General features: G+C 57.9%; 52 protein-coding genes, 6 tRNA genes and 3 rRNA genes (2 of these 61 cut by a window edge). 37 read left to right on the forward strand and 24 right to left on the reverse strand.

Annotation, left to right across the window (positions count from 1 at the left end; all coding sequences use genetic code 11):
- Positions 1–137, reverse strand: the 5' portion of a protein-coding gene (gene rpsU / locus HU730_RS24220) for a 30S ribosomal protein S21 (RefSeq protein ID WP_002551877.1). It extends 79 nt beyond the left edge of the window; only the first 137 of its 216 coding nucleotides appear in the window; it begins with the start codon at positions 135–137; its stop codon lies off the left edge, out of view.
- A gap of 203 nt (positions 138–340) precedes the next feature.
- On the opposite strand from rpsU, the gene tsaD reads away from it, so the two are divergent.
- The gene (tsaD, locus tag HU730_RS24225; protein ID WP_003194748.1) at positions 341–1,366 is read left to right on the forward strand and encodes a tRNA (adenosine(37)-N6)-threonylcarbamoyltransferase complex transferase subunit TsaD; all 1,026 of its coding nucleotides are present in this window, start codon (positions 341–343) and stop codon (positions 1,364–1,366) included.
- A 31-nt stretch (positions 1,367–1,397) separates the two neighbouring features.
- Here the strand turns inward: tsaD and plsY are convergent, their stop codons facing one another.
- Positions 1,398–1,967 carry a glycerol-3-phosphate 1-O-acyltransferase PlsY gene (gene plsY, locus HU730_RS24230; RefSeq protein WP_057978453.1) on the reverse strand — a complete coding sequence of 190 codons (570 nt, stop codon included), beginning with the start codon at positions 1,965–1,967 and terminating at the stop codon, positions 1,398–1,400.
- A 74-nt stretch (positions 1,968–2,041) separates the two neighbouring features.
- On the opposite strand from plsY, the gene folB reads away from it, so the two are divergent.
- Positions 2,042–2,395, forward strand: coding sequence for a dihydroneopterin aldolase (folB, locus tag HU730_RS24235; RefSeq protein ID WP_054896792.1), 354 nt, complete (start codon positions 2,042–2,044; stop codon positions 2,393–2,395).
- Positions 2,386–2,904 (forward strand): 2-amino-4-hydroxy-6-hydroxymethyldihydropteridine diphosphokinase, encoded by a 519-nt coding sequence (folK, locus tag HU730_RS24240; RefSeq protein WP_186527627.1) that lies wholly within the window; start codon positions 2,386–2,388, stop codon positions 2,902–2,904. The genes folB and folK overlap by 10 nt, the downstream gene beginning before the upstream one ends.
- Positions 2,905–3,033: 129 nt before the next feature.
- Here the strand turns inward: folK and HU730_RS24245 are convergent, their stop codons facing one another.
- From HU730_RS24245 to HU730_RS24295, 11 genes are all read right to left on the reverse strand, one after another.
- Positions 3,034–4,263, reverse strand: coding sequence for a multifunctional CCA addition/repair protein (locus tag HU730_RS24245; RefSeq protein WP_096144469.1), 1,230 nt, complete (start codon positions 4,261–4,263; stop codon positions 3,034–3,036).
- Positions 4,264–4,326: 63 nt separating this feature from the next.
- On the reverse strand, positions 4,327–5,892 hold the full coding sequence (locus tag HU730_RS24250) for a SpoVR family protein (protein WP_003194736.1): 1,566 nt from the start codon (positions 5,890–5,892) through the stop codon (positions 4,327–4,329).
- Positions 5,889–7,160 carry a YeaH/YhbH family protein gene (locus HU730_RS24255; protein WP_034116083.1) on the reverse strand — a complete coding sequence of 424 codons (1,272 nt, stop codon included), beginning with the start codon at positions 7,158–7,160 and terminating at the stop codon, positions 5,889–5,891. The genes HU730_RS24250 and HU730_RS24255 overlap by 4 nt, the downstream gene beginning before the upstream one ends.
- 113 nt (positions 7,161–7,273) lie before the next feature.
- Positions 7,274–9,196, reverse strand: a complete 1,923-nt coding sequence (locus HU730_RS24260) for a PrkA family serine protein kinase (RefSeq protein ID WP_003194732.1) — start codon at positions 9,194–9,196, stop codon at positions 7,274–7,276.
- Between the two features lie 285 nt (positions 9,197–9,481).
- Positions 9,482–9,811: a thiosulfate sulfurtransferase GlpE gene (glpE, locus tag HU730_RS24265; protein WP_127881590.1), complete on the reverse strand. Its 330-nt coding sequence runs from the start codon at positions 9,809–9,811 to the stop codon at positions 9,482–9,484.
- Positions 9,812–9,820: 9 nt separating this feature from the next.
- On the reverse strand, positions 9,821–10,672 hold the full coding sequence (locus tag HU730_RS24270; RefSeq protein WP_186527628.1) for a symmetrical bis(5'-nucleosyl)-tetraphosphatase: 852 nt from the start codon (positions 10,670–10,672) through the stop codon (positions 9,821–9,823).
- A complete protein-coding gene (gene apaG, locus HU730_RS24275) occupies positions 10,672–11,052 on the reverse strand; it encodes a Co2+/Mg2+ efflux protein ApaG (protein ID WP_003194726.1) in 381 nt (126 codons plus the stop codon). The genes HU730_RS24270 and apaG overlap by 1 nt, the downstream gene beginning before the upstream one ends.
- Positions 11,053–11,284: 232 nt before the next feature.
- A complete protein-coding gene (gene rsmA / locus HU730_RS24280) occupies positions 11,285–12,097 on the reverse strand; it encodes a 16S rRNA (adenine(1518)-N(6)/adenine(1519)-N(6))-dimethyltransferase RsmA (protein ID WP_034128823.1) in 813 nt (270 codons plus the stop codon).
- Entirely contained in the window at positions 12,094–13,083 is a 990-nt protein-coding gene (gene pdxA, locus HU730_RS24285; RefSeq protein WP_034128822.1) for a 4-hydroxythreonine-4-phosphate dehydrogenase PdxA, read from the reverse strand. Before pdxA ends, rsmA begins: the two co-directional genes overlap by 4 nt.
- Positions 13,080–14,414 carry a peptidylprolyl isomerase gene (locus HU730_RS24290; RefSeq protein WP_136624693.1) on the reverse strand — a complete coding sequence of 445 codons (1,335 nt, stop codon included), beginning with the start codon at positions 14,412–14,414 and terminating at the stop codon, positions 13,080–13,082. The genes pdxA and HU730_RS24290 overlap by 4 nt, the downstream gene beginning before the upstream one ends.
- Positions 14,395–17,169, reverse strand: a complete 2,775-nt coding sequence (locus tag HU730_RS24295) for an LPS-assembly protein LptD (RefSeq protein ID WP_034128820.1) — start codon at positions 17,167–17,169, stop codon at positions 14,395–14,397. The genes HU730_RS24290 and HU730_RS24295 overlap by 20 nt, the downstream gene beginning before the upstream one ends.
- Before the next feature lie 130 nt (positions 17,170–17,299).
- Between HU730_RS24295 and HU730_RS24300 the strand changes: the two genes are divergently transcribed.
- Genes HU730_RS24300 through HU730_RS24310 form a run of 3 tightly spaced genes read left to right on the forward strand, consistent with a single transcriptional unit; the run spans position 17,300 to position 19,765 of the window.
- On the forward strand, positions 17,300–18,325 hold the full coding sequence (locus HU730_RS24300) for a phosphotransferase (protein WP_019817796.1): 1,026 nt from the start codon (positions 17,300–17,302) through the stop codon (positions 18,323–18,325).
- Positions 18,322–18,996 (forward strand): N-acetylmuramate alpha-1-phosphate uridylyltransferase MurU, encoded by a 675-nt coding sequence (murU, locus tag HU730_RS24305; protein WP_034128818.1) that lies wholly within the window; start codon positions 18,322–18,324, stop codon positions 18,994–18,996. Before HU730_RS24300 ends, murU begins: the two co-directional genes overlap by 4 nt.
- A 1-nt stretch (position 18,997) precedes the next feature.
- Entirely contained in the window at positions 18,998–19,765 is a 768-nt protein-coding gene (locus HU730_RS24310) for a TerB family tellurite resistance protein (RefSeq protein ID WP_186527629.1), read from the forward strand.
- Positions 19,766–19,938: 173 nt separating this feature from the next.
- On the opposite strand, the gene HU730_RS24315 is transcribed toward HU730_RS24310, so the two are convergent.
- Positions 19,939–20,913, reverse strand: a complete 975-nt coding sequence (locus HU730_RS24315; RefSeq protein ID WP_186527630.1) for an alpha/beta hydrolase family protein — start codon at positions 20,911–20,913, stop codon at positions 19,939–19,941.
- A 213-nt stretch (positions 20,914–21,126) separates the two neighbouring features.
- Between HU730_RS24315 and HU730_RS24320 the strand changes: the two genes are divergently transcribed.
- The 4 genes from HU730_RS24320 to trpE all read left to right on the forward strand — a co-directional run bounded on the left by HU730_RS24320 (position 21,127) and on the right by trpE (position 25,400).
- Positions 21,127–22,275, forward strand: coding sequence for an iron-containing alcohol dehydrogenase (locus tag HU730_RS24320; RefSeq protein WP_003194705.1), 1,149 nt, complete (start codon positions 21,127–21,129; stop codon positions 22,273–22,275).
- 84 nt (positions 22,276–22,359) lie between these two features.
- Complete coding sequence (gene rpe / locus HU730_RS24325) at positions 22,360–23,034, forward strand: ribulose-phosphate 3-epimerase (RefSeq protein WP_003194703.1); 675 nt, start codon at positions 22,360–22,362, stop codon at positions 23,032–23,034.
- The gene (locus tag HU730_RS24330; protein ID WP_044269436.1) at positions 23,031–23,849 is read left to right on the forward strand and encodes a phosphoglycolate phosphatase; all 819 of its coding nucleotides are present in this window, start codon (positions 23,031–23,033) and stop codon (positions 23,847–23,849) included. Before rpe ends, HU730_RS24330 begins: the two co-directional genes overlap by 4 nt.
- A gap of 69 nt (positions 23,850–23,918) precedes the next feature.
- On the forward strand, positions 23,919–25,400 hold the full coding sequence (gene trpE, locus HU730_RS24335) for an anthranilate synthase component I (protein ID WP_133633443.1): 1,482 nt from the start codon (positions 23,919–23,921) through the stop codon (positions 25,398–25,400).
- 117 nt (positions 25,401–25,517) lie between these two features.
- Here the strand turns inward: trpE and estP are convergent, their stop codons facing one another.
- Complete coding sequence (gene estP, locus HU730_RS24340) at positions 25,518–27,440, reverse strand: esterase EstP (RefSeq protein WP_186527631.1); 1,923 nt, start codon at positions 27,438–27,440, stop codon at positions 25,518–25,520.
- Between the two features lie 411 nt (positions 27,441–27,851).
- On the opposite strand from estP, the gene HU730_RS24345 reads away from it, so the two are divergent.
- Genes HU730_RS24345 through HU730_RS24360 form a run of 4 tightly spaced genes read left to right on the forward strand, consistent with a single transcriptional unit; the run spans position 27,852 to position 31,083 of the window.
- Positions 27,852–28,445: an aminodeoxychorismate/anthranilate synthase component II gene (locus HU730_RS24345; RefSeq protein WP_044269431.1), complete on the forward strand. Its 594-nt coding sequence runs from the start codon at positions 27,852–27,854 to the stop codon at positions 28,443–28,445.
- Between the two features lie 9 nt (positions 28,446–28,454).
- Positions 28,455–29,504 (forward strand): anthranilate phosphoribosyltransferase, encoded by a 1,050-nt coding sequence (gene trpD, locus HU730_RS24350; RefSeq protein WP_003194694.1) that lies wholly within the window; start codon positions 28,455–28,457, stop codon positions 29,502–29,504.
- Positions 29,501–30,337, forward strand: coding sequence for an indole-3-glycerol phosphate synthase TrpC (gene trpC, locus HU730_RS24355; RefSeq protein ID WP_186527632.1), 837 nt, complete (start codon positions 29,501–29,503; stop codon positions 30,335–30,337). Before trpD ends, trpC begins: the two co-directional genes overlap by 4 nt.
- Before the next feature lie 50 nt (positions 30,338–30,387).
- Complete coding sequence (locus HU730_RS24360; protein WP_054896806.1) at positions 30,388–31,083, forward strand: lipoate--protein ligase family protein; 696 nt, start codon at positions 30,388–30,390, stop codon at positions 31,081–31,083.
- On the opposite strand, the gene crp is transcribed toward HU730_RS24360, so the two are convergent.
- Positions 31,080–31,724, reverse strand: a complete 645-nt coding sequence (gene crp, locus HU730_RS24365; protein ID WP_054896815.1) for a cAMP-activated global transcriptional regulator CRP — start codon at positions 31,722–31,724, stop codon at positions 31,080–31,082. The genes HU730_RS24360 and crp overlap by 4 nt on opposite strands.
- A 245-nt stretch (positions 31,725–31,969) precedes the next feature.
- Here crp and HU730_RS24370 point away from each other — a divergent pair, with 245 nt between their 5' ends.
- On the forward strand, positions 31,970–32,392 hold the full coding sequence (locus HU730_RS24370; protein ID WP_003194686.1) for an OsmC family protein: 423 nt from the start codon (positions 31,970–31,972) through the stop codon (positions 32,390–32,392).
- Positions 32,393–32,439: 47 nt separating this feature from the next.
- Here HU730_RS24370 and coq7 read toward each other — a convergent pair whose 3' ends face one another.
- The 6 genes from coq7 to hemJ form a co-directional block, all read right to left on the reverse strand.
- Complete coding sequence (gene coq7 / locus HU730_RS24375) at positions 32,440–33,087, reverse strand: 2-polyprenyl-3-methyl-6-methoxy-1,4-benzoquinone monooxygenase (RefSeq protein ID WP_003194684.1); 648 nt, start codon at positions 33,085–33,087, stop codon at positions 32,440–32,442.
- Positions 33,088–33,172: 85 nt separating this feature from the next.
- On the reverse strand, positions 33,173–33,511 hold the full coding sequence (locus HU730_RS24380; protein ID WP_003194682.1) for a histidine triad nucleotide-binding protein: 339 nt from the start codon (positions 33,509–33,511) through the stop codon (positions 33,173–33,175).
- 45 nt (positions 33,512–33,556) lie between these two features.
- Entirely contained in the window at positions 33,557–34,345 is a 789-nt protein-coding gene (locus HU730_RS24385; RefSeq protein ID WP_186527633.1) for an SDR family oxidoreductase, read from the reverse strand.
- Between the two features lie 61 nt (positions 34,346–34,406).
- Positions 34,407–35,363, reverse strand: a complete 957-nt coding sequence (locus HU730_RS24390) for a DUF805 domain-containing protein (RefSeq protein WP_186527634.1) — start codon at positions 35,361–35,363, stop codon at positions 34,407–34,409.
- Positions 35,364–35,431: 68 nt separating this feature from the next.
- Positions 35,432–36,394, reverse strand: coding sequence for a nitronate monooxygenase family protein (locus HU730_RS24395; protein ID WP_014720163.1), 963 nt, complete (start codon positions 36,392–36,394; stop codon positions 35,432–35,434).
- A 24-nt stretch (positions 36,395–36,418) separates the two neighbouring features.
- Positions 36,419–36,847, reverse strand: a complete 429-nt coding sequence (hemJ, locus tag HU730_RS24400) for a protoporphyrinogen oxidase HemJ (protein WP_003194674.1) — start codon at positions 36,845–36,847, stop codon at positions 36,419–36,421.
- 134 nt (positions 36,848–36,981) lie between these two features.
- Between hemJ and argC the strand changes: the two genes are divergently transcribed.
- Together argC and erpA are read left to right on the forward strand one after the other, a co-directional pair.
- Positions 36,982–38,016 (forward strand): N-acetyl-gamma-glutamyl-phosphate reductase, encoded by a 1,035-nt coding sequence (argC, locus tag HU730_RS24405; protein WP_014720162.1) that lies wholly within the window; start codon positions 36,982–36,984, stop codon positions 38,014–38,016.
- A gap of 165 nt (positions 38,017–38,181) precedes the next feature.
- On the forward strand, positions 38,182–38,532 hold the full coding sequence (gene erpA / locus HU730_RS24410; RefSeq protein ID WP_003176443.1) for an iron-sulfur cluster insertion protein ErpA: 351 nt from the start codon (positions 38,182–38,184) through the stop codon (positions 38,530–38,532).
- A 64-nt stretch (positions 38,533–38,596) separates the two neighbouring features.
- On the opposite strand, the gene HU730_RS24415 is transcribed toward erpA, so the two are convergent.
- Complete coding sequence (locus HU730_RS24415; RefSeq protein ID WP_060764005.1) at positions 38,597–39,688, reverse strand: anhydro-N-acetylmuramic acid kinase; 1,092 nt, start codon at positions 39,686–39,688, stop codon at positions 38,597–38,599.
- A 3-nt stretch (positions 39,689–39,691) separates the two neighbouring features.
- Positions 39,692–41,104, reverse strand: a complete 1,413-nt coding sequence (locus HU730_RS24420; RefSeq protein WP_060764006.1) for a peptidoglycan DD-metalloendopeptidase family protein — start codon at positions 41,102–41,104, stop codon at positions 39,692–39,694.
- A gap of 209 nt (positions 41,105–41,313) precedes the next feature.
- Here HU730_RS24420 and tyrS point away from each other — a divergent pair, with 209 nt between their 5' ends.
- The 20 genes from tyrS to rpoB all read left to right on the forward strand — a co-directional run.
- The gene (gene tyrS, locus HU730_RS24425) at positions 41,314–42,519 is read left to right on the forward strand and encodes a tyrosine--tRNA ligase (RefSeq protein ID WP_096144478.1); all 1,206 of its coding nucleotides are present in this window, start codon (positions 41,314–41,316) and stop codon (positions 42,517–42,519) included.
- A gap of 490 nt (positions 42,520–43,009) precedes the next feature.
- A 16S ribosomal RNA gene (locus tag HU730_RS24430) occupies positions 43,010–44,546 on the forward strand.
- Positions 44,547–44,670: 124 nt separating this feature from the next.
- A tRNA-Ile gene (locus tag HU730_RS24435) sits at positions 44,671–44,747 on the forward strand.
- Positions 44,748–44,757: 10 nt separating this feature from the next.
- Positions 44,758–44,833: transfer RNA gene (locus HU730_RS24440), tRNA-Ala, on the forward strand.
- Between the two features lie 238 nt (positions 44,834–45,071).
- Positions 45,072–47,963, forward strand: a 23S ribosomal RNA gene (locus tag HU730_RS24445).
- A gap of 151 nt (positions 47,964–48,114) precedes the next feature.
- Positions 48,115–48,230 (forward strand): 5S ribosomal RNA (rrf, locus tag HU730_RS24450).
- Together the 16S, 23S and 5S rRNA genes with 2 tRNA genes alongside form the textbook arrangement of a ribosomal RNA operon.
- Before the next feature lie 155 nt (positions 48,231–48,385).
- Complete coding sequence (gene birA / locus HU730_RS24455; RefSeq protein WP_186527229.1) at positions 48,386–49,345, forward strand: bifunctional biotin--[acetyl-CoA-carboxylase] ligase/biotin operon repressor BirA; 960 nt, start codon at positions 48,386–48,388, stop codon at positions 49,343–49,345.
- Positions 49,335–50,084, forward strand: a complete 750-nt coding sequence (locus tag HU730_RS24460; protein WP_034125917.1) for a pantothenate kinase — start codon at positions 49,335–49,337, stop codon at positions 50,082–50,084. Before birA ends, HU730_RS24460 begins: the two co-directional genes overlap by 11 nt.
- Positions 50,085–50,091: 7 nt before the next feature.
- The gene (locus HU730_RS24465) at positions 50,092–50,538 is read left to right on the forward strand and encodes a hypothetical protein (protein WP_034125918.1); all 447 of its coding nucleotides are present in this window, start codon (positions 50,092–50,094) and stop codon (positions 50,536–50,538) included.
- Positions 50,539–50,680: 142 nt separating this feature from the next.
- A tRNA-Tyr gene (locus tag HU730_RS24470) sits at positions 50,681–50,765 on the forward strand.
- A 24-nt stretch (positions 50,766–50,789) separates the two neighbouring features.
- A tRNA-Gly gene (locus tag HU730_RS24475) sits at positions 50,790–50,863 on the forward strand.
- A 26-nt stretch (positions 50,864–50,889) separates the two neighbouring features.
- A tRNA-Thr gene (locus tag HU730_RS24480) sits at positions 50,890–50,965 on the forward strand.
- A gap of 143 nt (positions 50,966–51,108) precedes the next feature.
- Positions 51,109–51,184: transfer RNA gene (locus HU730_RS24485), tRNA-Trp, on the forward strand.
- A gap of 45 nt (positions 51,185–51,229) precedes the next feature.
- Complete coding sequence (secE, locus tag HU730_RS24490; RefSeq protein WP_003194658.1) at positions 51,230–51,598, forward strand: preprotein translocase subunit SecE; 369 nt, start codon at positions 51,230–51,232, stop codon at positions 51,596–51,598.
- Between the two features lie 9 nt (positions 51,599–51,607).
- Entirely contained in the window at positions 51,608–52,141 is a 534-nt protein-coding gene (gene nusG / locus HU730_RS24495) for a transcription termination/antitermination protein NusG (protein ID WP_003176436.1), read from the forward strand.
- 116 nt (positions 52,142–52,257) lie between these two features.
- Positions 52,258–52,689, forward strand: coding sequence for a 50S ribosomal protein L11 (rplK, locus tag HU730_RS24500; RefSeq protein ID WP_003176435.1), 432 nt, complete (start codon positions 52,258–52,260; stop codon positions 52,687–52,689).
- A complete protein-coding gene (rplA, locus tag HU730_RS24505; RefSeq protein WP_003176434.1) occupies positions 52,689–53,384 on the forward strand; it encodes a 50S ribosomal protein L1 in 696 nt (231 codons plus the stop codon). The genes rplK and rplA overlap by 1 nt, the downstream gene beginning before the upstream one ends.
- Before the next feature lie 199 nt (positions 53,385–53,583).
- On the forward strand, positions 53,584–54,084 hold the full coding sequence (rplJ, locus tag HU730_RS24510; protein WP_003232405.1) for a 50S ribosomal protein L10: 501 nt from the start codon (positions 53,584–53,586) through the stop codon (positions 54,082–54,084).
- Between the two features lie 78 nt (positions 54,085–54,162).
- The gene (rplL, locus tag HU730_RS24515; RefSeq protein ID WP_020302454.1) at positions 54,163–54,528 is read left to right on the forward strand and encodes a 50S ribosomal protein L7/L12; all 366 of its coding nucleotides are present in this window, start codon (positions 54,163–54,165) and stop codon (positions 54,526–54,528) included.
- A gap of 219 nt (positions 54,529–54,747) precedes the next feature.
- Positions 54,748–56,283, forward strand: the 5' portion of a protein-coding gene (gene rpoB / locus HU730_RS24520) for a DNA-directed RNA polymerase subunit beta (protein WP_010206926.1). 2,538 nt of this gene lie beyond the right edge of the window; the window shows 1,536 of its 4,074 coding nt (coding positions 1–1,536); the start codon lies at positions 54,748–54,750; its stop codon lies off the right edge, out of view.

Raw genomic sequence — 56,283 nt, forward strand, 5'->3', positions numbered from 1 at the left:
TTACGCTCAGAAGTTGGCTTCTCATAAAATTCGCGGCTACGAACTTCAGCCAGAACACCGGCTTTTTCGCAGGAGCGCTTGAAACGACGCAGAGCTACGTCGAAGGGTTCGTTCTCTTTTACTTTGACGGCTGGCATCCAGAGCTACCTTCTTTCATTACCGGGAATCAACGTTCTCGTCGCAAAAAATTCGCGGCTGAGGTCGTCGGTTTTTAAGGGTTGCGGATGTTAACCCCTCATTGCCCGGAATGCAAAGCCTCTGATCGAAAACCGCTAGTCGGGAGGGGGAGTGGCGACTATTATGCGCGCCTTCGAATTCAGCCTCTACAAGGCGCAAACCCATGCTAGTACTGGGACTTGAAACCTCCTGCGACGAAACCGGAGTCGCACTATACGACAGTGAACGCGGGCTTTTGGCCGATGCACTGTTCAGTCAGATCGACCTGCATCGCGCCTATGGCGGCGTGGTGCCGGAGCTTGCCAGCCGCGATCACGTCAAGCGCATGCTGCCGTTGATCCGCCAGGTGCTGGATGAGGCCGGCTGTGTGGCAACCGAGATCGATGCCATCGCTTACACCGCCGGCCCCGGATTGGTCGGAGCCCTGCTGGTTGGGGCCTCTTGCGCCCAGGCGTTGGCGTTTGCCTGGGGCATTCCTGCCCTTGGCGTGCACCATATGGAAGGCCATTTGTTGGCGCCCATGCTGGAAAAAACACCGCCGGAGTTCCCGTTCGTCGCTTTGTTGGTTTCGGGGGGGCATACGCAGCTGGTTCAGGTGGACGGGATCGGCCAATACACACTGTTGGGCGAGTCGCTGGACGATGCCGCCGGCGAAGCGTTCGACAAAACCGCGAAGATGATGGGACTTAATTATCCGGGGGGGCCGGAAATCGCCCGCCTTGCCGAGAACGGCGTTGCCGGTCGCTACACCTTCCCGCGGCCGATGTGTGATCGTCCTGGCTTGATGTTCAGTTTCAGCGGCTTGAAAACCTCTGCCTTGAACACCTGGCAGCAGAGCGTCAGCGCCGGGGACGACGGCCAGCAAGCCCGTTGCGACATCGCGCTGGCGTTCCAGCAGGCTGTGGTGGAGACTTTGACCATCAAGTGCAAGCGCGCCCTGAAACAGGCGGGCATGAAGCGGCTGGTGATCGCAGGCGGCGTCAGCGCCAACAAGGCGTTGCGCAGTTCCCTGGAAAAAATGCTCGGCGACATGAATGGCAATGTGTTCTACGCACGCCCTGAGTTCTGCACTGACAACGGCGCAATGATCGCCTATGCCGGTTGCCAGCGCTTGCAGGCCGGGCAGCACGAAAGCCTGGCGATCAGCGTGCAGGCGCGCTGGCCGATGGAGCAATTGCCGCCGTTGTAAGGTTCAAGGGCGCCGAGTCCGGGCGGGATATTTAAAAATGCCGTTCGCGCCCGGCAAACAGGTCGCGTAGATTGCCGCGGTGGCGCCAGACGATCAGCAGTGTCAGCACGCTCATCGGTAACAGCGCTTGCGGTTCCTGCCAGGCCAGCAACGGCAGGGTCAGCGGCGTAGCAATCAGCGCGGCCAGCGAGCTGGTACGGGTCAGGTAGAACGTCAGCAGCCAGGCGAGCATGGCCAGTAACGCCGCAGGAGGGTAAATACCCAGCAGCATGCCGGCCGCCGTGGCTACGCCCTTGCCGCCGCGAAAACGGAAGTACAACGGGAACAGGTGGCCCAGGACGGCACATAGGCCCACCCAGGCTTGCTGCTGCAAGCTAAGGCCGACGAGGCTGGCGATCAGCACGGGCAGCAGGCCCTTGCAAACGTCGCCCAGCAAGGTCAGGACGGCGAGTTTCTTGCCGGCCAGGCGCAACATATTGGTGGCGCCGGCATTGCCTGAGCCACTCATTCGCGGATCGGGATTTCCCGTCAAGCGGCTGAGCAAAATGGCGAAGGACAGCGAGCCGAGCAGGTAGGCGAAAATCGCCAGTGACCAAAACATGCTAACTATTCCGGGCGAGGACGCCCTGATTCTAACGGGGCATCGCGCCCTTGTCGTGCTGCGGAGAAAAGTGCTTGGACAGAGTGTTTATCGAAGGCCTGGAAGTCGACACCGTGATCGGGGCTTACGACTGGGAGCGCGGAATCCGGCAATGCCTGCGCCTGGACCTGAGCTTCGCCTGGGATAATCGCCCAGCTGCGGCCGGTGATGACCTGACCCTGGCACTGGATTACGCCAGGGTGTCTGCGCGTATCCAGGCCTTTGCCGAGCAGTCCCAGTACCAACTGGTGGAAACCTTTGCCGAGCGTCTGGCCGAAGTGCTGATGAGTGAATTCCAGATTCCCTGGCTGCACCTCAAGTTGACCAAGCCCGGCGCGGTGCCGGCTGCCAAGGGCGTGGGCGTGGAGATCGAGCGCGGATGTCATTGACTCAGGTGTACCTCGGGCTTGGCAGCAATATCGACCGCGAGGCTCGTCTATGTGCCGGCTTGGATGCGTTGGCGGGTTTCTTGACGGATATGCGCTGTTCGGCGGTGTTCGAAAGCCAGCCGGTGGGGATCAAAAGTGGGCCGTTTTTCAATCTGGTGGTGTCGGCTTATACCGACCTGCCGTTGATGGAGTTGGATCGTCGTTTGAAATCCATCGAGGCTGACAATGGCCGCTACGCGCCAGACCGCAAAGGCCTGCCGCTGGATATCGATGTGTTGTTGTATGGCGATCTGGTGGGCAATTTCGATGGCTTGATCTTGCCGCGAGCCGAAATCCTGAAAAACGCCTTTGTGTTGTGGCCGCTGTCGATGATGGCGCCGGACCGTATGCACCCTGAGGCTGGCAAGACAATGGCCGAATTATGGCGAGACGCGCAGATTGATCAGGTATTGGCACCTGTGGCGTTCGAGTGGCAGGGTGAGCCACTCACGCCACAAGCTCTTTTGTAGGCGCCGAGCTTGTTGTGGCGAGGGAGCTTGCTCCCGCTGCGCAGCAGCCCCACTATCTTGGGAGCGCTTCGCACTGGAGCGCCAGCCCGGTCCCGCGGGAGCAAGCTCCCTCGCCACAACGGCCATCGCCTAAGGAGAGGGGTTTTCCTTGTAGGCTTTCAATGCGCTTAACCGTTCGCGCTTGAGCGCCTCGCCCAGCTCGGGGCCTTTGAAACCCTTTTCTAGCAGCGGCGCGACCGGCACTTCGCGTGCAGCCTTTGCCGCTCCGCGCAAATAATCGGCCTGTGGATAACTGCGCTGTTCAAAACCCTTGCGGCCACGAGCGTCCATTTCGCAGGCCACCACGAACTCCTCAAAGCGTTGCGGCCGACGGTACACGTCGAAGCTTTGCAGCAACTCCAGCAATGTCGAGGCCTTGAGTTCAAGCGCTCGATGCCCGTGAGTATGATATTGCCCCACCAGCAAGGCCAACTCCTGGCAATCCCTCGGCACCTTGAAACGCTCGTTCACCGCTTTGATCAGCTTCAAGCCGCGATGTTCGTGGGCAATGTGCTGCGGCAACTTATCCACAGGTGTCAGGCCCTTGCCCAGGTCGTGCAGCAGGCAGGCCCAGCGCACGCTCAGCGGTTGCTTGTGCAGGGCAGCTTGTTCCAGCACGCTCAAGGTGTGCACGCCGGTGTCAATTTCCGGGTGGTGAGCTGCGGGCTGCGGCACGCCGAACAGCGCATCCACCTCCGGCATCAAGGTTTTCAGCGCGTCGCAGTCACGCAGTACTTGGATAAATACCTGGGGTTGATCTTCCATCAGCGCCCGTGAGATTTCCTTCCAACTGCGCTCGGGGGTAAGGGCCTCCAACTCGCCGGACTCACTGAGTTGGCGCATTAACTCCAGGGTCTCAGGGGCGACTGTGAAGCCAAGAGGCGCATAGCGCGCGGCGAAACGCGCAACGCGCAATACACGGAGTGGATCTTCGGCGAACGCGGGGGAAACATGCCGTAAAATACGCGCTTCAAGGTCGCGTTGGCCCTGATAAGGATCGGTCAGGTTACCCTCGTCGTCCTCCGCCATGGCGTTGATGGTCAGGTCACGCCGAATCAGGTCTTCTTCCAGCGTAACGTCGGGGCTCGCATGGAATATAAAGCCGCCGTAACCCCGCCCATTCTTGCGTTCGGTGCGAGCAAGGGCGTATTCGTCACCGTTCTTCGGGTCGAGAAATACCGGGAAATCGGCGCCCACCGGTTTATAACCCTTGGCGAGCATCTCTTCGGCCGTCGCGCCAACGACGACGCGGTCTATATCGGTGACCTTGATGCCCAGTAGGCGATCACGCACGGCGCCGCCGACTTTGTAGATTTTCATGAAAAAGCCTCCATTAGCGGCACAGGATAACGCCTGAGCTTGGCCAATGGAGGCTTTGCTGTTTCAGAGATGAACGACGGCCATGTCGAGGCGGCCGTAGTCGTTGTCGTTATGATCGCTGCGCGGTGGCACATGATGGGTTTTCATCACTTGGTCGCCCTGCAGGGTTTCCAGATGAATATCAAAGCCCCAGAGCCGATGCAGATGCTTGAGCACTTCCTCAGTGGATTCGCCCAAGGGTTTGCGGTCGTGCTGCTGGTGACGCAAGGTCAGCGAACGGTCGCCACGCACATCGATGCTGTAGATCTGCACGTTAGGTTCGCGGTTACCGAGGTTGTATTGCGCGGCCAGGGTTTCGCGAATGATGCGGTAGCCGGGTTCGTCGTGGATGGCAGGTACTACCAGGTCGTCCTTGAGGTCGTCGTCCAGGATACTGAACAGCTTGAGGTCGCGGATCACCTGGGGCGACAGGTACTGCAGGATGAAACTCTCATCCTTGAAGCTGCTCATGGCGAACTTGATGGTCGAGAGCCAGTCGCTGCCGGCGATTTCCGGGAACCAGCGGCGGTCTTCCTCGGTGGGGTGCTCGCACATACGGCGGATATCGCGGTACATGGCAAAACCCAGTGCATAGGGGTTGATGCCGTTGTAATACGGGCTGTCGAAGCCTGGCTGGAAGACCACGCTGGTATGGGACGTGAGGAACTCCATCATAAAGCCGTCAGTGACCAGGCCCTCGTCGTACAGGTCGTTCATCAGGGTGTAATGCCAGAAGGTCGCCCAGCCCTCGTTCATCACCTGGGTTTGGCGCTGTGGATAAAAATATTGCGCGATCTTGCGTACGATCCGCACGATTTCACGCTGCCAGGGCTCCAGCAGCGGTGCGTGTTTTTCCAGGAAATACAGGATGTTTTCCTGAGGTTCGGCGGGGAAGCGCGCATTGTCCTTGTCGCTGTTCTTGTCGGCGCGCTTGGGGATGGTGCGCCACAGGTCGTTGATCTGTTTCTGCAGGTGCTCCTCGCGTTCCTTCTGGCGCAGGCGCTCCTCTTCTGCGGAAATCGGATAGGGGCGTTTATAGCGGTCAACGCCGTAATTCATCAGCGCATGGCAGGAGTCCAACAGGTCTTCTACCGCATCGATACCGTGGCGCTCCTCGCACTGCATGATGTATTGCTTGGCGAACACCAGGTAATCAATGATCGAACTGGCATCGGTCCAGGTTCGAAACAGGTAGTTGCCCTTGAAAAAGCTGTTATGCCCATAGCAGGCATGGGCCACTACCAGCGCCTGCATGCAGATGGTGTTTTCTTCCATCAGGTACGCGATGCACGGGTCGGAGTTGATCACGATCTCGTAGGCCAGGCCCATCTGGCCGCGTGTGTAGGACTTCTCGGTACTGAGGAAGTGTTTCCCGTAGGACCAATGGTGATAGCCCAAGGGCATGCCCACCGAGGCATAGGCATCCATCATCTGTTCAGCGGTGATGACTTCTATCTGGTTGGGGTAGGTGTCCAGGGCATAACCCGCCGCGATACGGCTGATTTCCCGGTCATAGGCCTGGATCAGTTCGAAGGTCCACTCGGAGCCAGTGGAAATGGGTTGGCGCTTGTTCTCTTTTTTGGCGGTCATGTCACTAACCTGCGCTGGAAGAGTTCACGGAAGACCGGGTAGATATCGCCGGCCGAGACCAGTTGCTGCTGGGCGAACGTGTCGGCAAAGGCTTCTCCGATGCGCTCGTATTCGAACCACAGGGCCTGGTGCTCACGGGGGGTGATTTCGACGTAAGTGTAGTACTGCACGAACGGCATGATCTGGTTGATCAAAATGTCCCGGCAGATTGGGGAGTCGTCGTTCCAGTTATCGCCGTCGGAAGCTTGGGCGGCGTAGATGTTCCAATCGTTGGCGGGGTAGCGCTCGGCCATGATCTCTTGCATCAGCTTCAGTGCGCTGGAAACAATGGTGCCGCCAGTTTCCCGCGAGTAGAAAAACTCCTCTTCGTCCACTTCCCGGGCACTGGTGTGATGGCGGATGAACACTACGTCAATCTTGTCGTAGTTCCGTTTCAGGAACAGGTACAGCAGGATAAAGAAGCGCTTGGCGATGTCCTTGGTGGCCTGGGTCATGGAGCCGGAAACGTCCATCAGGCAGAACATCACAGCCTTGGAGCTGGGGTTGGGTTGCTTGACCAGCAGGTTGTATTTCAAGTCAAAGGTATCGAGGAACGGCACGCGGTGGATGCGCGCGCTGAGTTTTTCGATTTCCGCCTCTATTTCCTGGATATCGCCGAAGTTGTCCGGTTCTTCGCGCTTCAAGCGGGCCAACTCTTCCTTGGCCTGCTTGAGTTTGGCGCGGCTGCTACCGGACAGGGCGATACGCCGTGCGTGGGCTGAACGCAGGGTGCGGATGATGTTGATGCGCGACGGGTTGCCCTCGTTGCTGATCCCTGCGCGTACGGTCTTGAAGGTATCGGTGCCGGTCAGGTTGCGTTTGACCAGGTTGGGCAGTTCGAGGTCTTCGAACATGAATTCGAGGAATTCTTCCTGAGTGATCTGGAATACGAATTCATCCATGCCTTCGCCAGAGTTGCCGGCTTTGCCCGGACCTTTGCCGCCGCCACCGCCTTGTGGGCGCTGGATATGTTCGCCGGTGGTGAATTCCTTGTTGCCGGGGTGCACCACGGTTTGTTTGCCGCCGCGGCCATGGTGAAGCACCGGTTCGTCGATGTCCCGTCCGGGAATGCTGATTTGTTCGCCATGCTCCATATCGGTGATGGAGCGGCGGCTGACGGCCTCTTCTACCGCCTTTTTGATGTGGTCACGGTAACGCCGCAGGAAACGCTGACGGTTTACCGTGCTCTTGTTCTTGCCATTGAGGCGTCGGTCGATCACATAGCTCATGGGGAGCCCTCCGGGCAGCTTCACGTTACAAGCTTCAAGCCGCGGGCTGGAAGCTTAGAGACAAGCGGTCAACTGCCAGGCCGGATGCCTGGCAGTGCGCGCTTGCCGCTGCCTTACTGCGATTTGCGAACCCGCAGGTACCACTCGGAGAGCAGTCGTACCTGTTTGTCGGTGTAGCCTCGCTCGACCATGCGTGTGACGAAGTCGTTGTGTTTTTGCTGATCCTCCTTGCTGGCCTTGGCGTTGAAGCTGATGACGGGCAGCAGGTCCTCGGTGTTGGAAAACATTTTCTTCTCAATGACCACCCGCAGCTTCTCGTAGCTGAGCCAAGTGGGGTTCTTGCCGTTGTTGTTGGCACGGGCGCGCAGTACGAAGTTGACGATTTCGTTGCGGAAATCCTTCGGATTGCTGATGCCGGCGGGTTTCTCGATTTTTTCCAGCTCTTCGTTGAGGGCCACGCGATTGAGGATTTCGCCGGTTTCCGGGTCGCGGTATTCCTGATCCTGGATCCAGAAATCTGCGTACAGCACGTAGCGGTCGAAGATGTTCTGGCCGTATTCGCTGTAGGACTCCAGATAGGCGGTCTGGATTTCCTTGCCGATGAACTCGATGTAGCGCGGCGCCAGGTATTCCTTGAGGAAGCGCAGGTAGCGCTCACGGGTTTCGGCCTGGAACTGCTCTTGTTCAATCTGCTGTTCCAGCACGTAGAGCAAGTGCACCGGGTTGGCGGCAATCTCGTGGGGGTCGAAGTTGAAAACCTTGGACAGGATCTTGAACGCAAAGCGCGTCGACAGACCGTTCATGCCTTCGTCTACACCCGCCGTGTCACGGTATTCCTGGATCGACTTGGCCTTGGGATCGGTGTCCTTGAGGTTTTCGCCGTCGTAGACGCGCATCTTCGAATAGATATTGGAGTTCTCCGGCTCCTTGAGGCGCGACAGCACGGTGAACTGGGCAAGCATCTTCAGAGTGTCCGGCGCGCAATGGGCCTTGGCCAGGGAGCTGTTGAACAGCAGTTTGTCGTAGATCTTGATTTCGTCGCTGACCCGCAGGCAGTACGGCACCTTGACGATATAGATCCGGTCGATGAAGGCTTCGTTGTTCTTGTTGTTGCGGAAGGTATGCCATTCCGATTCGTTGGAGTGAGCCAGCAGGATCCCGGTAAACGGAATCGCCCCAAGGCCTTCGGTACTGTTGTAGTTACCTTCCTGGGTAGCGGTGAGCAGTGGGTGCAGCACCTTGATCGGTGCCTTGAACATCTCCACGAATTCCATCAGGCCCTGGTTGGCCCGGCACAGTGCGCCCGAATAGCTGTAGGCATCGGCGTCGTTCTGCGGGAATTCTTCCAGCTTGCGGATATCGACCTTGCCCACCAGCGCAGAAATATCCTGGTTGTTTTCATCGCCGGGTTCGGTCTTGGCCACGCCGATCTGGTTGAGGATCGACGGGTAGAGTTTCACCACGCGGAACTGGCTGATATCACCGCCGAACTCGGCCAGGCGCTTGGTGGCCCAGGGCGACATGATGGTGTTGAGGTAGCGCCGCGGGATACCGAAGTCTTCCTCGAGGATCGCGCCATCTTCCGTGGCGTTGAACAGGCCCAAGGGGGACTCGAAGACGGGCGAGCCCTTGATCGCATAGAAGGGCACCTTTTCGATCAATTGCTTGAGTTTTTCCGCCAGGGACGACTTGCCGCCGCCGACCGGGCCCAGCAGATAGAGGATCTGCTTCTTCTCTTCCAGGCCTTGGGCGGCATGGCGGAAGTAGGAAACGATCTGGTCGATGCATTCTTCCATCCCATGGAAGTCTTCAAAGGCGGGATAGCGGCGGATCACCTTGTTGGAAAATATCCGCGACAGGCGCGAATTATTGGCGGTTTCCACCAGTTCTGGCTCGCCAATCGCCAGTAGCAGGCGTTCGGCGGCAGAGGCGTAGGTGCTGCGGTCCTGCTTGCACAGCTCGAGATACTCCTGAAGCGTGAGTTCTTCCTGCTGTGTGGACGCGAAGCGTTGTTGGAAGTGGCTAAAGATACTCATGACGTCGTCACCTCGCTCGATACGTGGAGCCGACGCCGGATCAATCAGTCGATGCTGGCAGTCATTGGCGCACGCCAATGGCTGTTTTCCCCCCAGAACACCCTGAAACGTTACCGATGACCCGTACGCCGGTGTACCGGCTCTCCCCTGATTCGGATGGCCTGCGCTTAAGGATAGTTCGGAATCCGGGAGGTCAAGGCGCGATGCGCAATTAGTTTGGCTGCGCCGTTCGTCAGAAACGGCGCAAGCCCAAGCGTCACGCGGGGTAGCGGGGTGTGAAAAAAATTATTGCGAATCGCCTGAAGAAATTTCCGCAGGATAGGTCGTACGCCACAGCTCAAACCCGCCGTCCAGGCTATAGACGTCGGAGAAACCCTGGCTGATCAAGTACGCGGCTGCGCTCTGGCTGGAATTGCCGTGGTAGCAGGCGACGATCAACGGCGCATCGAGGTCGGCGGCGCGTATGAAGTCGGCAATGTTGACGTTGTCCAGATGCTGCGCGCCGCTGATGTGGGCGGCGGCGTAAGTAGGCTGGTCGCGGATGTCGACGACTGCAGCACCTTGCTCGCGCAGGGCCTGGGCTTGTTCGGGGGAGATACGTTTGAATTCGGTCATGGCGGGCTCCTATGGCTTGGTGGCGGCCGGCTGGGTAATGGAAAGGGGAGATTCGCACTGGCAGTCGAGGCGCTCGCCCGTGTCGATGTTCATCAGGGTCATGGCGCCGCCCCACACGCAACCGGTGTCGAGGGCGAACACGCCGGGCTCATCGCACTTGCCTTCCAGCGCGGCCCAATGACCAAAGATGATCTTCGTGTCACGGGTCTTGCGTTCCTTGTAGGCGAACCAGGGCTTGTAGCCGGGGAGGGCGCTGTCGGCGCCTTCCTTGCTCTTGAGGTCCAGTTTGCCTTCGGCCGTGCAGAAGCGCATGCGTGTGAAATAGTTGGTGATCACTCGCAGGCGGGCGACGCCGGTGAGCTCGTTGTCCCACTTCACCGGGTCGTTGCCGTACATGCCGTCGAGGTAAGCGGTGTACAGGTTGTCATCGGCCAATGCACTTTCAACTTCGGCGGCGCACTTGAGGGCTTTTTTCAGCGTCCACTGCGGCGGGATACCGGCATGCACCAAGGCCATGTTGCGGTCCTCGTCGTAGTGCATGAGTTTTTGCCGGCGCAGCCAGTCGAGCAGTTGAGCACGGTCCGGAGCTTCGAGAATTTCCCGCAGGGTGTCGCCTTTTTTGAGGCGCTCGATATTGTTGCCGGCCGCAAGCAAGTGCAGATCATGGTTGCCCAGCACGCACACCAAAGAATCACGCAGGCTATAGAGGTAGCGCAGGGTTTCCAGGGACTGCGGGCCGCGGTTGACCAGGTCGCCCACCAACCACAAGCGATCATTTGCGGGGTCGAAGGCTACGCGATCCAGCAGGCGCTTGAGAGGGTCCAGGCAGCCTTGCAGGTCGCCGACAGCGTACGTCGCCATCAGTGCAGGGCTCCTGGCACGGCCAGGCGGAAGGGCTTGATGATTGCATCGAACAGTTGGCCGTCAGTGGCCTTCATTTGATACGAGCCTTGCATGGTGCCGACCTTGGAGGTCATCACCGTGCCGCTGCTATAAGTGTGACTGGCGCCGCTGTCGATCAACGGTTGCTGGCCGACAACACCTGCCCCGCGCACTTCCTCGACCTGGCCGTCGCCATCGGTGATGACCCAGTGGCGCGACAGCAGCTTGGCCGGCACCAGCCCGTTGTTCTTCACCGTAATGGTGTAGGCAAAGGCGAAGCGGTTATGTTCGGGTTGCGATTGGTCCGCCAGGAAGCGGGTGACGACGCTGACGTCTATCTGATAGCGAGGGTCGGACATGCAAGAGGCCTTAAAAGCGAAGGACAGCAGATGCGGGTCAGTCTAGGCCAAGAGGAGGGCGCTAGGCCAGACATGTGTCGGGCAGCCGGCAAGCGTTATCGGTATAACGCGGAGCAAATGTGGGAGCGGGCTTGCCCGCGAAGGCGGTGCATCAGTTACACATTTGGTGACTGATACTGCGCCTTCGCGAGCAAGCCCGCTCCCACATTGGATTGCATCGAGTTCTTACGGCCTATTCCACTACGGATGCAGGCTGGATGGCAAGTTGGTCGGCCAGGCGTACGAACGCGGCCAGGTCCAGTTGCTCAGGGCGCAGGCTTCCATCAACGCCGGCAGCTTCGATCTCGGCATTGCTCAGCAGGGCCTTGAGGGTGTTACGCAAGGTCTTGCGGCGCTGGTTGAACGCTTCCCGCACCACTCGTTCCAGCAGTTTGTGGTCCTTGGCCGGGTGCGGCAGCACGGCATGCGGCACCAGGCGTACGATGGCCGAATCGACCTTCGGCGGCGGGTTGAACGCGCCCGGACCGACGTTGAACAGGTGCTCCACGCGGCAGTGATACTGGACCATGATCGACAAACGACCCCAATCACCACCGCCAGGGCCTGCGGCCAGGCGCTCCACCACTTCCTTTTGCAGCATGAAGTGCATGTCGCGGATGATTCCGGCGTTGTTCAGCAGGTGGAAAATCAGCGGCGTGGAAATGTTGTACGGCAGGTTACCCACCACCCGCAGGCTGTTGGGCGCAGCACCAAGGCTGTTGAAGTCGAACTTCAGCGCGTCGCCCTGGTGCAGGTTGAAGTTGGCTTTGCCGGCGAACTGCTGGTTGAGGATCGGGATCAGGTCCTTGTCCAGTTCCACGACGTCCAGTTGCCCGCCGCTGGCCAGCAGGCCCTGGGTCAGCGCGCCCTGGCCCGGGCCGATTTCCAGCAGGCGGTCTTCTGGCTTGGCGTGGATTGAGCGCAGGATGCGATCGATCACGCCAGCGTCGTGCAGGAAGTTCTGCCCGAAACGCTTGCGCGCCCGGTGTTGGTAATGCTCAGTCATATACGGGTCTCGGCCATCTGATAGGCGGTTTCCAGGGCCACGTGCAGGCTGCCGGTATCGATCTTGCCGCTGCCTGCGAGGTCCAGGGCCGTGCCATGGTCGACGGAGGTGCGGATGATCGGCAGGCCCAGTGTCACGTTGACTGCGGCGCCGAAGCCTTTGTATTTCAGCACGGGCAGCCCCTGGTCGTGGTACATCGCCAGCACTGCATCGCAGTGCTCCAGATATTTGGGGGTGAACAGAGTGTCTGCAGGCAATGGGCCGCGTAGGTCCATGCCTTCTTGGCGCAGGCGCTCTAGTGTTGGTTCAATGATGTCGATTTCTTCATGGCCCAAGTGGCCGCCTTCACCGGCGTGGGGGTTGAGCCCGCAGACCAGGATGCGCGGTTGGGCAATGCCGAATTTGTGTTGCAGGTCGCTGTGCAGGATGCGCGTGACACGCTCCACGCGCTCGGCAGTGATCGCATCGGCGATTTCACGCAGCGGCAAGTGGGTGGTCACCAGCGCCACACGCAGGCCGCGGGTGGCGAGCATCATCACCACTTGAGCGGTATGGGTCAGTTCCGCGAGGAATTCGGTATGGCCGGAAAAGGCGATGCCGGATTCGTTGATCACGCCTTTGTGCACCGGTGCGGTGATCATGCCGGCAAAGTCGCCGTCGATGCAGCCCTGGCCCGCACGGGTCAACGTCTGCAGCACGAATGCCGCGTTGGCCGTGTTCAACTGCCCGGCCACCACCTTGGCCTGCAGCGGGGTGTCCCACACATACAGGCTGCCAGCGGGGGCCGGCAGGTCGGGCCAGTTGCCTGGCGCCACGTCCAGCAGGTTGACGGCCACACCCAGCTGCGCGGCCCGCTCAAGGAGCAGGTCGCGGCTGGTAATGGCAATCAGGGGGTGTGGCTGGGGTTGCGAGGCGAGCAGCAGGCACAGGTCTGGACCAATGCCGGCCGGCTCGCCGGGTGTCACCGCGAAACGCTGGGGTTTCACTGGGTTGCCTGGTCGGTGCCTGTTTGCTCGGCGCCTGGCAGCTTGTTCTCTACATACGCTTCGTCACGGATCTGACGCAGCCAGGTTTGCAGCTCTTCGTCGTATTTGCGGTTACGCAACACGGTCAGGGCTTGTTGCTCGCGGGCCTGGGTGGTGTTGTCCGTGGCGCGACGGCCAAGGACTTCCAGGACATGCCAACCGTATTGGGTCTTGAACGGCTTGGACAATACGCCTTGTGGCGTGTCGGCCATGACCTGCTGGAACTCGGGCACCAGTGCCCTCGGGTCGATCCAGTTCAGGTCGCCGCCGTTAAGGGCAGAGCCCGGGTCTTCCGAGAAGCTTTTAGCCAGGGTGGCGAAGTCTTCACCGCTTTCAATGCGGTCATAGATCTTCTGGGCCAGTTCCTTGGTTTGTGCTTCGGTGCGGATTTCGCTCGGTTTGACCAGGATGTGACGAACATGAACTTCGTCTTTCAACGAGGTTTCGCCGCCGCGACGTTCCAGTAGCTTGAGGATGATGAAACCACCCGGGGTGCGGGCTGGCTGGGTAATGCCACCGACTTCCATGGCGCTCAATTCGCGATCAAACGGAGGTGGCAATTGAGCGGCTTTACGCCAGCCCATGTCACCGCCTTCGAGGGCGTTATCGCTGCCGGACTGAGCAATGGCCATCTGGGCAAAATCTGCACCCGCTTTCAGGCGCTCGTAGATCGCCTGGGTTTTAGCTGCAGCGGCATTGAGCTGCTCAGAGTTGGCCCCGTCCGGGGTAGGAATCAGGATATTAGCCAGGTGCAACTCTTCGGAAAGCTGCATCTTGCCCAGGTCCGAAGCCAGGAAGTTCTTCACTTCCTGCTCGGACACCTGAACCCGTTCGGCCACACGGCGCTGGCGCACACGGCTAATGATCATTTCGCGCTTGATCTGGTCACGGGCGTCCTCATAGGACAGGCCATCGTGGGCCAGGGCGGCGCGGAACTGATCAATGCTCATGTTGTTGCGTTGAGCAATGGTGCCAACAGCCTGGTTCAGTTCTTCGTCCGAAATACGGATGCCGGAACGTTCGCCAATCTGCAGTTGCAGGTTTTCGACGATCAGGCGTTCCAGTACCTGAGATTCCAGGACGCTGGTCGGTGGCACCCCACCGCCACGTTTGGCGATGGTTTGCTGAACTTCCTTGACCCGCTGGTCCAGCTGGCTCTGCATGATCACGTCGTTGTCGACGATGGCCGCTACTTTATCCAGCTGTTGAACTGCGGCGTGTGCCGAAACAGTACCCAGGAACAGCGCGCCCAGCACTAGCGGGCGCAAACACTCAGAAAGCTTTGTCTTCACGTTCACGATAACCTTCAATGCCTTTGTCGAGGAAGCTCTCTACCTTGGCGCCGGTCAGGCCGCCGAGTCCTTTGAGGACGATCTGGAAGAAGAGCCCGTGGTCACCCTTTTCGTTAAGGGGGGCGATCTGGGTATATTCGTCGTTGGAAACCCAGTAACGGTTGATGACGCGCAGTTTCCAGCAGCAGTTGTCGTACTCGAAACCACCGAAGGCTTCCAGGGTACGGTTGCGGGCATAGTCATACTGCCAGCGGGTGATCAAATTCCACTGCGGAATGATCGGCCACATCATCGAGAAGTCGTGTTGCTGGATTTTGTAGTAATCCTTCACGAAGTTCGGATCGCCTGGTTGGCCGTAGTCGCCACCGAACTGCCATTTACCGGTCAACTGGTTGTAGACCACTTGGTCGTTGCGATAGCGATAACCGAGGTTGACGACCTTGTTCGGGTTGTCTTCCGGCTGGTAGTGGAACATTGCGCTGCCGGAACGTGGGGCATGGCTCTCAGTGTCCCAGTTGTAGTCAGCCGTGGCGCGCCAGTCGCGGTTGAAGCGGAACTCATATTCCAGAGCGATAGGCGAGACGTCTGTGCGAGCGTCGTCACGATCAGCGGCCAGTACACCCGGCAGTTGAACCTCGCGATCCTTGAAGTACAGCGCTTGGCCGACGGAAACACGTTGGCGTTCAAAGCCGTTTTCTTCGATCCAACGGCTGGTTACGCCCAGGGATAGTTTGTTCTCGTCACCGATCCGGTCGGAGCCGCTGAAGCGGTTGTCGCGGAACAGCGAGGAGTAGCTGAACGAGTATTCGCTGGTATCGAAGACCGGAATATCACTCTGGTCTTTGTTCGGTACGTAGAGGTAGTACGCCCGCGGTTCGAGGGTCTGGTTAAAGTCTTTGCCGAACCAATTGGTTTTGCGGTCGAAGTACAGGCCGCTGTCTACGCTGGCGATAGGTACCGCACGGTCTTGGGAGCTTTTGAATTTATCTCCGGCAGCCAGTGAGTTTTTACCGATCGTATCAAGGTCCAAGTCATACTTTGTATAGACGTACTTGAGCTTCGGCGTAATAAAACCGTAAGTCCAGTTCATCGGGTATTCAACCGCTGGCGCAAGGTTTAAACGAGTGCCGTTTGCGCGGGTGAGCCCTCTGACATTGGTATCCAAACGAGGTGTCACTGCACCGTTCTCGTCGGTAAAGGTGCCATTTTCCAAGTCACGATCAAAGCGGACGGCTTCAGTCTCATAACTAAAGTTCAAGCCACCCGGATGGAATGGCAATTGACCGTTGAGAGTGAGCTGCGGCAACCGATCATACGGTGTGATCTGAGAAATCGTCGCTAACTGGTATGCCTGGAGATTCAGGCGAGCCTGATATGAGTCGCCCCGGTACGTCAGGGAACCTTGCTGATTCAGGAAGTCCTGGCTCTCAACCCCTTCCTCATACGACTTCAAATCCTGGAAGTAGTAAGGATCGCTGATCCGGGTGTAATCCACCTGTGACGTCAGACGTGAATCCAACCCACCTTTATGCTGCCAATTGAGCATATAGCGGGTCTTTTCGTAATCGGTCTGGTTCTTGCGCTCATCGTTATCGTCGTTGAGATACGCCCCACCAAACTGCCCTTCACTCGACTTGGTCAGATAGCGGAATTCGCCCTCCATCAACAAGCCGCGCTTGGTCATGTACTGCGGGTACAACGTGGCATCGTAGTTCGGTGCCAGGTTGAAGTAGTACGGCGTTACCAATGTAAAGCCAGTCTCGCTGCCGGTGCTGAAGCTCGGCGGCAGGAAGCCGGATTGACGACGGTCATCGATCGGGAAGTAGATGTACGGGGTGTACAGGATCGGGATGTTCTTGACCCGCAACGTCGCGTTGGTCGCCGTACCGAAACCGGTGGCCGGGTTCAACGTGATGTTGTTGCCCTTGAGCTGCCAGGCGTTGCTGTCCGGCTCGCAGGTGGTGTACGTACCGTCCTTGAGACGGATGATCGCGTTTTCTGCACGCTTGGCGTACAGCGCGTTACCGCGGATGCGTGACTTGTGCATCACGTATTCGGCATTGTCGATCTGGGCGGCACCGGTGTCGAGCTGGACCTGGGCATGGTCACCCACGATCAGGGCGCCGTTATCGCGCAGGCGCACCTTGCCATTCAGTTCGCCACGGTTCTCCGCCTGGTACAGGCTGGCTTCGTCCGACTCCAGTTGCATGCTGCCTTGGCGCATGACCACGTCACCGGCCAGGGTAGCGACCTGCTGCTCCTGCTCGTAACGCGAGGCCTTGGCGCCGATGAAGGTCGGCGCATCGCTCTTGTTCGTCTTGTCGTTCATGCCAGGACGAGTCGGCTCGATGTACGCGCCGCCGCAGTAAGGGCCGGTTTCGGCCAACTGTGCTGCGGTCAGCTTGTCGCGAGGTACCCAGTCCAGGTGGCTGTAGTCGGCACTGCGCGAACGCAGGCCACGGCCCTTGGCTTCGGTGACCAGCATGGTCTTGGGTTCGGCGTCGACGCTGCCGCCAGCTTTGCCTTGCGGCGTGCTGTTGGCCGAGCTGACGGCAGCACCGTCATGCACCGGGCGCGGTGGCAATGGGGCGGCGGCGGTCTTCGGCGCGCAATCCCAGGCACCCGAAGCAGAGACTGAGCAGTCATACTGTTCCGCGGCGACCACGAATGAGGTGGCGAAAGGTTGCAAGGCCAGCAGACTGCCGGTTACCAGCAACGGAAATTTTCTACGAAACGCGGGGGATTTCAATGCCATCTTATTAGTCCGGGCTTCCTGCGTGCCATCTGCCCGCGGTTTGGGCCGCACGCCTCTCGATGGTCTGAAAAAGATGCGTGATAATAAAGCATGCCCCGCTTGACGGCTAGCGCCGTCGGAGACCCTTGTAATGCCCGAGCAAGATCTACGTTTACAACAGCTGGAAGTCTGGCTGGATGAGCAGTTGCCGATCCTCTTCAACGCTCAGGACTGGGGCCCCGTGCCCCCGGCCACATTGACCGCGGCCAGCAGCGACGCGAGTTTCAGGCGTTATTTTCGATGGGAGGGCGGTGCCCATACGTTCGTCGTCATGGACGCGCCACCCCCCCAGGAAAACTGCAAACCTTTCGTCGATATTGCGCATTTGCTCGCGAAATCGGGAATAAATGTGCCAAAAATTTATGCAGAAGATTTGCCCCGTGGCTTTCTTTTGCTCAATGACCTGGGCAGAAAAACCTATCTGGACGTGATTGACGGTGAAAATGCTGATCAATTATTTGCCGATGCCATCGAAGCGCTGCTGGCTTTCCAGCAATTGCCGATGGATGCGCCGTTGCCCAGCTATGACGTGGCCTTATTGCGTCGCGAGCTGGAACTGTTCCCGGAATGGTACGTGCGCCGTCACCTGGGCATCGACCTCGACCCTGAGCAACAAGCCCTCTGGCAACGCGCCAGCCAGCAGTTGATCGACAGCGCGCTGGCCCAGCCCAAGGTGCTGGTGCACCGCGACTACATGCCGCGCAACCTGATGATCAGTGAGCCAAGCCCAGGCGTGCTGGATTTTCAGGACGCGGTCTACGGCCCGGTGACCTATGACATTACCTGCCTGTTCAAGGACGCCTTCCTCAGTTGGCCCCAGGCCCGCGTTCGTGAATGGCAGCGCGGCTATTGGCAGCGCGCCGGGCAGCTGGGGATTCCCGTACAGGACGACTTTGAAGAGTTCCTGCGTGCCAGCGACCTGATGGGCGTGCAGCGTCACCTCAAGGTTATCGGCATTTTTTCGCGTATCTGCCACCGTGACGGCAAGCCACGCTACCTGGCCGACGTGCCGCGTTTCTTCGCTTATATAGAAGCGGTGCTGGCCGACAGACCTGAGTTGAGTGACCTGGGCGAATTGCTCGCCAGCCTGCGCGAACCTGCCGAGGCCAGCGTATGAAGGCGATGATCCTTGCGGCAGGCAAGGGCGAGCGCATGCGCCCGCTCACCCTGCATACGCCCAAGCCGCTGGTGCAAGCCGGCGGCAAGCGGCTGATCGAGTATCACCTTGAAGCCTTGGCGAAGGCCGGTTTTACCGAGATCGTGATCAATCACGCCTGGCTCGGCGAGCAGATCGAAAGCTACCTGGGCGACGGTGCCCAGTTCGGTCTGCGCATCCGCTACTCCCCGGAGGGTGAACCGCTGGAAACGGGGGGCGGCATATTCCAGGCATTGCCGCTGCTGGGCGACGAACCGTTTCTGGTGGTCAATGGCGATATCTGGACTGACTACGATTTCACCCAGCTCAAGCAGCCGATCCGGGGCCTGGCGCACTTGGTGATGGTCGACAACCCTGCGCACCACCCGTCGGGCGGGGATTTTTACCTGGATCACGGTGTGCTTCATGATGCCGCGCCCGGTGCCGATAACCTGACCTTCAGTGGCATTTCAGTGCTCGACCCCAAGTTGTTCGCGGGTTGTAGCGCCGGTGCCTTCAAGCTGGCCCCGCTGTTGCGCGAGGCCATGGCCAAAGGTCTGGTAACGGGGGAGCACATGGCAGGACGCTGGGTGGATGTGGGGACGCTGGAGCGACTGGCGCAGGTCGAAACCTTGCTGACAGCGGGGCAGTAGGATGTTGTGGCCAGGGACGCTGATCGGCGCCGGGGCTGGCTTTGCCATTGCCAGTATTCCGGGGGCTCTGTTGGGGGCATTGCTGGGGCAGGCGCTGGATCGCCGTCTGCAACTGCACAGCTGGGCGCAGTTACGTGAACGCTTGGGTGGGCGTCCGGCCTTGCGCAACGACGAACTGTTGTTCGTGCTGCTGGGACGCCTGGCCAAGAGTAATGGCCGGGTTGTCGATGGGCATATCCAGCAAGCGCGCCAGGAAATGCGCGCACTGGACATGAGTGAGCCGGCCCAGCGCCGCGCGATCAGCGCCTTCAACCGTGGCAAGTCCGGCAGTGACCGTGTACGCAGTTACCTGCGGGTGCTCAAGACGCAGCCCCATGCGGCGGAAGGCGTGCTGCGCGCCTGTTGGCGCATGGCGTGGGCGGACGGTCGGGCGGATGCTGCCGAGCGCGACCTGATCGACCAGTGGGGCAAGTGGCTGGGCTGGACGCCGCAGCAGCTGCAGGCATTGGCGACCGATTACACGCCGGAGCGCAAGCCAGTGGCCAATCGTGGCGGGGCCTATCAGGAGGCGTTGCGTATCCTGGGGGTGACGGCAACCACTGAGCCTTCGGTGATCAAGCGCGCCTACCGCCGCCTGCTCAGCCGTCACCATCCGGACAAGATCGCCGGCACGGGTGCCAGCCCCGCGCAAGTGCGGGAAGCGACTGAACGAACCCGTGAATTGCATAACGCCTATGCGTTGATTCGTGAGCGGCGCGATTTTCGCTGAGGCTATCGCCACTCAACTCTATGTGGCAGTGGCAAGCCCTAATTGTAGGAGCGAGCTTGCTCGCGAAAAACTCCCAGGCGCCGCATTTATTCAGGAAGCACGCATTATCGTTGACGTTTTTCGCGAGCGAGCTCGCTCCTACAGAAAGCGATGTTGCCCCCTATAGCGGAGTGTCAGTCTGCGCCGCCCTGCGGGCTCAACCACCCGCGAACCCTGCGGTACAACTGCTCTTGCTCCGCCGCGCTATTACCGGGCAACGCCGTGAGCGACACCTGTTTATAGCTGTCATTCTTCGAGCGCTTGGCCGCCTGGCGTCGCTCCTGAGCGTTTTTGCGGTCCTGGGCGTCTTCTTGATAGAACACATCCGCCGTGGGCACCTTCAAGACCGGCGCCAGTTGTTGCAGGTCTGGTTGGCGAGCCGCAGGCGTCTTGCCGGCCACCATCATCAACCTCTGCACCTGGGAGGGTTGTTTCTCGCTCAGGTAGCGTGCCGCCCACCAGGCCCCGGTGCCATGGCCGAGCAACACCACGCTGCGGGCGCTTTGGGTCTGGGCGAAGGCGACGGCGGCGTCGATACGGTCGAAGATGCGCTTGGCGTCGGTCTTGTCCTGTTCATCCGCCCCCGGCACCACCGCCGGGTCTGTGCCCTCGGCCTCGGCACTGGCGGCTTGTTCGACCGGCTTGGCTGCGGTGCTGCCTTCCTTGCTGCTGGTATCGACCGCCGCTTTCGGCGGTTCGATGAGCCGTGGCGGCAGGGTGTCCACACTGACGTCAGGCAATGACAGACTGAGGGTGCCCCAGGCTGCGTCCGGCAACTTGCGCCGCAGAGGCGCGATTGCTTGCGGCCAGTCCGCGTTCTCCCCAGCACCTGGTATGAGGATCACCACACCCTCGGCTTCGGCGCTGTTGGCGGGTTTCCACAGCGCCAGGAACGACTCGCTACCAGCTTGCAATTGCTGTTGCTCTTGCAGCGGCACCTGCCGTTCGAGCGCACTGGCTTCTTGTTGGCTACGCTCGGACAGTGGCTGGCGTTCAGCTGGTTTTTCGACGGCAGGCGAGGGCGCATCCTCGGCCTGAACAGGCAAGACACTGGTAAACAGGAGTGACAGGCACAGTGCTGGCAGTGCCGAACGGTGAAGAAAAAGCATCGTTGATTCCCGGCCAGAAGTGATTCCAGCAGCCTAATGGGTTGGTCGGTATTTGTCAGGGGGATGAGGCGTGGTTCTCGTTACCAACAAGCTATCGGCGGTTTGTTGGCTGCCTTGATGGGCGCGGCGCGACCATTCAACCAGTGAATGGCAGACAACACGCCAGGTGCGGCTATTCTTGTGCCAGCCCATCATTCATAAGAGGCCGCGCACATGAGTACTTCCTCATTCAAGATCGCCCACAAACTGCTGACCGGCGCAGGTGCCATCGAACAACTGGCTGCCGAACTCACGCGCCTGGATGTGGATAATCCGTTGATCGTCACCGACGCCGCGCTGGTCCAGTCCGGCACCGTGGCGCTGGCCCTGGAGCATCTTGGGGACCGAGCCTACGAAATCTTCGACCGCGTGCTGCCCGATCCGGAAATTGCCATCGTTGAAGACTGCATGCGTGCGTACCGCGAAGGCGGGCATGACGGCCTGATCGGTGTGGGCGGCGGCAGTGCCATTGACATCGCCAAGAGCGTGGCGGCCTATGCCGGTTATCACGGCGCGCTGGCGGACTTGTTTGGCGTCGATCAGGTGCCGCGCAAAGGCCCGCCGTTGATCGCCATCCCCACCACCGCCGGCACCGGCTCGGAGGTGACCAACGTGGCGATACTGTCCGACAAGGCGGCACAGCTGAAAAAAGGCATCGTCAGCGATTACTTGCTGCCGGACGTTGCGCTGATCAGCCCGCAAATGACCTTGACCTGCCCACGCGGTGTCACGGCCGCCAGTGGCGTGGACGCCTTGGTGCACGCCATCGAGTCCTACCTGTCGCTGAATGCCTCGCCGATTACCGACGCCCTGGCCATCGGTGCGATCAAATTGATTGCCAGCGCGTTACCCAAGGCTTACGCCAACCCGGCCAACCTGCAAGCCCGTGACGACATGGCCACCGCCAGCCTGATGGCCGGCATGGCCTTTGGCAACGCTGGCGTCGGTGCCGTGCATGCGCTGGCGTACCCGTTGGGTGGGCGCTTCAACATTGCCCATGGCGTAAGCAACGCGCTGTTGTTGCCGTATGTGATGCACTGGAACAAATTGGCCTGCGTCGAGCGCATGCAGGACATCGCCCAGGCCATGGGCGTCAATATCGCCGGGCTGAGTGTGAATGACGCTGCCGACCAGGCTGTAGCGGCGATGACGCGGCTGTGTGCAGCAGTGGAAATCCCGTCGGGCCTGCGCAGTTTCGGCGTGCCCGAGGACGCCATCCCGGCCATGGCCAGCGAAGCCGCAGGCATTGAGCGCTTGATGCGCAACAACCCGCGCAAGCTCAGCGCCGCCGATATCGAAAAAATCTACCGGGCAGCTTACTAACCGTTGAGATAGGTCACGGTGCGCGCAGCAAAGCATGAGGTATACAATGCGCGCCATCGTGATTTAGCTCAAAAAAGGTGCGTCATGCAGCCCTTCGTCATTGCTCCATCGATTCTCTCTGCCGACTTCGCCCGCCTGGGTGAGGAAGTGGACAAGGTGTTGGCCGCCGGTGCCGACTTCGTGCACTTCGATGTCATGGACAACCACTACGTACCCAACCTGACCATCGGCCCGATGGTGTGCGCCGCGTTGCGCAAGTACGGCATCACTGCGCCGATTGATGCGCACCTGATGGTCAGCCCGGTGGACCGTATCGTCGGTGACTTCATCGAGGCGGGTGCGACTTACATCACCTTCCACCCAGAAGCTACGTTGCACGTTGACCGCACTTTGCAACTGATCCGCGAAGGCGGCTGCAAGGCGGGTTTGGTATTCAACCCGGCTACTCCGTTGAGCGTGCTTGAGTACGTGATGGACAAGGTCGACATGGTCTTGCTGATGAGCGTCAACCCAGGCTTCGGCGGGCAGAAGTTCATCCCTGGTACTTTGAACAAGCTGCGTGAGGCCCGTGCGCTGATCGATGCGTCGGGGCGTGACATTCGCCTGGAAATCGACGGCGGGGTCAACGTCAACAATATTCGTGAGATCGCCGCAGCGGGTGCCGATACCTTCGTGGCTGGCTCGGCGATCTTCAACGCCCCGGACTACCAGGCTGTCATCGACAAGATGCGTGCCGAACTGGCGCTGGCGCGTCCATGAGCGGTTTTGAGCAGTTGTTCCCCGGCAAATTGCCACGGCTGGTGATGTTCGATCTGGACGGTACCTTGATCGACTCGGTGCCTGACCTGGCGGCCGCGGTGGACCAGATGCTGCTCAAGCTGGGGCGCAAGCCGGCAGGGATCGAGTCGGTGCGCGAGTGGGTCGGCAATGGCGCGCCGATGTTGGTGCGCCGGGCCCTGGCCAACGACATCGATGCCACGGGTGTGGATGAGGTAGAGGCAGAGCATGCCTTGGAACTGTTCAATGCCGCTTATGAAAGCAGCCACGAACTGACCGTGGTCTACCCCGGTGTTCGCGACACCCTCAAGTGGTTGAGCAAGCAGGGCGTGGAAATGGCCCTGATCACCAACAAGCCGGAGCGCTTCGTTGCGCCGTTGTTGGACCAGATGAAAATCGGGCGCTACTTCCGCTGGATCATCGGCGGCGATACCTTGCCGCAGAAAAAACCCGACCCGGCGGCGCTGTTTTTCGTAATGAAAATGGCCAATATTCCGGCATCTCAGTCGCTGTTTGTCGGCGATTCACGCAGTGATGTGCTGGCGGCCAAGGCGGCGGGCGTGCAGTGTGTGGCCTTGAGTTATGGTTACAACCATGGCCGGCCGATTGCGGAGGAGTCCCCCGCGCTGGTGATTGATGACCTGCGACTGCTAATCCCCGGTTGCTTGGGCGCTGGCGCTGAGATAACGTTGCCCGACATTGATTCGTCCCCTTCTGGAAATTCCATCGTGGTGGTCACTCGCAAACTCTGGATGAAAGTCATCAAGGCCCTGGCCCGCTGGCGTTGGCGCGCCTGACTGATCCTGGCCGCGTTTGCGGCACGTTTGCCTACCTGACTGTTTGACCCTCACACCACGAGGCACCTCATGACCCGCGAAGAATTCCTGCGTTTGGCCGCTGCCGGCTATAACCGTATCCCCATGGCTTGCGAAACCCTGGCCGACTTCGATACGCCACTGTCGATCTACTTGAAGCTGGCCGACGAGCCCAACTCCTACCTGCTCGAGTCGGTACAGGGCGGTGAGAAGTGGGGTCGTTACTCGATCATTGGCCTGCCATGCCGTACGGTGCTGCGGGTACACGACCATCATGTGAGCATCTCCCATGATGGCGTGGAGATCGAAAGCCATGACGTAGAAGATCCGCTGGCTTTTGTCGAAACCTTCAAGGCGCGCTACAACGTGCCGACCATCGCTGGCCTGCCGCGCTTCAATGGCGGCCTGGTGGGGTACTTCGGCTATGACTGCGTGCGCTATGTGGAGAAGCGCTTGGGCAAATGCCCGAACCCGGACCCGCTGGGCGTACCGGACATTTTGCTGATGGTGTCCGACGCGGTGGTGGTGTTCGACAACCTCGCCGGCAAGATGCATGCGATTGTCCTTGCCGACCCGGCCCAGGCTGATGCCTTCGAGCAAGGCCAGGCCAACCTGGAAGCGCTGCTTGAGAAACTCCGCCAGCCGATCACCCCGCGTCGCGGCCTGGACCTCAGCCGTCCACCGGCGGCCGACCCGGTGTTCCGCTCAAGCTTTACCCAGGATGACTACGAGCGTGCCGTCGATACCATCAAGGAATACATCCTCGCCGGTGACTGTATGCAAGTGGTGCCGTCGCAACGCATGTCCATCGACTTCAATGCGGCGCCGATTGACCTGTACCGCGCACTGCGTTGCTTCAACCCGACGCCATATATGTACTTCTTCAATTTTGGCGACTTCCACGTCGTCGGCAGTTCGCCGGAAGTGCTGGTGCGGGTTGAAGACAACCTGATCACCGTGCGCCCGATTGCCGGCACGCGCCCCCGTGGCGCGACCGAAGAAGCCGACGTGGCGCTGGAAGAAGACCTGCTCAGCGACGACAAGGAAATCGCCGAACACCTGATGCTGATCGACCTGGGGCGCAACGACACCGGGCGTGTCTCGGAAATCGGCTCGGTGAAACTGACCGAGAAGATGGTCATCGAGCGGTACTCCAATGTGATGCATATCGTGTCCAACGTCACCGGCGAGCTGAAGGCCGGGCTGACGGCGATGGACGCACTGCGGGCGATTTTGCCGGCGGGCACATTGTCGGGGGCGCCGAAGATCCGTGCGATGGAAATCATCGACGAACTGGAGCCGGTCAAGCGTGGCGTCTACGGCGGCGCCGTCGGGTATTTTGCCTGGAACGGCAATATGGACACCGCCATTGCGATCCGCACGGCCGTGATCAAGGATGGCGAACTTCATGTGCAGGCTGGCGGCGGGATTGTGGCGGACTCGGTGCCGGCCCTTGAGTGGGAAGAAACCCTGAACAAGCGCCGAGCGATGTTCCGCGCCGTGGCATTGGCAGAGCAAACTCCACAAGACTGAAGCTGGAATAAAAAATGTGCGGGCTTGCCTGCGATAGCGGTGGATCAGCCAATACCTGTATGACTGACACTCCGCCATCGCAGGCAAGCCAGCTCCCACATTTGTTTTGCGCAGTATTTAGAAATCCAGACTGACCCCGACATTGATGCCTTGCTGGGTCAAATTGTCATCCTTCCTCAGGTTATACGCCGCGCGCAGTGCCAGGTCCTGAGTCAGCTTGTGGCTGACACCCAGGCTCAAGCGGTCAGAGTTACTGCGAGGCGTATAGCCGTCCAGCTTGAAGTCGATTCCCTGGACGCTGTTGAGCGAAATGTTCACCTTCTGGGTGTCATTTTCAAACTCATGCTCGTGTGCAACTTCGCCAAAAACCTGGGTTTGGGGCGCGATGCGGTAGCTGCCTTGCAGGCCGACGCCCAGGCGCTTGGAGTCGCGTTGTTGATCATCAAAGGTCAGGGCGGTGGAGCGGCTGTTTTTCTCCGAGTAACCATTGACTTCAACCCGCGCGTAATCGGCGCTGATGAACGGCGACAGGTGCCAGTCGCTGCCCGGTGTGGCGATGTCATACCCCACGCGGCCGCTCAGTGCCCAGAGCCAGCCATCGGTATCACCTTTCTCCGAGCCTTCACTGACACCCAGGGCGAACTTGCGCTTGAGGCTGTCGAAGTCCAGCTTGCCGCCGGTCAATGCGGCATCGGCCCACCAGTGATTTTGCTGATACTGAGCGAAAGCCGTGCCCATATAGCTGTTGAGCTTGTAGTCCGAATCATTGGCACCGGCTTCGAGGGTCTGCCGATACAGGCCAGCGGCAACGCCCACGCGCCAGTTTTCATCGAGCCGGTAGCTGCCACCGATATTCAGGTTGTAGCCGCTGCCGTCGCCACTGGCCGAGCTGCTCTGATCATCGAAATCCAGGCGTTGGCCGCCGCCGGCCACTATGGCGCGCCATTGGCCGACGGCTTGCCAACTGCCGTTGTCCGCTTGCCATTGGTTACGCAGCTCGTCCTGGTGGGCGCGCAATGTGCCTTGGGCCATTTCCGGCAGCAAGGTCAGTTCCCACGGCGCGGTGAGTAGCGAATAGGCGTAGTCGGCAATCAAGCGTTGCCCGGCCACAGTAGGGTGGACCGAGTCGTTGTAGATCAGCTTGGTTGGGTCCGGATTGGTACCGCCGATGCCGTAGGTTGGGTTGGCGGTGCAACTGTTGCCGCTGAAGCAGGTGCCGGTCAGGTTCTGGCCGGTGGCGAGGCCGAAGCGGGCCGGATCGGCGAAAGCCTCGTTCAACAACAGCGGGATGTTCAGCGGAATGACCTGCGCATCCACTTGTGACAGGCGCTGTACCAGGGACTGGTTGAAAATATTGCTCAGGGCCGAGGTCGCTGCTTGCTGTGGGGTGCCGTTGATGGCCGGCGTCAGCCCCAGGTCGGGTAGCATCCAGACCATGATGTAGCGTGCGCCGGCTTGTTGCAGGGCCTGGGCGCTGTCCGCCAGACGCCCACCTGCGGCGACCGCTTGAGCGGGGCTGAGTACCCGGCCTTGGAGGAAGTCGTTGCCCCCACCGGAAAGGAAGTAGAGCGCGTTCGGGTCAGCTCTCCCACCATTGGCCGGCAAATAGCCCTGCCGGCTGCGCAACACGGTGCCACCACCGGCATTGCCGGGGGGAATCGCAGCATCGGAGACTGAGGTAATAGAGTCGAGGATATTGTCGGTACGGTAACCACCCACTGCCCAGTTGTTCCCGTCTGGCAAACCTTGGGCTGCGCGAACGGGTGAGGTGGAGGCATTCAGGTCATTGGGGGCTACCCCCAATTTGGCACCCAATAGGGTTGAGGAGACCAGGCCGTACTCACCCTGGAAGTTCGCCCCGGTTCGATTGGTAAAGCGCAACGTGGCACCGGCCGAACCGTCGGGAAACTGGCCTGCATCAGCCAGGCTGTCGCCGAAAACCACCATAGTTGAATAAGGTGACGGGGCTGCGAACGCCTGGGCGCAGGCCAATGACAGGAGGCAGCCGGCAAGGGGCGTGAAAAACGCTGGTCTGAGCATGCAAGATTCCATTCGGTTGTTTTTATGTTGGAAGTGAAACACTAGCAAAATTTCTAGCATTTTCTGTAGGGATATGTGGAATCTGCCTACGTTGGCCCCCGTATTTGCGGCTCCATATTGCACCGCTGGCGAGCCTACGTTACTGTGCCTGAACGTATGAATGAGACCCTCCCCGTGTTGATCATCAGCAAACTCTTGATGCGAGTAGTCAAGGCACACGCCCGTTGGCGTTGGCGCGCCTGACATTTTTCTCTGCCGGCCTGGCCGGACCTGTACCGATTTGCCTTCTTCACCCGTTGCCTGACGCCCCTTGCCAACTCACCCTGGCAACCGGAACGTGCGTCTGGCAGCGGGTCACACTCTTGGAAGGCGGTCATTTGAAATCAGTGAATTCAAGAGGTTTGAACCCACATGTTGCTGATGATTGATAACTACGACTCCTTTACCTACAACGTTGTGCAGTACCTGGGCGAGCTGGGTGCCGAGGTCAAGGTGGTGCGCAACGATGAACTCACTGTTGCCGAAATCGCCGCGTTGAACCCCGAGCGCATCGTCGTCTCACCTGGCCCGTGCACGCCGACCGAAGCGGGCATCTCTCTGGAAGCTATCCAGTATTTCGCCGGCAAGCTGCCGATCTTGGGCGTCTGCCTGGGCCACCAGTCCATCGGCCAGGCGTTTGGCGGTGATGTGGTGCGCGCGCGGGAGGTCATGCACGGCAAGACCAGCCCGGTGTTCCATCGTGACCTGGGTGTGTTCCAGGGCCTGAACCTGCCGGTGACCGTGACCCGTTACCACTCACTGGTGGTCAAGCGTGAAACCTTGCCCGAATGCCTGGAACTGACCGCCTGGACCCAATTGGAAGACGGCTCGGTCGACGAGATCATGGGCTTGCGTCACAAGACGCTGAACATCGAAGGGGTGCAATTTCACCCTGAATCAATCCTGACCGAGCAGGGCTACGAGCTGTTCGCCAACTTTCTCAAGCAGAGCGGCGGCACGCGCTAAGGACTTTTCATGGATATCAAGACTGCCCTGAGCCGTATCGTCGGCCATCTGGACCTTAGCACCGCGGAAATGAGCGATGTGATGCGCGAGATCATGACCGGCCAATGCACCGATGCCCAGATCGGCGCCTTTATGATGGCGATGCGCATGAAGAGCGAAAGCATCGACGAAATAGTCGGTGCGGTGTCGGTGATGCGTGAGCTGGCGGACAAGGTCGAGCTCAAGACTCTCGACGGCGTCGTCGATGTGGTGGGTACCGGCGGTGACGGTGCGAATATTTTCAACGTGTCGACCGCCTCATCTTTTGTGGTGGCCGCCGCTGGTTGCACCGTCGCCAAGCACGGTAACCGTGCAGTGTCTGGCAAGAGCGGCAGTGCCGACTTGCTGGAAGCGGCCGGTATTTACCTGAACCTCACGCCGGTGCAAGTAGCGCGCTGCATTGACAGCGTTGGTATCGGCTTCATGTTTGCTCAGTCCCATCATGGCGCAATGAAACACGCTGCCGGCCCGCGTAAGGACCTTGGCTTGCGTACCCTGTTCAACATGCTCGGCCCGCTTACGAATCCGGCCGGTGTGAAGCACCAGGTGGTAGGCGTGTTCAGCCAGGCGCTGTGCCGGCCGCTGGCCGAAGTCTTGCAGCGCCTGGGCAGCAAGCATGTGCTGGTGGTGCATTCCAAGGATGGCCTCGACGAATTCAGCCTGGCGGCGCCGACCTTCGTGGCGGAGCTGAAGAACGACGAGGTCACCGAATATTGGGTCGAGCCCGAAGACCTGGGTATGAAAAGCCAGAGCTTGCACGGCCTGGCGGTGGAAAGCCCGGCAGCTTCGTTGGAATTGATTCGTGATGCCCTGGGGCGTCGCAAGACCGAAAACGGTCAAAAAGCTGCGGAGATGATTGTGCTTAATGCTGGCGCAGCCCTTTACGCCGCTGACCATGCCTATAGTCTCAAGGAAGGTGTCGCCTTGGCCCACGATGCGCTGCACACCGGCCTGGCTCGTGAGAAGCTCGAAGAGCTGGGAGCATTCACCGCCGTATTCAAGATGGAGAATGAAGGATGAGTGTGCCAACTGTTCTGGAAAAGATCCTGGCCCGTAAGGCTGAAGAAGTGGCCGAGCGCCGCGCCCGCGTGAGCCTGGCCGAGTGGGAAGCGCAGGCGAAAAGCGCCGAGGCACCACGCGGCTTTGCCAATGCCTTGATCGCCCAGGCCAAGCTCAAGCAGCCGGCCGTGATCGCCGAGGTCAAGAAAGCCTCGCCGAGCAAAGGCGTGATTCGCGAACACTTCGTACCCGCTGAGATCGCCGTCAGTTACGAGAAGGGTGGGGCAACCTGCTTGTCTGTGCTGACGGATATTGACTACTTCCAGGGTTCCGACCCGTTCCTGCAACAGGCGCGCGCTGCGTGCAAGCTGCCGGTGATCCGCAAGGATTTCATGATCGACCCGTACCAAATCGTCGAAGCTCGTGCCTTGGGTGCCGACTGCGTGTTGCTGATTGTCTCGGCATTGGATGACGTGAAGATGGCCGAGCTGGCGGCCGTGGCCAAAAGCGTCGGCCTGGACGTGTTGGTCGAAGTGCATGACGGCGACGAGCTGGAGCGCGCATTGAAGACCCTCGATACTCCGCTGGTGGGCGTCAACAACCGTAACCTGCATACCTTCGACGTCAGCCTGGAAACTACCCTCGACCTGCTGCCGCGTATTCCGCGCGATCGCTTGGTGATTACCGAGAGTGGCATCGTCAATCGCGCCGATGTGGAATTGATGGAAATCAGTGGTGTGTACTCGTTCCTGGTGGGCGAGACCTTTATGCGCGCCGAGAACCCGGGGGCGGAACTGCAGCGTTTGTTCTTCCCGGAGCGCGGTACGACGATCAGCGGTTCGACACTAGACTGATTTGAAATACGCTCCTACATTGGTTTTGTGTTTATTCAGGTAGGTGTTCGATGCTCCAGCCCGTGATCATGACTGTCGAAGCTGGCCTTGCCGCCGAGCAAGACCTATTGGCAGCCGTTTGCGCGGGTGAGCAGGCATTCGGATTGCTGTTCTGGCAGCCCAGTGACCAAGCACTGGTCATGCCGCGCCGTTTGAGCCGGCTGCCGGCATTCGCGGTGGCGAGCCAGGTTTCGGCCGATGCGGGTTGGCCGGTATTGCTGCGTGAAACCGGCGGTGAGCCGGTGCCGCAGTCCGGCGCCACGGTCAACATCGCCCTGGTCTATGCCCCACCGCGTAGCGAAGGCGACCAGGGGCGCATCGAAACCGGCTATCAGCGTTTGTGCCAACCGATCTGTGATCTGTTGATCGAGTTGGGTGGCGATGCGTCCGTCGGCGAAATTGACGGTGCTTTTTGCGACGGTCGTTACAACGTCAACCTCAATGGCCGCAAAATGGTGGGCACTGCCCAGCGTTGGCGACAAAGCGGTGGCCGCCCGGTCGGGTTGGTGCACGGGGCGATGTTGCTGGAGAATGATCGGGAGGAATTGATTGCGGCGGTCAACCGCTTCAATCAAGCCTGCGGCTTGGAGCAGCGGGTTCGCGCCGATAGCCATATCGCACTGCACGAAGCGTTTCCCGCGCCGGACGCGATCAGTCGGCTCGACACGTTGTACCGGCAGATGCTGACTGGCTTCCTGCCGGTTTAACGGGTACCAAATACCACCATTGTCTTGCCTTTGACATGCACCAGGTTGCGTTCTTCCAAATCCTTGAGCACGCGGCCGACCATTTCCCGCGAACACCCGACAATACGTCCGATCTCCTGGCGCGTGACTTTGATCTGCATGCCGTCGGGATGGGTCATGGCATCGGGTTGCTTGCATAGCTCCAGCAGGCAGCGAGCGACGCGGCCGGTGACATCAAAGAACGCCAGGTCGCCGACTTTGCGGGTGGTGTCACGCAGGCGCTGGGCGATCTGGCCGCTCAGGGCGTACAAGATGTCCGGATCATGCTGGGCCAATTCGCGAAATTTCGCATAGCTGATTTCGGCCACTTCGCACTCAACTTTGGCCCGTACCCAAGCACTACGTTCCTGCTCTTTGCCTGCTTGTTCAAACAAACCCAGCTCCCCGAAGAAGTCTCCGGCGTTGAGGTAGGCAATGATCATCTCACGGCCATCCTCATCCTCGATCAGAATGGTGACTGAGCCCTTGATGATGAAGAACAGGGTTTCTGAGCGCTCGCCGGCGCAGATGATGTTGTGCTTGGCCGGATGACGTCGGCGCTGGCAATGCAGCAACAGCTTGTCGAGGTTCTTGATCTTGGGTGTGGGAGTAAGAGCAACCATGGTTGTATCCCGAAAAGACTGCGCGGTGTCGTTGGCGTTGTTTTTATCCAGCGGCATCTCATTGATATACGCTGTACAAGTCATGGCCATGCGCCATTCATTTGGCGCCAGCTTACCAGACACCTTCTGTCGCGATTAGCCAATTTAGCGGCAAACGCTGTCATTTATCGAATTTATGCAGAGCGCTGCTGTTTCAAGGCCCTGTGCTAAGCTGGCGACCCTTTTTTAGCAGTGGAGTCTGGGCGATGAAGGCACGCATCCAATGGGCGGGCGAAGCCATGTTCCTCGGTGAGTCGGGCAGCGGCCACGTGGTGGTTATGGATGGCCCGCCGGAAGCCGGCGGTCGGAACCTGGGTGTACGCCCCATGGAAATGTTGCTGCTGGGTGTGGGCGGTTGCAGCAATTTCGACGTGGTCAGCATCTTGAAGAAGTCCCGGCAAGCCGTGGAAAGCTGCGAAGCCTTCCTGGAGGCCGAGCGCGCCACTGAAGACCCCAAGGTTTTCACCAAGATTCATATGCATTTCGTGGTCAAGGGCCGGGCGCTGAAAGAAGCCCAGGTCAAGCGTGCCATCGAGCTGTCGGCCGAGAAGTACTGCTCAGCATCGATCATGCTGGGGGCCGCGGGCGTGGTCATTACCCACGACTACGAAATCATCGAGCTGGGTTGATTGCAGCAGGCAAAAGAAAGGGCGCTTCGGGCGCCCTTTTTTTCGGTTCAGATTCGATAAGTGCTTTTGGTCATGACCTTGGCCAACAGGCTCATGCCGAACCGTACCGGGGCTGGAAAGCGGAAGCCGCCCGCGTCCAGCGCGCTCTCTGCGTGGTGTTCTTCATCGATGCGCATCTGCTCAAGAATGGCCCGTGACTTTTCGTCTTCGGCCGGCAGTTGCTCCAGGTGTTCGTCCAGGTGCTTGCACACCTGATGTTCTGTCGCGGCCACAAACCCCAGGCTGACTTTGTCGCTGATCAGCCCGGCAGCCGCGCCGATACCAAACGACAAGCCATAAAACAGTGGATTGAGCACGCTGGGATGGCTGCCCAACTGGCGGATGCGTTGTTCGCACCAGGCCAGATGGTCGATCTCTTCCTCGGCCGCATGCTCCATCGCCGTGCGTACCTGTGGCAACTTGGCGGTCAGCGCCTGGCCCTGGTACAACGCCTGGGCACAGACTTCGCCGGTATGGTTGATGCGCATCAGGCCAGCGACGTGACGGGTATCGGTCTCGCTCAGCTGTACATCCGGCTGCACGATGGCGGGCGATGGACGGTAGGGCTGGCCGCTGAATGGCAGCAGGGTGCGCATGGCCATGTCGGCTTGCAGCAACAGACGGTCAATCGGCGAGTAGTGACGTTGGGTAGTCATGCTGACCTCCGGGAAGAATCTCGGCGGCCAGTTTACCGCAAGAGAGCGTCCAGCGTTTGTGCTGAGTCAATTTGCCCTTGTGCACTCAGCCCGGTGGCCAGTTCATCTGGCGCTGACCCAGCACGTGCATATGGATGTGGTAAACGGTTTGCCCGCCGTCTTCATTGCAATTCATCACCACACGAAAGCCTTTTTCGCAGCCTTGTTCCACGGCCAGGCGTTGGGCGGTGAACAGGATATGGCCGGCCAGCGCCTTATCGTCCTCGGTCAGGTCGTTGAGGGTACGAATGGGCTTTTTCGGGATAACCAGGAAATGCACTGGCGCCTGCGGGGCGATATCGTGAAAAGCCAGGACTTGGTCATCTTCATAGATGATCTTCGCCGGTATTTCCCTGTTGATGATCTTGGTGAACAGAGTATCCACAGCTGTATCTCCATCGTGAAAGGTGAGGTGAGTGTACGTAGGCCATCAGCGTGGGCAATAGGCTTTGTTGATGGCGCCGGCAATTATGCGGGTGAGCCAGCGGGGGCTCAGGCGTGGGCTGAACGTCAGCCAACGATTGCGGCGCCCGGGAATGATGATGGCCTTGTTCTTTTCCAGCGCCCGCACGGTGTACAGCGCGACTTCTTCCGGGCTCATCAGCTGCTGGCTGCGGTCGAGTTTCGCCGTATCCATCTGCGCGGTGCCGAAGAATGCGGTGCGCGTGGGGCCGGGGCACAGCACTGAAACCTTGATGCCGCAGGTCTTCAATTCTTCGCGCAACCCTTCGGAGAAGTGCAATACGTAGGCTTTGCTGGCGTAGTAGCTGCTCATCCACGGCCCAGGCTGGAAGGCGGCGACCGAAGCCACATTGAGGATTTGCCCGCCGCCATGCAGGGCCATCGCATTGCCCAGTGCGTGGCACATGCGGGTCAAGGCCAGGATGTTGACTTCGATGAGGTCCTGCTCGGTCATCCAGTCCTGGGCCAGGAACGGCCCGCTGGTGCCGATGCCGGCGCAGTTGACCAGCAGGTCGATCTGCCGCTCACCCTCTTCGAGTTCCAGCAAAAAGCCGGACAAACGCAGCGGCTCGCCCAAATCACAGGCACGAAACAGCACCTCGACGCCGAAGCGTTGGGTCAACTCCAATGCAATGCTTTCCAACTGATCACGCTGACGGGCCACCAGAATCAAGCTACGGCCGCGCCGTGCCAAGGCCTCGGCCAATGCCAGGCCGATGCCACTGGAGGCGCCGGTGATCAGAGCGTAACGGGTCATGCCTTTCTCCATCGCAACGCCACCGGCCTATGACAGTGCGTCACAGGCGGCGGGCGTTTCTTCACTGTTCTGGAGAGTCTACAGGTTCGGCTGCATCGTCAGCACTTTGCGCTTCGGCTTCGTCAACGATAGCGCTTTGATCGGCGTCTGCATCGGAGGTAATGGAGCTGCTTTCGTAGCTGCTGTCCATGTTGGCTTCAAGCTGGTCCAGGTAGCCATTCATACCCAGGGTGACGACGATGATGAGCATCAAGGGAATGAACGCCAGCCACAGCGAGGCCAGGATTTTCACCGCAGTGGAGTTGCGTGGTGGTGGCGCGCCGTACTGGTTGGCGCCCGTATTGCCTGGCAATACCAGCAATAGGAGTGGGAATACGCTGTTTACCAGCGGAACCAGGTTGAGCAGGTACAGCCAGCCAGACCAGCCCAGGTCATGCAGGCGCTGCACGCCGATTTGCACGCTCACCACTACCAATGCCACAAACAGCGCGAAACCCAGCAGCGAGCCAATAATGATGGCGATGGTTGGCGAGGCTGTCGCCACCGCGAAGCCCACCGTACTGATGATGCCCGCTGCCACCAACATCGCGACGGTCAGTGCCAGCGTCCAGGCCAGGTAGCGCAGGCGCCCGATGCGCCCGTGGATGGTGAAGACCTTGAGGGTTGCGAACTCCGGCAGGTCGTCGCCAACGGCAGCGCGTGGGGGAGCATAAGGTGAGGCGGCGGCGCGGTCAGCGGTTGACGAGCTTGTTTCGTGGGTTTCTGCCAGGCTGAATGCCACAGGTTGTTCGGCCTCGATGCGAGCGTCGACCCCGGCGTTGTGCAGTGCCGTGAGGTAAGTTTGCGCGTCGGGGTGGGACAGGTCGCGCTTGAGCGCGACGGGGCGGCCGGTGAAGAGCTTTTCGATCGCTTCAACATCGCTTTTGAATAACTCGGCGAGGTTCAGCTTGGCGGTGGTGCTTTCGACACCTGGGCGCAAGGCTCCGTCAAACACAATCTTGAAACGGCTGTCGCTCATGCGGGCATCCTTGTCACGTAATCAGGGAGAGTATGCAGGCCTGTCCAATCGGCAGGCCTGCCAGTGGGTCAGCGTGGCCAGCGCAGTTGCGCGGCGTGCTCGCGTGCTTTGCGGTATTCGGCATCCAGGCGGGCAACGAGGTCATCCACACTGGGTACATCATTGATCTCACCGACGCCTTGGCCAGCAGACCATACAGTTTTCCACGCTTTGGCCTCATCGCTCAATGGCTTGAGCTTGGAACCGAAGTTGACTTCACCTTTGCCTTGAAGCGCAGCGAGGTCAAACCCGGCATTTTCCAGGCTCTGGCGCATGAAGCTGGCAGGTACGCCGGAGACTGCTGGAGTGTGCACGATGTCGGCGGCGCGCGATGTGAGCAGCATCTCCTTATAGGCATCCGGTGCCTGGCTTTCGGTGGTGCCGATAAAGCGCGTGCCGAAATATGCCAGGTCTGCCCCCAGCACCTGGGCGGCGAGGATTTCGTGCCCATGGTTAAGGCAGCCCGCCAGCAGTAGGGTTTTGTCGAAGAACTGGCGAATTTCGGCAATCAGTGAAAAGGGGCTCCAGGTGCCAGCGTGGCCACCCGCACCAGCGGCGACGGCAATGAGGCCATCAACACCCGCCTCGGCGGCTTTCTCGGCATGGCGTCGGGTAGTGACGTCATGAAATACCAGGCCGCCGTAGCTATGAACCGCGTCCACCAACTCCTTTACCGCACCGAGACTGGTGATGACGATGGGCACCTTGTGCTCGACGCAGATCGCCAGGTCTGCCTCCAGGCGCGGGTTGCTGTTGTGCACGATCAGGTTCACGGCATAGGGCGCAGGGTTGTCCAACTGAGCCAGACCCGCTTCGATTTCTTCCAGCCAGGCCTTGAAGCCACTGCTTTCGCGTTGGTTGAGCGCCGGGAAACTCCCAACTACCCCGTTGCGACAGCAGGCCAGGACCAGTTGCGGATTAGAGATCAGAAACATCGGCGCGGCCACCACGGGCAGGCGCAGACGTTGTTCCAGCAGAGCGGGCAGCGACATTGGAGGTTCCCCGAGTAATTGACGTTAGAACGGTTTGACCACGACCAAAATTACGATAGCCAGCAATATCAGAACCGGGACTTCATTGAACCAGCGATAAAAGACATGGCTGCGGGTGTTTTCGCCACGGGCGAAGCGCTTTACCTGTGCGCCGCACATGTGATGGTAGCCAATCAGCAGGACGACCAGGGTCAGCTTGGCGTGGATCCAGGCGCCCGACTGGAAAATGCCGGGGTTGAGGGCCAGCATCCAGATGCCGAAGACCAGTGTGGCAACCATCGCCGGGCCCATGATGCCCCGGTACAACTTGCGCTCCATGATGCTGAAGCGTTCCTTGCTGACGGTGTCTTCGCTTTGGGCGTGGTAGACGAACAGGCGCGGCAGGTAGAACAGCCCGGCAAACCAGCAAACGATGCTGACGATATGGAAGGCTTTGACCCATAGATAGAGCATTTTAGTTATTCCCAGGTTCACGGTAGCGAAGATAGTAGTGGCTCATGCGCCCGTACGTCACGTTGACGGTTGTCGCAGGACGATACGGCCCCTATTATCGACGGCTTTCCAGTGGGTTCGTTGAGGGCAGGTTTATGGTCAAGGTCGGTATCGTCGGCGGCACGGGTTACACCGGTGTCGAATTGCTGCGTCTGTTGGCTCAGCATCCGCAAGCTGAGGTGGTGGTCATCACTTCCCGATCCGAAGCCGGGCTGGCCGTGGCCGATATGTACCCGAACCTGCGAGGCCACTATGACGGTCTGGCGTTCAGTGTGCCGGACACCAAGACCCTGGGTGCCTGCGACGTGGTGTTCTTCGCCACGCCTCACGGTGTCGCCCATGCTCTGGCCGGTGAGCTGCTGGCGGCCGGTACCAAGGTTATCGACTTGTCGGCAGACTTCCGCCTGCAAGACGCCGATGAGTGGGCCAAATGGTACGGCCAGCCCCATGGTGCGCCGCAGCTGTTGGAAGAGGCGGTTTACGGCCTGCCGGAAGTCAATCGTGAGCAGATCAAGCAAGCGCGCCTGATTGCAGTGCCGGGTTGCTATCCGACGGCGACGCAATTGGGCTTTCTGCCATTGCTGGAGGCTGGCTTGGCGGATGCGTCGCGCCTGATCGCGGACTGCAAGTCGGGCGTCAGTGGTGCGGGCCGTGGTGCGGCGGTAGGTTCGCTTTACTCCGAAACGTCGGAAAGCATGAAGGCCTATGCGGTAAAAGGTCATAGGCACTTGCCGGAAATCCGCCAGGGCTTGCGTCGCGCTGCCGGCCAGGATGTGGGGCTGACCTTCGTGCCGCACCTGACACCGATGATCCGCGGGATTCACTCCACGCTGTATGCGACCGTCACTGATCGCTCGGTAGACCTGCAGGCGCTGTTTGAAAAGCGTTATGCCAATGAGCCGTTCGTCGATGTGATGCCGGCCGGTAGCCATCCGGAAACGCGCAGCGTGCGTGGTGCCAATGTGTGCCGTATTGCGGTGCATCGTCCGCAGGATGGCGACCTGGTGGTGGTGTTGTCGGTGATCGACAACCTGGTCAAGGGCGCTTCGGGCCAGGCGGTGCAGAACATGAATATCCTGTTCGGCCTGGACGAGAAGTTGGGCCTGTCCCACGCGGGGATGTTGCCTTAACGCGGGCTCACCGTTGCGCAAAAGGCCCGTTGATTGGGCCTTTTGCATTTTTAATGGTCGCTGGGCGGATTGATATACCGTAACAATAGTTGACCGCTTTTCTAGGAGAAGCGGATAATACCGGCCATTACGCATATGGCGGCGCTACGCCGGGAGATTATCAGCATGAGCGTTGAATCCTTCACCCCCACGGCTTTGCAATTCACCCACGGTGCTGCGCACAAGGTGAAGAGCCTGGTCGATGAAGAGGGTAATGATCGCTTGAAGCTGCGCGTATTCGTTACGGGCGGCGGTTGTTCAGGGTTTCAGTACGGTTTTACCTTCGATGAAGATGTGGCCGATGACGACACTATCGTTGAGCGCGAGGGTGTGAGCCTGGTCGTGGATCCGATGAGCTTCCAATACCTGGCAGGTGCCGAGGTGGATTATCAGGAAGGTCTGGAAGGCTCGCGTTTCGTGATCAAGAACCCTAATGCCACCACGACATGTGGTTGCGGGTCTTCGTTCTCGATCTGATCGGTAGCAGGTACAAAAACGCCGCTTGGCTTTTACGGGCCAAGCGGCGTTTTGCTGTCTGGGGTCAGGCGGGGTAGATCGCGCCAAGCACTCGAAGCCCACGTGCGCCAGTGACGCTGGGGCGATTGGCGGCGATGCCTTCCAGGCAACAATGTGCCAGCCAGGCGAAGGCCATTGCTTCTACCCAGTCAGGATCTACGCCGTAGGCCGCTGTAGTGCTGACATGAGTGGAAGGCAGCAACGTTGTCAGCCGGCTCATCAGTGCCCCGTTATGGGCGCCGCCGCCGCAGATCAACAAGGTTGTTGTGTCAGTCTGGGCGCTTTGCAGGGACTCGACGATGGTCAGGGCCGTCAGTTCCAGCAGGGTGGCCTGTACGTCTTGGGGTTCAAAGGCGGGCAAACGGCCAAGGTGCTGCTGCAGCCAGGCCAGGTTGAACACTTCGCGGCCCGTGCTTTTCGGGCCTTTGGTCATGAAGAACGGATCGCTGAGCAGCGTATTGAGCAGTTGGGACTGGACCTTGCCGCTGGCCGCCCATTGCCCGTTCCGATCAAAGTGTTCGCCGCGCTGCAGGTTAATCCAGGCATCGAGGAGGACGTTACCCGGGCCGCAGTCGAAACCGGCGACAGGCTTGCCCGTCTCGATCAGGCTGAGGTTGCTGAACCCGCCGACATTCAATACCGCGCGATTGCCCGTCTGTTCGCCGAACAAGGCTTCATGAAAGGCTGGAACCAAAGGAGCGCCTTGGCCGCCGGCGGCGACATCGCGGCTGCGGAAGTCGCTGACGACGGTGATGTCTGTCAGCTCGGTGAGAAGGGCGGGGTTGCCGATCTGAACGGTAAAGCCTCGGGAGGGTTCATGGCGAATCGTCTGACCATGGCTACCAATCGCCCGAATGTCCTGAGGCTTGAGGTTCTGTTGATCCAGCAAGGCGTGGATGCCTTGCGCAGCGAGCATTACCCATTGTTGCTGTGCAATTGCCGAGCGGGCGATTTCATCCGGGCCACTGGCGCATAGGCTCAGCAGTTCTGTGCGCAAGGCGTCAGGCATCGGGATGTAATGGGTGGCGATCAGATTGACCGCCGCGCCTTGTTCGATAAGGGCGATATCCAGGCCGTCGAGGCTGGTCCCGGACATCACACCGATATAGAGCGGCATACCTTAACGCTTCGCCGAAGCCAGCATGGTGGAGCGCTCTTGATCCATGCGTGCCATCAGCGGCTGGCTCTGCTGCATGAAGCGCGCGCGTTCGGCCTTGGCAATCGGGTCAGCCATCGGCAGCTTCTGGCCCAATGGGTCGACGTGTACGCCGTTGACCTGGAACTCGTAATGCAAGTGCGGGCCGGTGGAGAGGCCGGTAGTGCCGATGTAGCCGATCACTTGCCCCTGTTTCACGTTGCCGCCAGTCTTGACGCCCTTGGCAAAGCCTTGCATGTGGCCGTACAGCGTGCGGTAAGTGTTGCCGTGCTGGATGATCACCGTATTGCCGTAACCACCACGGCGCCCTGCCAACAAGACCTTGCCGTCGCCCGCCGCTTTGATTGGCGTGCCACGCGGCGCGGCATAGTCGACGCCCTTGTGTGCGCGAATTTTGTTCAGAATTGGATGCTTGCGACCCATGGAGAAACGCGAGCTAATACGAGCAAAGTCAACGGGGGTACGGATGAAGGCCTTGCGCATGCTGTTGCCATCAGCTGTGTAGTAGCTGCTGTTGCCTTGTTTGTTGGTGTAGCGCACAGCAGTGTAGGTTTTGCCACGGTTGGTGAAGCGTGCAGACAGAATGTTGCCAGTGCCCACGACTTTTCCGTTGGCTACTTTCTGCTCGTAGATCACGTCGAACTCATCGCCTTGACGGATGTCCTGGGCAAAGTCGATGTCGTAGCCAAATACGCTGGCCATGTCCATGGTCATGCTGTGCGACAGGCCCGCACGCGCGGCCGATTGCGACAGGGAGCTGTTGATCACGCCATGTACGTAGGCGGAACGCATGACGGGTTTGGTGGTGATTCGGTTGAATGCGAAGCCTTTGGCGCCTTTGCTCAGGCTGATGCTTTCCAGGTCGCTGATACTGGTGTGCAGGTTGTTCAGCTGGCCGTCTGGCGTCAGCTCAAACTCGAGCTTTTGGCCACGTTTGAGCTGAGTGAATTGCTTGGCTTGCTTATCGCTGGCGAGCACTTCATTTACAGCAACGGCAGGCAATCCAACCTTTTCGAACAGGGTAGATAGTGTGTCGCCTTTGCCCACGATGACTTCGCGGTGCTGGGGATTCTTGGCTGCGGCTGCCGCAGGTGCTTCCTGGGTGGCTTGTTGAGTGTCTTCTGGAGTGCTTTCGATCTGTGCGAAAGGTGATTCGGCCGGAGCATTTGTGGCTTGTTGAGCGTCGGAAGCGTCTTGATCTTGTGTCAGTTGTTCAACTGGGCTTTCCAGATCGAGGCTCAGGGATGTTCGTTTGGCTTCAACGTCACTGGAAGGGAATACCAGCAGTGCCAGGCTGAGAAGGGCGGCGATACCACTTGCGGCGAGCAGGTGGGTCTTCGGGTAAAGCGGCGGCGCTTTAGACGGTTCAGTGGTCATAAGTAATTTTGACTTTGAAGATGAAATGGAAAAGATGAATGACATGATGAAGATGAAATAACTGTATAAAATATAACCAAATCATCTGTGGCGCAAGCTCGCGAACGCTGGGCTTGCTGAACGGTGTCCGTGCGCAGGGCAAAACTTGTAATTAGTCCCTGATCTTGTATGGTTGGTTCCCTTTTGAATCTGAGCCTTGCGGGTCTGTTATGAAGTCGGTTGAAGAGCAGCTAGCGCTGATAAAACGTGGTGCGGAAGAACTGTTGGTCGAGGCCGAGCTGATCGAAAAGCTCAAGCGTGGCCAACCCCTGCGTATCAAGGCTGGCTTTGATCCGACTGCGCCGGATCTGCACCTGGGTCATACCGTGCTTATTAATAAGCTGCGTCAGTTTCAGGAGTTGGGCCATCAGGTCATCTTCCTCATAGGTGACTTCACTGGGATGATCGGTGATCCAAGCGGCAAGAGCGCTACGCGCCCGCCGCTGACTCGTGAGCAGGTGCTCGATAATGCCGAGACCTACAAGACCCAGGTATTCAAGATCCTTGATCCAGCCAAGACTGAGGTGGCGTTCAACTCCACTTGGATGGACAAAATGGGGCCGGCAGATTTCATTCGTCTGACGTCCCAGTACACCGTGGCACGCATGCTCGAGCGCGATGACTTCGACAAGCGCTACTCGACCAATCAGCCAATCGCCATCCATGAGTTCCTTTACCCGCTGGTTCAAGGGTACGACTCGGTGGCGCTGCGCGCGGACGTTGAGTTGGGTGGCACCGATCAGAAGTTCAACCTGCTGATGGGGCGTGAATTGCAACGCGCCTATGGTCAGGAGGCTCAGTGCATTCTGACCATGCCGCTGTTGGAAGGCTTGGATGGCGTCAAGAAGATGTCCAAGTCTCTGGGGAACTATGTCGGTATCCAGGAAGCACCAGGTGTGATGTACGGTAAGTTGGTGTCTATTCCGGATGCGCTGATGTGGCGCTACTTCGAGCTGTTGAGCTTCCGCTCGATGGACGAGATCAATGCGCTGCGTGCGGATGTCGAGGCGGGTGCTAATCCTCGCGATGTGAAGATTAAGCTGGCTGAAGAAATCGTTGCGCGTTTCCATGGTGAGGAGGCTGCGGCCAGCGCTCACCGCGCGGCAGGTAATCGCATGAAAGACGGCGAGCTGCCTGACGATCTGCCGGAGATTGAATTGAGTGCTGCTGAGGCGATGCCGATTGCGGCTGTGCTTAATAAGGCTGGCCTGGTGAAGAATTCGGCGGTCGCGCGTGATCTCTTGGGTTCGGGCGGTGTACGTATAGATGGTGAGGTGGTTGATCGCACCTTTATATACGAGCTGGGCGCGACTCACGTTTGCCAGGCGGGGAAGAAGGCATTTGCGCGTATTACGCTCAAATCCGAACAAGTCTGAAAATAGGTGTTGACGGCGAATTATAACTGTCTATAATTCGCCCCACTTCCGGCGCAGTCGAAACGGAAAACTCCTTTGTAAACAATGAGTTATGCAGTTTTCGGCAGCAAGTTGCTTCAGTTCATCGAAGCCGAAAGGAAGTTGAAAAAGAGGTGTTGACAGCAGCGTGTAACGCTGTAGAATTCGCCTCCAGCTTACGAGAGATCGCAAGCGCAAGTGGTTGAAGTTGTTGAAGAAATCTTCGAAAACTTCTGAAAATAACCACTTGACAGCAAATGAGGCTGCTGTAGAATGCGCGCCTCGGTTGAGACGAAAGATCTTAACCAACCGCTCTTTAACAACTGAATCAAGCAATTCGTGTGGGTGCTTGTGGAGTCAGACTGATAGTCAACAAGATTATCAGCATCACAAGTTACTCCGCGAGAAATCAAAGATGTAACCAACGATTGCTGAGCCAAGTTTAGGGTTTCTTAAAAACCCAAAGATGTTTGAACTGAAGAGTTTGATCATGGCTCAGATTGAACGCTGGCGGCAGGCCTAACACATGCAAGTCGAGCGGTAGAGAGAAGCTTGCTTCTCTTGAGAGCGGCGGACGGGTGAGTAATGCCTAGGAATCTGCCTGGTAGTGGGGGATAACGTTCGGAAACGGACGCTAATACCGCATACGTCCTACGGGAGAAAGCAGGGGACCTTCGGGCCTTGCGCTATCAGATGAGCCTAGGTCGGATTAGCTAGTTGGTGGGGTAATGGCTCACCAAGGCGACGATCCGTAACTGGTCTGAGAGGATGATCAGTCACACTGGAACTGAGACACGGTCCAGACTCCTACGGGAGGCAGCAGTGGGGAATATTGGACAATGGGCGAAAGCCTGATCCAGCCATGCCGCGTGTGTGAAGAAGGTCTTCGGATTGTAAAGCACTTTAAGTTGGGAGGAAGGGTTGTAGATTAATACTCTGCAATTTTGACGTTACCGACAGAATAAGCACCGGCTAACTCTGTGCCAGCAGCCGCGGTAATACAGAGGGTGCAAGCGTTAATCGGAATTACTGGGCGTAAAGCGCGCGTAGGTGGTTTGTTAAGTTGGATGTGAAATCCCCGGGCTCAACCTGGGAACTGCATTCAAAACTGACTGACTAGAGTATGGTAGAGGGTGGTGGAATTTCCTGTGTAGCGGTGAAATGCGTAGATATAGGAAGGAACACCAGTGGCGAAGGCGACCACCTGGACTAATACTGACACTGAGGTGCGAAAGCGTGGGGAGCAAACAGGATTAGATACCCTGGTAGTCCACGCCGTAAACGATGTCAACTAGCCGTTGGAAGCCTTGAGCTTTTAGTGGCGCAGCTAACGCATTAAGTTGACCGCCTGGGGAGTACGGCCGCAAGGTTAAAACTCAAATGAATTGACGGGGGCCCGCACAAGCGGTGGAGCATGTGGTTTAATTCGAAGCAACGCGAAGAACCTTACCAGGCCTTGACATCCAATGAACTTTCTAGAGATAGATTGGTGCCTTCGGGAACATTGAGACAGGTGCTGCATGGCTGTCGTCAGCTCGTGTCGTGAGATGTTGGGTTAAGTCCCGTAACGAGCGCAACCCTTGTCCTTAGTTACCAGCACGTAATGGTGGGCACTCTAAGGAGACTGCCGGTGACAAACCGGAGGAAGGTGGGGATGACGTCAAGTCATCATGGCCCTTACGGCCTGGGCTACACACGTGCTACAATGGTCGGTACAGAGGGTTGCCAAGCCGCGAGGTGGAGCTAATCCCATAAAACCGATCGTAGTCCGGATCGCAGTCTGCAACTCGACTGCGTGAAGTCGGAATCGCTAGTAATCGCGAATCAGAATGTCGCGGTGAATACGTTCCCGGGCCTTGTACACACCGCCCGTCACACCATGGGAGTGGGTTGCACCAGAAGTAGCTAGTCTAACCTTCGGGAGGACGGTTACCACGGTGTGATTCATGACTGGGGTGAAGTCGTAACAAGGTAGCCGTAGGGGAACCTGCGGCTGGATCACCTCCTTAATCGACGACATCAGCTGCTCCATAAGTTCCCACACGAATTGCTTGATTCATTGAAGAAGACGATAGAAGCAGCTTTAAGCTCCAAGCTGATAGCTCTTAGCTAATCAGTTACGCGCTCGAAATTGGGTCTGTAGCTCAGTTGGTTAGAGCGCACCCCTGATAAGGGTGAGGTCGGCAGTTCGAATCTGCCCAGACCCACCAATTTTGTTATGGGGCCATAGCTCAGCTGGGAGAGCGCCTGCCTTGCACGCAGGAGGTCAACGGTTCGATCCCGTTTGGCTCCACCATTAACTGCTTCTACTTGTTAGAGTTTAGAAATGAATATTCTGAAGTGAATATTGATTTCTAGTCTTTGATTAGATCGTTCTTTAAAAATTTGGGTATGTGATAGAAAGATAGACTGAACGTTACTTTCACTGGTAACGGATCAGGCTAAGGTAAAATTTGTGAGTTCTCTTAATTGAGAAATTCGAATTTTCGGCGAATGTCGTCTTCACAGTATAACCAGATTGCTTGGGGTTATATGGTCAAGTGAAGAAGCGCATACGGTGGATGCCTTGGCAGTCAGAGGCGATGAAAGACGTGGTAGCCTGCGAAAAGCTTCGGGGAGTCGGCAAACAGACTTTGATCCGGAGATGTCTGAATGGGGGAACCCAGCCATCATAAGATGGTTATCTTGTACTGAATACATAGGTGCAAGAGGCGAACCAGGGGAACTGAAACATCTAAGTACCCTGAGGAAAAGAAATCAACCGAGATTCCCTTAGTAGTGGCGAGCGAACGGGGACTAGCCCTTAAGTGGCTTTGAGATTAGCGGAACGCTCTGGAAAGTGCGGCCATAGTGGGTGATAGCCCTGTACGCGAAAATCTCTTAGTCATGAAATCGAGTAGGACGGAGCACGAGAAACTTTGTCTGAATATGGGGGGACCATCCTCCAAGGCTAAATACTACTGACTGACCGATAGTGAACTAGTACCGTGAGGGAAAGGCGAAAAGAACCCCGGAGAGGGGAGTGAAATAGATCCTGAAACCGTATGCGTACAAGCAGTGGGAGCCCACTTTGTTGGGTGACTGCGTACCTTTTGTATAATGGGTCAGCGACTTATTTTCAGTGGCGAGCTTAACCGAATAGGGGAGGCGTAGCGAAAGCGAGTCTTAATAGGGCGTCTAGTCGCTGGGAATAGACCCGAAACCGGGCGATCTATCCATGGGCAGGTTGAAGGTTGGGTAACACTAACTGGAGGACCGAACCGACTACCGTTGAAAAGTTAGCGGATGACCTGTGGATCGGAGTGAAAGGCTAATCAAGCTCGGAGATAGCTGGTTCTCCTCGAAAGCTATTTAGGTAGCGCCTCATGTATCACTGTAGGGGGTAGAGCACTGTTTCGGCTAGGGGGTCATCCCGACTTACCAAACCGATGCAAACTCCGAATACCTACAAGTGCCGAGCATGGGAGACACACGGCGGGTGCTAACGTCCGTCGTGAAAAGGGAAACAACCCAGACCGTCAGCTAAGGTCCCAAAGTTATGGTTAAGTGGGAAACGATGTGGGAAGGCTTAGACAGCTAGGAGGTTGGCTTAGAAGCAGCCACCCTTTAAAGAAAGCGTAATAGCTCACTAGTCGAGTCGGCCTGCGCGGAAGATGTAACGGGGCTCAAACCATACACCGAAGCTACGGGTATCACGTAAGTGATGCGGTAGAGGAGCGTTCTGTAAGCCTGTGAAGGTGAGTTGAGAAGCTTGCTGGAGGTATCAGAAGTGCGAATGCTGACATGAGTAACGATAATGGGTGTGAAAAACACCCACGCCGAAAGACCAAGGTTTCCTGCGCAACGTTAATCGACGCAGGGTTAGTCGGTCCCTAAGGCGAGGCTGAAAAGCGTAGTCGATGGAAAACAGGTTAATATTCCTGTACTTCTGGTTATTGCGATGGAGGGACGGAGAAGGCTAGGCCAGCTTGGCGTTGGTTGTCCAAGTTTAAGGTGGTAGGCTGGAATCTTAGGTAAATCCGGGATTCTAAGGCCGAGAGCTGATGACGAGTTACCTTTTAGGTAACGAAGTGGTTGATGCCATGCTTCCAAGAAAAGCTTCTAAGCTTCAGGTAACCAGGAACCGTACCCCAAACCGACACAGGTGGTTGGGTAGAGAATACCAAGGCGCTTGAGAGAACTCGGGTGAAGGAACTAGGCAAAATGGCACCGTAACTTCGGGAGAAGGTGCGCCGGTGAGGGTGAAGGACTTGCTCCGTAAGCTCATGCCGGTCGAAGATACCAGGCCGCTGCGACTGTTTATTAAAAACACAGCACTCTGCAAACACGAAAGTGGACGTATAGGGTGTGACGCCTGCCCGGTGCCGGAAGGTTAATTGATGGGGTTAGCTAACGCGAAGCTCTTGATCGAAGCCCCGGTAAACGGCGGCCGTAACTATAACGGTCCTAAGGTAGCGAAATTCCTTGTCGGGTAAGTTCCGACCTGCACGAATGGCGTAACGATGGCGGCGCTGTCTCCACCCGAGACTCAGTGAAATTGAAATCGCTGTGAAGATGCAGTGTATCCGCGGCTAGACGGAAAGACCCCGTGAACCTTTACTATAGCTTTGCACTGGACTTTGAATTTGCTTGTGTAGGATAGGTGGGAGGCTTTGAAGCGTGGACGCCAGTCTGCGTGGAGCCATCCTTGAAATACCACCCTGGCAACTTTGAGGTTCTAACTCAGGTCCGTTATCCGGATCGAGGACAGTGTATGGTGGGTAGTTTGACTGGGGCGGTCTCCTCCTAAAGAGTAACGGAGGAGTACGAAGGTGCGCTCAGACCGGTCGGAAATCGGTCGTAGAGTATAAAGGCAAAAGCGCGCTTGACTGCGAGACAGACACGTCGAGCAGGTACGAAAGTAGGTCTTAGTGATCCGGTGGTTCTGTATGGAAGGGCCATCGCTCAACGGATAAAAGGTACTCCGGGGATAACAGGCTGATACCGCCCAAGAGTTCATATCGACGGCGGTGTTTGGCACCTCGATGTCGGCTCATCACATCCTGGGGCTGAAGCCGGTCCCAAGGGTATGGCTGTTCGCCATTTAAAGTGGTACGCGAGCTGGGTTTAGAACGTCGTGAGACAGTTCGGTCCCTATCTGCCGTGGACGTTTGAGATTTGAGAGGGGCTGCTCCTAGTACGAGAGGACCGGAGTGGACGAACCTCTGGTGTTCCGGTTGTCACGCCAGTGGCATTGCCGGGTAGCTATGTTCGGAATAGATAACCGCTGAAAGCATCTAAGCGGGAAACTAGCCTCAAGATGAGATCTCACTGGAACCTTGAGTTCCCTGAAGGGCCGTCGAAGACTACGACGTTGATAGGTTGGGTGTGTAAGCGCTGTGAGGCGTTGAGCTAACCAATACTAATTGCCCGTGAGGCTTGACCATATAACACCCAAGCAATTTGAGTCGAAAGGCCAGATTGCGGTGTGTGAAGACGCAATGAACCGAAAGTTCGACGCTCACAAAACACCACGATCTATCACATACCCAATTTGCTGAAGCGAGGCCAGCTGGCCACGACTCAGTACCCGAATTTCTTGACGACCATAGAGCATTGGAACCACCTGATCCCATCCCGAACTCAGCAGTGAAACGATGCATCGCCGATGGTAGTGTGGGGTTTCCCCATGTGAGAGTAGGTCATCGTCAAGATTAAATTCCAAAACCCCAATTGCGAAAGCAGTTGGGGTTTTGTTTTGGGCGCTCGAAAATCTGGTGGGGCGTCGATCATGACTGATATCCAGCCTTTCTATGCAATGACCCTGCGCATGGCTATCATGCGTGCCTCATTCTGTGGCGATATGTGCATGCTGACGTTGTTGAAACTTCTGAAAGATGGTCGCTTTCATTCTGGAGAAGCGCTTGGTGCCGCCCTAGGCGTCAGTCGCAGTGCCGTGTGGAAGCAGCTTCAGCATCTTGAGGCAGAATTGAATCTCCCCATTCATAAGATCCGGGGGCGCGGATATAGATTGGCTGCGCCATTGATGTTTTTGAATGCGCAGGAAATTTCTCAGAGGGCGGGTTCCTTGGCTTGGCCCGTTCACATTTTCGACTCCATTGACTCCACTAATGCTGAGGCTTTACGTCTTGTCGATGCGGGCAGTGCGGCTCCTTTTATTGTGCTAGCGGAGCAGCAGACGGCTGGTAGGGGGCGACGAGGCCGCAAATGGGTCAGTCCATTTGCGCAAAACGTTTACTACAGCCTTGTATTGCGTGTTGAGGGCGGCCTGCGGCAACTGGAAGGGCTGAGTCTGGTGGTGGGGTTGGCAGTCCTGCAGGCTCTGCGTGAGTCGGGCGTGGAGGGCGCAGCTTTGAAGTGGCCAAACGACGTCCTGGTTGGGCACAAGAAAATCTCAGGCATCTTGCTTGAGTTGGTGGGAGATCCCGCAGATATCTGTCACGTTGTGCTAGGGATAGGTATCAATGTGAATATGCAGAAGGCTGTAGAGGTTGATCAGCAGTGGACCTCGATGCAGCTCGAGACGGGCTCTTCTGTTGATCGCAATCACCTGGTGGCGCGACTGGGCTTGCAACTACAAGCCTACCTGGAGCGACACAAGGCTGCGGGTTTTGCCGGGCTGCAAGCAGAATGGCAGCAGCATCACGCGTGGCAAGGGAAGTGTGTGTCGCTTATCGCGGGCGTCAATCGGATTGATGGGGTTGTGCTCGGTGTGGATTGTCAGGGCGCGTTGCGTTTGGATGTCGGTGGCGTTGAGAAAATATACAGCGGTGGTGAGCTAAGCCTGAGGTTGCGTGATGATTCTTGAGCTCGACTGTGGAAATAGCTTTATCAAGTGGCGTGTTCTTGAGTCGAGTGATGCAAGTGTCCGCGCCGAAGGCATCGCAGGTTCGGATATTGCGCTGATCGACAGTTTGGTGGCTTTGCCTGGTCTATTGCTCACGCGTTGTCGGTTGGTGAGTGTTCGCGCGCTTGAGGAGACCGATAAGTTGATAGCCGCGTTGGTAGGGGCATTTGGCGTTGCTGTTTCCTGTGCCACCTCTGCTCGAGAAATGAGCGGAGTGCGCAACGGCTACGAAGACTTCCAGCGCCTAGGAATGGATCGATGGCTGGCCATGCTAGGCGCGTTCAAGTTGGCGTCAGGTGCATGCCTGATACTCGATTTTGGTACGGCGGCGACCGCAGATTTTATCGGTCCGGACGGTGAGCACCTGGGCGGTTTTATTTGTCCGGGTATACCGCTTATGCGTAATCAACTGCGAACCCATACTCGCAAGATACGCTACGACGACGCGGCCGCTGAGCGGGCGCTGGAGCGTCTCTCTCCAGGTCGCACGACCGTAGAGGCCGTCGAGCGTGGTTGTACGCTCATGCTTAGAGGTTTCGTGCTGACTCAGCTCGAGTTGGCGCGAGGCTATTGGGGGGAGGATTTCACGGTCTTCCTCACTGGAGGCGACGCCGACCTGGTCAGGGATGCTGCGCCGCAGGCTCGGCTGGTCCCGGACTTGGTGTTTGTTGGTTTGGCGATGGCGTGTCCTTTGTCTTGAGGTGATTATGCGCTGGCTGTTTTTACTTTTACTGGTTCTCAATGTTTTTTATTACGTCTGGCATCAGCAAGAGGCGCCATTGCGGGCCAAGGATGTCACGCCCTTGAATCTCCATCGAGGAGCGCAGCAAGATATTCGCCTCTTGAGTGAGTCGGCAGATGCGGTGGCTCGGCGTGATCGAGAGAGGTCGGCGGAGGCGCAGAATACCTGCTTGTACATCGGTGGTTTCTCGGATCGACGCCAAGCCTCTTCTCTTGAGCAGAGGCTCACGAGCCTGGATATAAAGGTCACGGTCCAGTTGCTGAATGCACAGAGCGCCTCGGGTTATTGGTTGCGTGTGGCCCCTGAAAGCCGTCGCCTGGCTGACGATCTGCCCTTTGAAAGCCTTGCTAATGAATTCAATGAGTTAAAACATAAAATAATGCTGTGCGAAGGCATTGCAACTCTCGAATAGTTTGCATAGAATGGCGCCCGCTTCGCAGTGAAGACCTTTAAGGGCTACAGTGCAAAGCTACCGTCAATGCAGCTAACCTCATAATTTAAATGAGAAAATGCTTGACAGAAGGTCGGCGTGATGTAAAATGCCGGCTCGCTTAGGAGGGGTTCCCGAGCGGCCAAAGGGATCAGACTGTAAATCTGACGTCTACGACTTCGAAGGTTCGAATCCTTCCCCCTCCACCATTTTTAGCGTGAGCTGCAAGCTCCGCGGGTATAGTTTAGTGGTAGAACCTCAGCCTTCCAAGCTGATGATGCGGGTTCGATTCCCGCTACCCGCTCCAAGTTTGCAGGTTGTGCAAGATGTTTCGCTCTTGTAGCTCAGTTGGTAGAGCACACCCTTGGTAAGGGTGAGGTCAGCGGTTCAAATCCGCTCAAGAGCTCCATATGACAAGGCAGATATGAAAATATCTGCCTTTGTTTTAACAGCTGCCTCGGCTTGAATGTTGTTCGATGTTTCAGGTCTTGTGGGGTTGGTTGTTGTAAAGTCTTTTTCAGGCCTGCATAATGGTCGGCCTGATTTTGTTTTAGGTCAGTAGCTCAATTGGCAGAGCGACGGTCTCCAAAACCGTAGGTTGGGGGTTCGATTCCCTCCTGACCTGCCAGATTCACGTGGTGTGTCTGGCTTTCTTTTCACAGGATCTTCATAGATGACTCCTAAGGCTGAAGCTCAAAGCTCTCGTTTCGATCTGGTAAAGTGGCTCGCTGTAGTCGCCTTGGTGGTCGTAGGCGTTGTTGGCAATCAGTACTATTCTGCTTCGCCGATCCTGTACCGTGTACTCGCTTTGCTTGCCCTCGCTGCTGTAGCTGCCTTTGTAGGCCTGCAGACTGCCAAAGGCAAGTCCTTCGCGGTACTGGTTAAGGAAGCTCGCACCGAAATCCGTAAAGTCGTTTGGCCGACTCGCCAAGAAACCACTCAGACCACATTGATTGTCGTGGCTGTTGTTCTGGTTATGGCGTTGCTGTTGTGGGGGCTTGATTCCCTGCTCGGCTGGCTTGTTTCCTTGATTGTTGGCTAAGGGTGTCCCGTGGCTAAGCGTTGGTACGTTGTGCATGCTTACTCGGGTTACGAGAAGCATGTTATGCGCTCTTTGCTGGAGCGCGTAAAGCTGGCAGGCATGGAAGATGGCTTCGGCGAAATTCTGGTTCCCACTGAAGAAGTGGTTGAAATGCGGAATGGGCAGAAGCGCAAAAGCGAACGCAAGTTCTTCCCTGGCTACGTGCTGGTACAAATGGACATGAACGAAGGTACTTGGCACTTGGTCAAGGATACCCCTCGCGTCATGGGCTTTATTGGCGGTACTGCCGACAAGCCTGCTCCGATCACCGACAAAGAGGCGGAAGCAATTCTGCGTCGTGTTGCTGACGGTAGCGACAAGCCCAAGCCGAAGACATTGTTCGAGCCGGGTGAGGTTGTTCGCGTTACAGACGGTCCGTTCGCTGATTTTAACGGTACGGTCGAAGAAGTTAACTACGAAAAGAGCCGGATCCAAGTGGCAGTGCTCATTTTCGGTCGCTCTACCCCGGTAGAGTTGGAGTTCAGTCAGGTCGAAAAGGTCTAGCTGGGCAAGCATCCCAACCCCGCAGCCTAGGCTGTGGGGTTTTGTCGTCACTGGGATAAACGCGCAAGTAACCGGGGAGCCTTTCGAGGCGTTTGAACCCGTAATTGGAGTGCCTCATGGCCAAGAAGATTACCGCTTACATCAAGCTGCAAGTGAAGGCCGCTCAGGCCAACCCTAGCCCACCCGTCGGTCCAGCTCTGGGTCAGCACGGCGTGAACATCATGGAATTCTGCAAGGCCTTCAACGCCCGTACTCAGGGTCTTGAGCCAGGTCTGCCGACTCCAGTGATCATCACTGTATACAGCGACCGTAGCTTCACCTTCGAAACCAAGTCGACCCCGGCTTCGGTTTTGCTGAAGAAAGCTGCCGGTCTGACCAGCGGTTCCGCTCGTCCTAACACCGTTAAGGTTGGCACTGTAACCCGTGCTCAGCTGGAAGAAATCGCGAAAACCAAAAACGCGGATCTGACTGCAGCTGATATGGATGCAGCCGTGCGTACCATCGCCGGTTCTGCTCGTAGCATGGGCCTTAACGTGGAGGGTGTGTAATGGCTAAGCTGACCAAGCGCCAAAAGGCTATCGCCGGCAAAATCGAAGCGGGCAAGTCCTACAACTTCGTAGACGCTGCTGCCCTGCTGACCGAGCTGTCGACTGTCAAGTTCAGCGAGTCTGTTGACGTTGCTGTGAACCTGGGCGTTGACCCACGTAAATCCGACCAGGTCGTTCGTAGCGCTACTGTGCTGCCACACGGTACTGGCAAGACTGTACGTGTTGCCGTCTTCACCCAAGGCCCAGCTGCTGAAGCTGCTCTGGCCGCTGGTGCTGATCGCGTTGGCATGGATGACCTGGCTGCCGAAATGAAAGGCGGCGACCTGAACTATGACGTCGTAATTGCTTCCCCGGATGCAATGCGCGTTGTAGGTCAGTTGGGTCAGATCCTCGGTCCACGTGGCCTGATGCCTAACCCTAAAGTCGGCACCGTAACTCCAGACGTAGCTACCGCGGTTAAAAACGCCAAGGCTGGTCAGGTTCGTTATCGCACCGACAAAAACGGCATCATTCACACCTCCGTTGGCAAAGTCGGCTTCGATGCCGTCAAGCTGAAGGAAAACGTTGAAGCCCTGATCGCTGATCTGAAGCGTATCAAGCCTGCTTCCTCGAAAGGTATCTACGTCAAGCGCGTTACCCTGAGCACCACTATGGGCCCAGGTCTGGTCATCGACCAAGGCTCGCTGGACGTATAAGACATAAATTGGCGCGAGCAATTGCGCCAATTGAAAGATTGGGGTCCCTGCCTGGCGGGGGCTATCCAAGACCGTAGGCGACGCAAGTCTTAAACCAACAAGCCTACGCAGATGGTGCTCCCGGTTCCTTACCGAATCAGACACCAAAACGACATCAGGCCTAGGCCAGATGAAACGGTAACAAGCAGGAGTTAAACCCGTGGCAATTAATCTCGAAGACAAGAAGGCCATCGTCGCTGAAGTCAACGAGGCTGCCAAAGCTGCTCTGTCCGCTGTCGTGGCTGATGCCCGTGGTGTGACAGTAGGCGCTATGACCGGACTCCGTAAAGAGGCTCGTGAAGCTGGCGTATACGTACGTGTTGTACGTAACACCCTGCTCAAGCGCGCCGTTGCTGACACTGAATACAGTGTTCTCAACGACGTGTTCACTGGCCCGACTCTGATCGCGTTCTCTAAAGATCATCCAGGCGCTGCTGCCCGTTTGTTCAAGGAATTCGCCAAGAGTCAGGATAAGTTCGAGATCAAGGCAGCTGCGTTCGAGGGCAAGTTCCTCGCAGCTAACCAAATCGACGTACTGGCAACACTGCCGACCCGCGACGAAGCCATTTCGCAGCTGATGAGCGTGATTCAAGGCGCTACCAGCAAGCTGGCTCGTACTCTGGCTGCAGTTCGCGAGCAAAAAGAAGCTGCCGCAGCCTAAGGCTGAGCAACCTCTCTCGCGTATTTTTGTTTATTTCGATGGCCGCGTAGGCCGTCCCCCAATTCAGGAAATACAGCAATGTCTATCTCCCAAGACGATATCCTCAACGCCGTAGCTGAAATGTCGGTTCTGCAGGTTGTTGAGCTGATCAAAGCTTTCGAAGAAAAATTCGGCGTTTCCGCTGCCGCTGCTTCCGCCGGTCCAGCTGCTGCTGCTGCCGTTGTTGAAGAGCAAACCGAATTCAACGTCATGCTGACCGAAGCTGGCGAGAAGAAAGTAAACGTGATCAAGGCAGTACGTGAACTGACCGGTCTGGGCCTGAAAGAAGCCAAGGCTGTAGTTGACGGCGCTCCTGCCATGGTTCTGGAAGCTGTTACTAAAGACGCAGCTGACAAAGCCAAAGCTACTCTGGAAGAAGCAGGCGCTAAAGTCGAGCTGAAGTAAGCATCGACCTTGCGTCTCCAGCCCAAGCGTTAAGCTGAAGGCTGATGGCTGGTGGCTCTTGCCACCGGCCTTTTTCCGTTCTTGGCTGTCGACTCGGTCGCCGCCATTAACGCGCTGTAGCCACCCGAAGCGGTGGTGCAAACCATGGGGTTTGCAAGATTTTCTGGCTGCTCCCGTCGGAGGGGCCAAACAAGCAGGTGACCAAGCTGGGGAACGCTGATGGCTTACTCATATACTGAGAAAAAACGTATCCGCAAGGACTTTAGCAAGTTGCCGGACGTCATGGATGTCCCGTACCTTCTGGCTATCCAGCTGGATTCGTATCGTGAATTCTTGCAGGCGGGAGCGACCAAAGATCAGTTCCGCGACGTGGGCCTGCATGCGGCCTTCAAATCCGTTTTCCCGATCATCAGCTACTCCGGCAATGCTGCGCTGGAGTACGTCGGTTATCGCCTGGGCGAACCGGCATTTGATGTCAAAGAATGCGTGTTGCGTGGCGTTACGTACGCCGTACCTTTGCGGGTAAAAGTCCGTCTGATCATTTTCGACAAAGAATCGTCGAACAAAGCGATCAAGGACATCAAAGAGCAAGAAGTCTACATGGGCGAAATCCCACTGATGACTGAAAACGGTACCTTCGTAATCAACGGTACCGAGCGTGTAATCGTTTCCCAGCTGCACCGTTCCCCGGGCGTGTTCTTCGACCACGACCGCGGCAAGACGCACAGCTCCGGCAAACTCCTGTACTCCGCGCGGATCATTCCGTACCGCGGTTCGTGGTTGGACTTCGAGTTCGACCCGAAAGACTGCGTGTTCGTGCGTATCGACCGTCGTCGCAAGCTGCCGGCCTCGGTATTGCTGCGCGCGCTCGGTTACACCACTGAGCAAGTGCTGGATGCTTTCTATACCACCAACGTATTCAGCCTGAAGGATGAAACCCTCAAGCTGGAGCTGATCGCTTCGCGTCTGCGTGGTGAAATTGCTGTACTGGACATCCAGGACGAAAAAGGCAAGGTCATCGTTGAGGCTGGCCGTCGTATCACTGCGCGCCACATCAACCAGATCGAAAAAGCCGGTATCAAAGAGCTGGAAGTGCCACTGGACTACGTCCTGGGTCGCACTACCGCCAAGGTCATCGTTCACCCGGCTACAGGCGAAATCCTGGCTGAGTGCAACACCGAGCTGAACACCGAGATCCTGGCCAAGATCGCCAAGGCCCAGGTTGTTCGCATCGAGACCCTGTACACCAACGATATCGACTGCGGTCCGTTCATCTCCGACACACTGAAGATCGACTCCACCAGCAACCAATTGGAAGCGCTGGTCGAGATCTATCGCATGATGCGTCCTGGTGAGCCGCCAACCAAAGACGCTGCCGAAACCCTGTTCAACAACCTGTTCTTCAGCCCTGAGCGTTATGACCTGTCTGCGGTCGGCCGGATGAAGTTCAACCGTCGTATCGGTCGTACCGAGATCGAAGGTTCGGGCGTGCTGTGCAAGGAAGACATCGTCGCGGTATTGAAGACCCTGGTTGACATCCGTAACGGCAAAGGCATCGTCGATGACATCGACCACCTGGGTAACCGTCGTGTTCGCTGCGTGGGCGAAATGGCCGAGAACCAGTTCCGCGTTGGTCTGGTACGTGTTGAGCGTGCGGTCAAAGAGCGTCTGTCGATGGCTGAAAGCGAAGGCCTGATGCCGCAAGACCTGATCAACGCCAAGCCAGTGGCTGCGGCGGTGAAAGAGTTCTTCGGT

The sequence above is a fragment of the Pseudomonas sp. SWRI22 genome, from assembly GCF_014268395.2.
In the GTDB taxonomy this organism is placed as follows: Bacteria; Pseudomonadota; Gammaproteobacteria; order Pseudomonadales; family Pseudomonadaceae; genus Aquipseudomonas; species Aquipseudomonas paracarnis.

Coding starts and splice junctions, on each gene's coding strand:
- tsaD (WP_003194748.1), top strand. CDS start 341: ATGCTAGTACTGGGACTTGAAACCTCCTGCGACGAAACCGGAGTCGCA.
- plsY (WP_057978453.1), bottom strand. CDS start 1,967: ATGTTTTGGTCACTGGCGATTTTCGCCTACCTGCTCGGCTCGCTGTCC.
- folK (WP_186527627.1), top strand. CDS start 2,386: ATGTCATTGACTCAGGTGTACCTCGGGCTTGGCAGCAATATCGACCGC.
- HU730_RS24245 (WP_096144469.1), bottom strand. CDS start 4,263: ATGAAAATCTACAAAGTCGGCGGCGCCGTGCGTGATCGCCTACTGGGC.
- HU730_RS24250 (WP_003194736.1), bottom strand. CDS start 5,892: ATGACCGCCAAAAAAGAGAACAAGCGCCAACCCATTTCCACTGGCTCC.
- HU730_RS24255 (WP_034116083.1), bottom strand. CDS start 7,160: ATGAGCTATGTGATCGACCGACGCCTCAATGGCAAGAACAAGAGCACG.
- HU730_RS24260 (WP_003194732.1), bottom strand. CDS start 9,196: ATGAGTATCTTTAGCCACTTCCAACAACGCTTCGCGTCCACACAGCAG.
- glpE (WP_127881590.1), bottom strand. CDS start 9,811: ATGACCGAATTCAAACGTATCTCCCCCGAACAAGCCCAGGCCCTGCGC.
- HU730_RS24270 (WP_186527628.1), bottom strand. CDS start 10,672: ATGGCGACGTACGCTGTCGGCGACCTGCAAGGCTGCCTGGACCCTCTC.
- apaG (WP_003194726.1), bottom strand. CDS start 11,052: ATGTCCGACCCTCGCTATCAGATAGACGTCAGCGTCGTCACCCGCTTC.
- rsmA (WP_034128823.1), bottom strand. CDS start 12,097: ATGACTGAGCATTACCAACACCGGGCGCGCAAGCGTTTCGGGCAGAAC.
- HU730_RS24295 (WP_034128820.1), bottom strand. CDS start 17,169: ATGGCATTGAAATCCCCCGCGTTTCGTAGAAAATTTCCGTTGCTGGTA.
- HU730_RS24300 (WP_019817796.1), top strand. CDS start 17,300: ATGCCCGAGCAAGATCTACGTTTACAACAGCTGGAAGTCTGGCTGGAT.
- murU (WP_034128818.1), top strand. CDS start 18,322: ATGAAGGCGATGATCCTTGCGGCAGGCAAGGGCGAGCGCATGCGCCCG.
- HU730_RS24310 (WP_186527629.1), top strand. CDS start 18,998: ATGTTGTGGCCAGGGACGCTGATCGGCGCCGGGGCTGGCTTTGCCATT.
- HU730_RS24315 (WP_186527630.1), bottom strand. CDS start 20,913: ATGCTTTTTCTTCACCGTTCGGCACTGCCAGCACTGTGCCTGTCACTC.
- HU730_RS24320 (WP_003194705.1), top strand. CDS start 21,127: ATGAGTACTTCCTCATTCAAGATCGCCCACAAACTGCTGACCGGCGCA.
- rpe (WP_003194703.1), top strand. CDS start 22,360: ATGCAGCCCTTCGTCATTGCTCCATCGATTCTCTCTGCCGACTTCGCC.
- HU730_RS24330 (WP_044269436.1), top strand. CDS start 23,031: ATGAGCGGTTTTGAGCAGTTGTTCCCCGGCAAATTGCCACGGCTGGTG.
- trpE (WP_133633443.1), top strand. CDS start 23,919: ATGACCCGCGAAGAATTCCTGCGTTTGGCCGCTGCCGGCTATAACCGT.
- estP (WP_186527631.1), bottom strand. CDS start 27,440: ATGCTCAGACCAGCGTTTTTCACGCCCCTTGCCGGCTGCCTCCTGTCA.
- HU730_RS24345 (WP_044269431.1), top strand. CDS start 27,852: ATGTTGCTGATGATTGATAACTACGACTCCTTTACCTACAACGTTGTG.
- trpD (WP_003194694.1), top strand. CDS start 28,455: ATGGATATCAAGACTGCCCTGAGCCGTATCGTCGGCCATCTGGACCTT.
- trpC (WP_186527632.1), top strand. CDS start 29,501: ATGAGTGTGCCAACTGTTCTGGAAAAGATCCTGGCCCGTAAGGCTGAA.
- HU730_RS24360 (WP_054896806.1), top strand. CDS start 30,388: ATGCTCCAGCCCGTGATCATGACTGTCGAAGCTGGCCTTGCCGCCGAG.
- crp (WP_054896815.1), bottom strand. CDS start 31,724: ATGGTTGCTCTTACTCCCACACCCAAGATCAAGAACCTCGACAAGCTG.
- HU730_RS24370 (WP_003194686.1), top strand. CDS start 31,970: ATGAAGGCACGCATCCAATGGGCGGGCGAAGCCATGTTCCTCGGTGAG.
- coq7 (WP_003194684.1), bottom strand. CDS start 33,087: ATGACTACCCAACGTCACTACTCGCCGATTGACCGTCTGTTGCTGCAA.
- HU730_RS24385 (WP_186527633.1), bottom strand. CDS start 34,345: ATGACCCGTTACGCTCTGATCACCGGCGCCTCCAGTGGCATCGGCCTG.
- HU730_RS24390 (WP_186527634.1), bottom strand. CDS start 35,363: ATGAGCGACAGCCGTTTCAAGATTGTGTTTGACGGAGCCTTGCGCCCA.
- HU730_RS24395 (WP_014720163.1), bottom strand. CDS start 36,394: ATGTCGCTGCCCGCTCTGCTGGAACAACGTCTGCGCCTGCCCGTGGTG.
- hemJ (WP_003194674.1), bottom strand. CDS start 36,847: ATGCTCTATCTATGGGTCAAAGCCTTCCATATCGTCAGCATCGTTTGC.
- argC (WP_014720162.1), top strand. CDS start 36,982: ATGGTCAAGGTCGGTATCGTCGGCGGCACGGGTTACACCGGTGTCGAA.
- erpA (WP_003176443.1), top strand. CDS start 38,182: ATGAGCGTTGAATCCTTCACCCCCACGGCTTTGCAATTCACCCACGGT.
- HU730_RS24415 (WP_060764005.1), bottom strand. CDS start 39,688: ATGCCGCTCTATATCGGTGTGATGTCCGGGACCAGCCTCGACGGCCTG.
- HU730_RS24420 (WP_060764006.1), bottom strand. CDS start 41,104: ATGACCACTGAACCGTCTAAAGCGCCGCCGCTTTACCCGAAGACCCAC.
- tyrS (WP_096144478.1), top strand. CDS start 41,314: ATGAAGTCGGTTGAAGAGCAGCTAGCGCTGATAAAACGTGGTGCGGAA.
- birA (WP_186527229.1), top strand. CDS start 48,386: ATGCTGACGTTGTTGAAACTTCTGAAAGATGGTCGCTTTCATTCTGGA.
- HU730_RS24460 (WP_034125917.1), top strand. CDS start 49,335: ATGATTCTTGAGCTCGACTGTGGAAATAGCTTTATCAAGTGGCGTGTT.
- HU730_RS24465 (WP_034125918.1), top strand. CDS start 50,092: ATGCGCTGGCTGTTTTTACTTTTACTGGTTCTCAATGTTTTTTATTAC.
- secE (WP_003194658.1), top strand. CDS start 51,230: ATGACTCCTAAGGCTGAAGCTCAAAGCTCTCGTTTCGATCTGGTAAAG.
- rplK (WP_003176435.1), top strand. CDS start 52,258: ATGGCCAAGAAGATTACCGCTTACATCAAGCTGCAAGTGAAGGCCGCT.
- rplA (WP_003176434.1), top strand. CDS start 52,689: ATGGCTAAGCTGACCAAGCGCCAAAAGGCTATCGCCGGCAAAATCGAA.
- rplL (WP_020302454.1), top strand. CDS start 54,163: ATGTCTATCTCCCAAGACGATATCCTCAACGCCGTAGCTGAAATGTCG.